Annotated in this window: 41 protein-coding genes; 13 read left to right on the forward strand and 28 right to left on the reverse strand. The window is 49.3% G+C overall.

The window, feature by feature from the left end; all coding sequences use genetic code 11:
- Positions 1-158 precede the first annotated feature (158 nt).
- Both DXN05_RS23805 and DXN05_RS23810 read right to left on the reverse strand, forming a co-directional pair.
- Positions 159-545 (reverse strand): DUF3037 domain-containing protein, encoded by a 387-nt coding sequence (locus DXN05_RS23805; protein ID WP_116849822.1) that lies wholly within the window; start codon positions 543-545, stop codon positions 159-161.
- Positions 523-1,323, reverse strand: a complete 801-nt coding sequence (locus DXN05_RS23810; protein ID WP_116849823.1) for a HipA family kinase — start codon at positions 1,321-1,323, stop codon at positions 523-525. The genes DXN05_RS23805 and DXN05_RS23810 overlap by 23 nt, the downstream gene beginning before the upstream one ends.
- Before the next feature lie 241 nt (positions 1,324-1,564).
- On the opposite strand from DXN05_RS23810, the gene DXN05_RS23815 reads away from it, so the two are divergent.
- Positions 1,565-2,443 (forward strand): NmrA family NAD(P)-binding protein, encoded by an 879-nt coding sequence (locus DXN05_RS23815; RefSeq protein ID WP_116849858.1) that lies wholly within the window; start codon positions 1,565-1,567, stop codon positions 2,441-2,443.
- On the opposite strand, the gene DXN05_RS23820 is transcribed toward DXN05_RS23815, so the two are convergent.
- Positions 2,440-3,408 carry a GlxA family transcriptional regulator gene (locus DXN05_RS23820; protein ID WP_116849824.1) on the reverse strand — a complete coding sequence of 323 codons (969 nt, stop codon included), beginning with the start codon at positions 3,406-3,408 and terminating at the stop codon, positions 2,440-2,442. The genes DXN05_RS23815 and DXN05_RS23820 overlap by 4 nt on opposite strands.
- Before the next feature lie 150 nt (positions 3,409-3,558).
- Between DXN05_RS23820 and DXN05_RS23825 the strand changes: the two genes are divergently transcribed.
- Entirely contained in the window at positions 3,559-4,041 is a 483-nt protein-coding gene (locus DXN05_RS23825; RefSeq protein WP_211330137.1) for a nuclear transport factor 2 family protein, read from the forward strand.
- 30 nt (positions 4,042-4,071) lie between these two features.
- Here the strand turns inward: DXN05_RS23825 and DXN05_RS23830 are convergent, their stop codons facing one another.
- The 8 genes from DXN05_RS23830 to DXN05_RS23865 form a co-directional block, all read right to left on the reverse strand.
- Positions 4,072-4,329, reverse strand: coding sequence for a hypothetical protein (locus tag DXN05_RS23830; protein WP_116849825.1), 258 nt, complete (start codon positions 4,327-4,329; stop codon positions 4,072-4,074).
- Positions 4,329-4,778, reverse strand: coding sequence for a hypothetical protein (locus DXN05_RS23835; RefSeq protein WP_116849826.1), 450 nt, complete (start codon positions 4,776-4,778; stop codon positions 4,329-4,331). Before DXN05_RS23835 ends, DXN05_RS23830 begins: the two co-directional genes overlap by 1 nt.
- Positions 4,779-4,806: 28 nt before the next feature.
- Entirely contained in the window at positions 4,807-5,031 is a 225-nt protein-coding gene (locus DXN05_RS23840; protein WP_116849827.1) for a hypothetical protein, read from the reverse strand.
- Positions 5,032-5,102: 71 nt separating this feature from the next.
- The gene (locus tag DXN05_RS23845; RefSeq protein ID WP_116849828.1) at positions 5,103-5,639 is read right to left on the reverse strand and encodes a hypothetical protein; all 537 of its coding nucleotides are present in this window, start codon (positions 5,637-5,639) and stop codon (positions 5,103-5,105) included.
- Between the two features lie 20 nt (positions 5,640-5,659).
- A complete protein-coding gene (locus DXN05_RS23850) occupies positions 5,660-9,889 on the reverse strand; it encodes an RHS repeat-associated core domain-containing protein (protein WP_116849829.1) in 4,230 nt (1,409 codons plus the stop codon).
- 44 nt (positions 9,890-9,933) lie between these two features.
- Positions 9,934-10,377 carry a DUF3592 domain-containing protein gene (locus DXN05_RS23855; RefSeq protein ID WP_116849830.1) on the reverse strand — a complete coding sequence of 148 codons (444 nt, stop codon included), beginning with the start codon at positions 10,375-10,377 and terminating at the stop codon, positions 9,934-9,936.
- Between the two features lie 11 nt (positions 10,378-10,388).
- On the reverse strand, positions 10,389-11,747 hold the full coding sequence (locus DXN05_RS23860) for a hypothetical protein (protein ID WP_116849831.1): 1,359 nt from the start codon (positions 11,745-11,747) through the stop codon (positions 10,389-10,391).
- Between the two features lie 24 nt (positions 11,748-11,771).
- Positions 11,772-13,586, reverse strand: a complete 1,815-nt coding sequence (locus DXN05_RS23865) for a type VI secretion system Vgr family protein (protein ID WP_116849832.1) — start codon at positions 13,584-13,586, stop codon at positions 11,772-11,774.
- 256 nt (positions 13,587-13,842) lie between these two features.
- Between DXN05_RS23865 and DXN05_RS23870 the strand changes: the two genes are divergently transcribed.
- Both DXN05_RS23870 and DXN05_RS23875 read left to right on the forward strand, forming a co-directional pair.
- Positions 13,843-15,594, forward strand: coding sequence for a glycoside hydrolase family 9 protein (locus DXN05_RS23870; RefSeq protein ID WP_116849860.1), 1,752 nt, complete (start codon positions 13,843-13,845; stop codon positions 15,592-15,594).
- 19 nt (positions 15,595-15,613) lie between these two features.
- Complete coding sequence (locus DXN05_RS23875) at positions 15,614-16,369, forward strand: ThuA domain-containing protein (RefSeq protein WP_116849833.1); 756 nt, start codon at positions 15,614-15,616, stop codon at positions 16,367-16,369.
- A 78-nt stretch (positions 16,370-16,447) separates the two neighbouring features.
- Here the strand turns inward: DXN05_RS23875 and DXN05_RS23880 are convergent, their stop codons facing one another.
- Positions 16,448-16,828, reverse strand: a complete 381-nt coding sequence (locus DXN05_RS23880) for a VOC family protein (RefSeq protein ID WP_116849834.1) — start codon at positions 16,826-16,828, stop codon at positions 16,448-16,450.
- A gap of 304 nt (positions 16,829-17,132) precedes the next feature.
- On the opposite strand from DXN05_RS23880, the gene DXN05_RS23885 reads away from it, so the two are divergent.
- Positions 17,133-18,473, forward strand: coding sequence for an ATP-binding protein (locus tag DXN05_RS23885; RefSeq protein WP_211330138.1), 1,341 nt, complete (start codon positions 17,133-17,135; stop codon positions 18,471-18,473).
- Here the strand turns inward: DXN05_RS23885 and DXN05_RS23890 are convergent.
- The gene (locus DXN05_RS23890) at positions 18,470-19,489 is read right to left on the reverse strand and encodes a LacI family DNA-binding transcriptional regulator (RefSeq protein WP_116849836.1); all 1,020 of its coding nucleotides are present in this window, start codon (positions 19,487-19,489) and stop codon (positions 18,470-18,472) included. The genes DXN05_RS23885 and DXN05_RS23890 overlap by 4 nt on opposite strands.
- 128 nt (positions 19,490-19,617) lie before the next feature.
- Between DXN05_RS23890 and DXN05_RS23895 the strand changes: the two genes are divergently transcribed.
- On the forward strand, positions 19,618-20,493 hold the full coding sequence (locus DXN05_RS23895) for an inositol oxygenase family protein (RefSeq protein WP_116849837.1): 876 nt from the start codon (positions 19,618-19,620) through the stop codon (positions 20,491-20,493).
- Between the two features lie 43 nt (positions 20,494-20,536).
- Positions 20,537-22,219 (forward strand): sodium/sugar symporter, encoded by a 1,683-nt coding sequence (locus tag DXN05_RS23900; protein ID WP_116849838.1) that lies wholly within the window; start codon positions 20,537-20,539, stop codon positions 22,217-22,219.
- A gap of 140 nt (positions 22,220-22,359) precedes the next feature.
- On the opposite strand, the gene DXN05_RS23905 is transcribed toward DXN05_RS23900, so the two are convergent.
- The 6 genes from DXN05_RS23905 to DXN05_RS23930 form a co-directional block, all read right to left on the reverse strand.
- On the reverse strand, positions 22,360-23,757 hold the full coding sequence (locus tag DXN05_RS23905; protein ID WP_116849839.1) for an MATE family efflux transporter: 1,398 nt from the start codon (positions 23,755-23,757) through the stop codon (positions 22,360-22,362).
- A 74-nt stretch (positions 23,758-23,831) separates the two neighbouring features.
- Entirely contained in the window at positions 23,832-24,347 is a 516-nt protein-coding gene (locus DXN05_RS23910) for a DinB family protein (protein ID WP_116849840.1), read from the reverse strand.
- Between the two features lie 177 nt (positions 24,348-24,524).
- Positions 24,525-25,049, reverse strand: a complete 525-nt coding sequence (locus DXN05_RS23915; protein ID WP_116849841.1) for an SRPBCC family protein — start codon at positions 25,047-25,049, stop codon at positions 24,525-24,527.
- Positions 25,050-25,085: 36 nt separating this feature from the next.
- On the reverse strand, positions 25,086-25,478 hold the full coding sequence (locus DXN05_RS23920) for a DoxX family protein (RefSeq protein WP_116849842.1): 393 nt from the start codon (positions 25,476-25,478) through the stop codon (positions 25,086-25,088).
- A gap of 314 nt (positions 25,479-25,792) precedes the next feature.
- On the reverse strand, positions 25,793-26,233 hold the full coding sequence (locus DXN05_RS23925; protein WP_116849861.1) for a rhodanese-like domain-containing protein: 441 nt from the start codon (positions 26,231-26,233) through the stop codon (positions 25,793-25,795).
- A gap of 73 nt (positions 26,234-26,306) precedes the next feature.
- The gene (locus tag DXN05_RS23930; RefSeq protein WP_116849843.1) at positions 26,307-27,266 is read right to left on the reverse strand and encodes a helix-turn-helix transcriptional regulator; all 960 of its coding nucleotides are present in this window, start codon (positions 27,264-27,266) and stop codon (positions 26,307-26,309) included.
- A 156-nt stretch (positions 27,267-27,422) separates the two neighbouring features.
- On the opposite strand from DXN05_RS23930, the gene DXN05_RS23935 reads away from it, so the two are divergent.
- From DXN05_RS23935 to DXN05_RS23950, 4 genes are all read left to right on the forward strand, one after another.
- Positions 27,423-28,118 (forward strand): HAD family hydrolase, encoded by a 696-nt coding sequence (locus DXN05_RS23935; RefSeq protein WP_116849844.1) that lies wholly within the window; start codon positions 27,423-27,425, stop codon positions 28,116-28,118.
- Between the two features lie 2 nt (positions 28,119-28,120).
- Positions 28,121-28,750, forward strand: coding sequence for a chloramphenicol acetyltransferase (locus DXN05_RS23940; protein ID WP_116849845.1), 630 nt, complete (start codon positions 28,121-28,123; stop codon positions 28,748-28,750).
- Positions 28,751-29,313: 563 nt separating this feature from the next.
- Positions 29,314-32,505, forward strand: a complete 3,192-nt coding sequence (locus DXN05_RS23945; RefSeq protein WP_116849846.1) for a SusC/RagA family TonB-linked outer membrane protein — start codon at positions 29,314-29,316, stop codon at positions 32,503-32,505.
- A gap of 20 nt (positions 32,506-32,525) precedes the next feature.
- Positions 32,526-33,965, forward strand: a complete 1,440-nt coding sequence (locus tag DXN05_RS23950) for a SusD/RagB family nutrient-binding outer membrane lipoprotein (RefSeq protein WP_116849862.1) — start codon at positions 32,526-32,528, stop codon at positions 33,963-33,965.
- A 92-nt stretch (positions 33,966-34,057) separates the two neighbouring features.
- Here DXN05_RS23950 and DXN05_RS23955 read toward each other — a convergent pair whose 3' ends face one another.
- Complete coding sequence (locus DXN05_RS23955; RefSeq protein WP_116849847.1) at positions 34,058-34,438, reverse strand: VOC family protein; 381 nt, start codon at positions 34,436-34,438, stop codon at positions 34,058-34,060.
- A gap of 351 nt (positions 34,439-34,789) precedes the next feature.
- Between DXN05_RS23955 and DXN05_RS23960 the strand changes: the two genes are divergently transcribed.
- Both DXN05_RS23960 and DXN05_RS23965 read left to right on the forward strand, forming a co-directional pair.
- A complete protein-coding gene (locus DXN05_RS23960) occupies positions 34,790-35,797 on the forward strand; it encodes a GlxA family transcriptional regulator (protein WP_245975294.1) in 1,008 nt (335 codons plus the stop codon).
- Between the two features lie 147 nt (positions 35,798-35,944).
- Positions 35,945-36,355, forward strand: coding sequence for a VOC family protein (locus tag DXN05_RS23965; RefSeq protein ID WP_116849849.1), 411 nt, complete (start codon positions 35,945-35,947; stop codon positions 36,353-36,355).
- Positions 36,356-36,693: 338 nt separating this feature from the next.
- Here the strand turns inward: DXN05_RS23965 and DXN05_RS23970 are convergent, their stop codons facing one another.
- From DXN05_RS23970 to DXN05_RS24005, 8 genes are all read right to left on the reverse strand, one after another.
- A complete protein-coding gene (locus DXN05_RS23970; RefSeq protein ID WP_116849850.1) occupies positions 36,694-37,263 on the reverse strand; it encodes a gluconate 2-dehydrogenase subunit 3 family protein in 570 nt (189 codons plus the stop codon).
- Positions 37,264-37,284: 21 nt separating this feature from the next.
- The gene (locus DXN05_RS23975; RefSeq protein ID WP_116849851.1) at positions 37,285-38,964 is read right to left on the reverse strand and encodes a GMC oxidoreductase; all 1,680 of its coding nucleotides are present in this window, start codon (positions 38,962-38,964) and stop codon (positions 37,285-37,287) included.
- Positions 38,965-39,153: 189 nt separating this feature from the next.
- Positions 39,154-40,008: a FecR family protein gene (locus tag DXN05_RS23980; protein ID WP_116849852.1), complete on the reverse strand. Its 855-nt coding sequence runs from the start codon at positions 40,006-40,008 to the stop codon at positions 39,154-39,156.
- A 52-nt stretch (positions 40,009-40,060) separates the two neighbouring features.
- Complete coding sequence (locus DXN05_RS23985) at positions 40,061-40,630, reverse strand: RNA polymerase sigma factor (RefSeq protein WP_116849853.1); 570 nt, start codon at positions 40,628-40,630, stop codon at positions 40,061-40,063.
- A 292-nt stretch (positions 40,631-40,922) separates the two neighbouring features.
- Positions 40,923-42,002, reverse strand: a complete 1,080-nt coding sequence (locus DXN05_RS23990) for an efflux RND transporter periplasmic adaptor subunit (protein WP_116849854.1) — start codon at positions 42,000-42,002, stop codon at positions 40,923-40,925.
- 11 nt (positions 42,003-42,013) lie between these two features.
- A complete protein-coding gene (locus tag DXN05_RS23995; RefSeq protein WP_116849855.1) occupies positions 42,014-45,229 on the reverse strand; it encodes an efflux RND transporter permease subunit in 3,216 nt (1,071 codons plus the stop codon).
- Between the two features lie 2 nt (positions 45,230-45,231).
- The gene (locus DXN05_RS24000) at positions 45,232-46,632 is read right to left on the reverse strand and encodes a TolC family protein (RefSeq protein ID WP_116849856.1); all 1,401 of its coding nucleotides are present in this window, start codon (positions 46,630-46,632) and stop codon (positions 45,232-45,234) included.
- Between the two features lie 46 nt (positions 46,633-46,678).
- Positions 46,679-47,050: a hypothetical protein gene (locus DXN05_RS24005; RefSeq protein ID WP_116849857.1), complete on the reverse strand. Its 372-nt coding sequence runs from the start codon at positions 47,048-47,050 to the stop codon at positions 46,679-46,681.
- Positions 47,051-47,384: the final 334 nt, after the last annotated feature.

A 47,384-nucleotide genomic window follows, 5' to 3' on the forward strand; every position in this document is an offset into this window, starting at 1 on the left:
TTTTTCCCTTCACAATAAAGGGGGCTTGCCTTTTTATACGACCACTCACACGCCTGATTTTGTTGCATTACAGCAAAAAAAAGCACTGCTTTCCGTTTTTACCGGACAACAGTGATTGACTATTCACTATTCACCCGTAGCCTCACTTCGTTTACTCACTATAACACCAACTGCTCATACAACCGCACCAGCGCAACATCCGGTTCACCACAAAAGCCGGGGTGCACTTTGGATGTTTGCAGAATGGTGCTGCGTGTGGCAGTTAACCAGCGGAAACGTTCGGCTGCAGGCAGCATACCGATAGTGCCGCCCTGTTTGCCACCCATGCAAATACGTTCAAAAGCGCAGAGATAGGCTTCCAGCCCGGCCATATCGAGCTTGCCGGGAAAGGCAGCTTCAAGCCGTGCAGCATCCAGCTTGTATAATACTTTTAAAAAACGGGGCTTTGCGCAATACAATACCACACCAATGTTCAGGAACTCCTCCCTGTCAACCCTTGGCACCACCCGTATCACGGCATATTCAAATAATTGTTTCTCTTGCATGCTGGGCTTCTTTTACAAATGTTGCGGAATGGGCTATCCTGGTGGTTAAAAACTGCGCATAGGCCTGGCGGTGTTCTTCAGCTGTTGCAAATGGCGATTCTGCTGCCAGCAGCCATTCATCGGGCACCTGGCGTACAATCTGCTGTATGCGTTCATTGCCCAGTTTCCCTTTCAGTTCCGCATCAAGTTCGGTCATGCGGGTAGCAAGCGGCAGCAGCACATGGTCTTTCGCATAGGCAAAGGAACGTGTAGCCTGTGCTTCCCAGTTTTGCCAGGAGTGGTGGAAATACAACGCAGCACCGTGGTCTATCAGCCACAGTTCCCTGTTCCATAACAGCATATTGGTATTGCGCGCTGTGCGGTCAACATTATTGAGCAGGCAATCGAGCCAGACTATTTTTGAAGCCAGTGTTTCATCAATGTGCGTTACAGTGGGGTCAAATGTAATGGAACCTGACAGGTAGTGCAGGCCAAGATTCAGTCCCACGCTTGCTTTCAGCAGATCCTGTATTTCCTCATCCGGTTCTGTGCGGCCAAATGCGCTGTCGAGTGTGGCGAATACTATCTCGGGCACTTTCAATCCCAGCGTGCGGGCAATTTCACCACCGATCAGTTCAGCAATCAATGCTTTTACCCCCTGCCCTGCCCCACGGAATTTGAGTACATAGAAAAACCCGTCGTCTGCCTCTGCCAGTGCGGGCATGGAACCGCCTTCGCGCAGCGGCGTCACATACCGTGTTACCTGCACGGTTCTGAGATCGTATAAGCTTTCATCCATAATCAGCGAAAATACTAGGAAACATTGAGAATCGTGAATCGTCAGTCGTGCGTGATCTTAGCGAGTACCAATTTCGAGAATCGAGACGTCGACACATCGAGATGATCTCAGCGAATTTAGCACTGCCACTTTCGCCGCAGGCGGCACCCTGCATACAGGCTAACAGCTAACCGCTTGCAGCTTGCAGCTATTTCTGGTACAATATTTACAACGAAACACATATTCATCAAAACCGATGCATATGCTAACCATTACAGGCGCTACGGGGCGCGTAGGCACTGCTGCAGTACAGGCACTGTTGCAGGGCCGGCAAGCCGTTACAGCCATTTGCAGAAACGAAGAAAAAGCCGCACCGTTGCGGCAGGCAGGCGCCCGCATCGCCATCGCCGATATGAAAGACACCGGTTCCCTGAAAAAAGCACTGGAAGGCACAACGGTACTGTTTATCATTACACCCGAATCAGGTAAGGAGAAAGATGTACTGGGCGAAACACACCAATTGCTCAACAGCGTACGGCAGGCAATTGTACAGGCAGGCGTGCAAAAAATCATCGGTTTATCCTCTGCCGGCGCGCAATACAGCAGCGGCACAGGCAACCTGCTGATGTCGCACATGCTGGAACATGCGTTTACCGGCATGCCCATCAGGCAAACTTTTATACGCCCTGCATACTATTTCAGCAACTGGATGATGTATTTACCGGTGATGCAAAAACACAACACCCTGCCCGGCTTTTTCCCCACCGATTTTCGCCTGCCCATGATAGCGCCCGAAGATGTAGGCGCTTTTGCAGCCACTGCCATGACTGCACCGTTAAATGAAGAACAGGTATACGAACTCGAAGGCCCACAAGCATACAGTACGGCAGATGTGGCAGCTGCATTTTCCATAGTGCTGAACAAACACATTACTGCACAGCAGGTGCCGCACGACCAATGGGAAAGCACCCTGCAGAAAACCGGCTTTACACCGGATGCCGTTCGTATGTTTACTGAGATGACCGATGCCGTGATACAGGGCAAAGCGAAACGGGAAGGCCGCAATACCGAACTGGTAAAACTGCACACCACGCTGGAACAATACATCACCCAACACCTGCACCAACCCGCAACAGCCTAAACCGCACGGCAGTATTTACGACGATAGTCCTGCGGTGTCAATCCTGTAATGCGCTTGAACACCATGCGAAAGGTTTTTACATCGTTATAACCGGCATCATAGGCAAGGGTAACGGTATCCTGCGCACTGTGTTCAAGCGCTTTTTTAGCTGCTTCAATCTTTACGCGCTGCAGGTATTCCAGTGGCGTGTTTTGGGTAGCGCTTTTAAAGCGGCGGATGAAATTGCGTTTGCTCATATTGCTTTGCCCGGCTACCTGCTCTACCGAAATCTGTTTATCATAGTTCTGTTCAATATACGTCTGCGCCTCGTGTATGGCTTCATCATGGTGCTGGTATTGCCCGCGGAATACCGCGAAATGGGCCTGCTTCACACGACTGATGTCAATGGAAAACATTTTGCTTACCCATACCCCCACATCTTTACCGCAGAACTTTTCCACGAGATACAACACGAGGTTTAAAGAAGAAAATGCACCACCGCTGGTGTACACACCTTCCTGGTCGGTCAGTACCACATCGGGCATCATTTTGATATCAGGATACCTGCGCTGCATGTCTTTTGCCGCCATCCAGTGCGAGGTGCATATTTTGCCGTTCAGAATACCGGCTTCCGCAAGAAAATAACTGCCAAAGCACAGGCTGGCCACTTCTGCCCCTGCCTGGTATTGCTGCCTGATCCACTGCACCAGGTGTGCGTTCTCCTGCAGTATTTCATCAGGTTCGCCCTGGAATGCGGGCGCCATCACCAGGTCTGCATGATCAATCTCTGCCAGCGTTCGTTGTTCTACACCCGGACCAATGAGTACAGAACCCGTCAGGTTTTTATCACCGGCCAGTACAATGCGGAAAGGCGCATCACGGTCTGTTTCAGTAAAATACTGGTTGGTGCCCGATAAAATGTCCAGCACACCAGTAATGGAAGAGGGAACAGCCCGGGAAGGCAGCAGTAAAACGATTGTTTTCATACAACAGGCATTTCTGTAAAGTTACGACACCCAGGTGGCGTAAAACACCCCGCAACCTGGCATTTCTGGACAGGGCAGCCAACAATCAAACCATCCGGCCATTTAACCATCAAACCCTCCAACAATCCATTCCTCTTCTTATATTGAGCTATGAAACAACGCTACTTCCTGCTGCTCATGGCAGCATTTTGTTTTGGCAATGCCTGCTTCGCTCAAAATACCGTTAACCCCGGCAGCAAAAAGCCGGTTTCGCAGGAATTGTTCGATACCATTGCACGGATGGACAGCATTTTCTTTACTGCCTACAATAACTGCGACCTGGTTACACAGGGCAATATTTACTCCGACAGTATAGAGTTTTACCACGACAAGGGCGGACTAAACACTTCTAAAAAGGAGATACTGGAAAGCACGCATAAAAACATCTGCGGCCAGGTTACACGCCAGCTGGTAAAGGGCAGTATGGAGGTATACCCTATCAAAGACTATGGTGCGGTTGAAATGGGTTTTCACACCTTCCATAAAATCAGCGGCCCCGAAGCAGGCGACACCTCTGCACCGGACCGGTTTATCGTAATCTGGAAAAAACAAAGCAATGGCTGGAAAATAACCAGGGTTATCAGTTTGCATTAACATCAGCTTGTGGCACATTATGGCACCTGATTATACATCCAGTTGTGCCAGGGCTTTTTGTGCACGCGCAAACTGCTGGCCGGCGGATTGCTTTAACCAGTAAATCGCTTTCTCCTGCGATAGCGCATTGCTATCAAACTGCACTACAATTTTACCAACACCTGAAGCTTCCAGCTTCTGCTCACGCAGATAGAAACTGTACATATCTCCTACCGAAGTAATATCCCTGCCAATAAGTTTCGTGTGGTCTATCGTGGTGTAACTTTCAATAGTATGTAATGGAGCCATTATGCAGAAACAAAATAGTGTTTTAATTTATCCAGCACGTAATCCAATTTCACCTCTTCTTTTTGAAGTTCAGGTATCCTGTTCATTAAACGTGGAGAAACTAAAGGCAACTTTTTCTCTTTTGCCTTTTTCAGCAAATCAGGAACCGCAGCCTCCTGATTGTTCAGATAGTAACTAATCAGGGCAAAAATAAGCGGATAGCCATAGTTAAACGAATAATCAACAATATCATCTACCAGTGCTATATCCGCATCCAAAAAACGCTGCACCACAGGCATATAAAGCTTGTTGGCACTTTCAATAACCCTGCTGCATTTTTCATCTACATTGTCTGTAGCATAAAAACTTATATGACCGTCTTTTTCCTGAAATCGTTCTTTCCGGAAATTCAATGAAGAAAACGAGAAGTACTGATAATTTACAAACTCCGCATTTTTTACAAAAGACAAGTCGAGTTTATGAAGTACAGCAATAATTTTACCACCCGACAAAAATCCTGAAATGTATAAGGCAAATAACGCCCCATGCGCTGCAAACTTTTCGGACACCAACGGAAAACCAATCTCCCCCTATTTCAACATCGGCCTGCTTCAGCAATATTCTTTCAGATTTATACTGCTTGTTTATATTATTCAATTCAAGATTTTCACTAGCAAGCTTCAGGGAAGCCTTTACGTTTTTCTTAAGCTCTGCTGCTGTCATTTTATTTTGTCAGTTATAATATAGCTGCATGTATGAAGCATTGGCTGCCCGCAATATTTATTCCGGTCGTATCACGCCAGCTCTAATTCCAAAGCGCGTGTATACTCATTCTTACCGTTTTTTACAATGATTCCGAAAGCATCAAAAGCATTGCGTTGTAAAAACGAAAGATCAACTTGCCGGCCATCTGTTAAATCGAATTGTGTCTTTCCCGGAAACTCATCTTGAAAATCAATATTGAATGCAGCCCAGGGATAAACTTCAAATACCGTTTCACCATTTTGATCGGCGTAGTTCTGTTCTTCAGTGAGCATGAATGAATGCTTGTCTTCAACCAGCAAAGCATCATAACCGTTTATCCTACCGTCAAAAAGAACTATTTTCTCTCCTGTTTCAACACTAACCGCATATACAGCGATTGGATATTCATCTGCATTAATAATTAAGCCTTCTGCATTTTCTCCACAGTAACGGATGTAAAACCGGGCACCTCCGGCCCTATCTCTCAATTGTGCTTTCCATGAAACTGATTTGAGCCAGTTATTGTAACCGAAGCCCGGAAGCGATCCGATCTCTACTGTTAAGTCCGAAAGATGGTCTGGTATCATATGTTCATTCTTTTTCTATGCTATATACCTGTAAGCCAATTATCAACTGTTGTTTTAACATTCGCAGCATTGTATGGTTTGTCTACAACCAATACAGTTCCCTGTTTATTTGGTGGCAGCTGGCTTTGCGCAACGTTATTCCTTGTGGTCAGCGCCTGGTAGTTTTGCTGATTTCTCATATCAAGATCAGAAGCTACTTCAATTGCATGAACACGACCTGCGTTGTCTATAGCGGTTACATCCGGGCTTCTTCTAGGACTGGTAGAATGCCCCGTAATTGCCTCATAGGATCTGTTCAGGTGAATCTCTTTGAATTTACCACTCATTGCAAGCTTATTCGCAAGTATTTCAGATAACAGCGCATGACCCGGCCCTGTTGTTTGCCCCTTGCCATAGATTTTTGTTCCATTAACCACCCTACAGGTGGCAAGTCCTAGTAAATCCACCGCTCCTTCTGGGTCGTCAACATAACTGTATAAGTTGGCTTCACCACTTGCCAATCTCACAGGATCCTGACTGATGTAAATTCCATCTTCTGCACTGTAGTATCTGAACCGGTTATAATACAACCCTGTTTCTACGTCTTCATACTGACCCTGGTAACGGAACGGGCAACTACCTAATTCCCCCTGCTGTATACGCATACGACCATAACCATCCATTTCACCCTTCCAAAAACGCGAACCGTCTTCCAAGTACATCTCTTTAGGTGTACCCAGGTGGTCAGCAATAATACTATATTTTTTATCTCCCTTCAACTTCGCTGCCGGAACAAGACTATCTGCTTCAAACACCCAAGTAATTAAATCATCCGGCGTGCTTTCGTGCGCATCAAACTCCTTCCATTCATGTAATGGTGTATTGCCATCCCATACCCAGCGTGTAATTGTTTGTTTGTACTTTTTCCAGACACGGCGCCCAAGGGCATCATAACCAAATTGCACCTCCTGGCCATCGGGGCGTATTACCTTTTGCAAACTGCCGTTGTCATTCCACACATATTGCCATACGCTCCCTTCGGCAGTCTCTTTGCGAATAAGATAACCTTCACTGTCATAATGATAGCTACCCCCCTTCGCTTTCTGCAATCTGCCGCCAGCACTATATTTGCGATCAGCCCGATCTCTCGTTTCGAACAAGTTTCCTACTGCATCGGGCAAGCGATATATTGTTTTGCCGTCGCCATATATCAGCTCACTCAAATTACCATAAACATCGTGCTTAAGCTGTACAGCCCCTGTCTGACTGTCATTAATGGCCAGCAACCGGTCTCCGACACCCCAGGTATAATGCCGCCTCCTGTGGGTAGTTTGGCCGTGCAACACCTGTTGTTCAACCGGGCGACCGAACCGATCATACTCCCATTGAAGGGTAATACCTCCCGTTATCCGGCGCTGCAATTCACTCCCTGCCTCATTGCGCAGGAAACTACTGTGCCATTCACCGGCATCTATCACAGCTGCCTCGCCCATGTTGTTATAAGCAATGCGTATATCGGCCCCCAACGAACTGGAAAGCCTGGTTCTGTTACCTGTTCTATCATAAGTATTTTCAAGCGATACGACGGACTGACCTTCGACTGCAAGTACTTCTGTTGTCACCCTGCCCAACAGGTCGCGCTCAAAACTGACTACGCTACTACCTTGGAACGATTTTGTCAGAAGACCGTCGTTATTGTATTCATATGCCTCAGTGGCGCCATCTGTGTACTGCACCTGTATCACACGACCGGCTGCATTGTATTCATATAAATTGATACGGTCACCCGGCCTGTGTATCTCTATCACCTGCCCTGCCGCATCGCGCACATACTGCCGTGCCACACCGTCAAAACCAGTTTCGCGTATGGTACGCCCCTCACTGTCCAACAGGTAAGTGTAGCGTTCTTCATGCTCGTTGCGCACTTCAATCAGCTGCCCTTCCTTGTCGTACACAAAACTGATGGCTGTACCACCCTGTTTGCGGCGGGTGATATCACCAAAGAAATTATAATCCAGTTCTACCTGGTACAGCTTATCTGCAGCACGCACAGCATTGTCCATGGCGTCGTACTGTATGTGGCGCACGTTGCCATCGGCTTCGCGTACTTCTGTAATGTTGTTGTTCAAGTCGTATTTGCGCAGCTGCTGGTTGCCATAAATATCTTCGAGCTGTACGCAACGGCCCAGTTCATCGTAACGGTAGTGTACACGCGCGTTATTGGGCAACACCACTTCACTTAGTTCGTAACGGCGGTTGTGCAGCAAACGGGTGGCATTGCCGGCCGGGTTTACAATACGGCTTACCAGCCCGTGCAGGTATTCGTATTGTGTAATGCCACCTTCAGCATCCCGCTGTTCCAGCATATTACCCCGCTCATCGTACGTATACTGCCACACACCACCGTTGGGACGTGTTACCTGCAATGGCTGATCATAGCCGTTATACACCACACTCACTTCACCCTGACCCGGCAAACCAATACCGGTTACATTGCCGCGCTCATCGTACTGGTAATTTTTTACACGGCCCAACTCATCCTGCACACCCAGCAGGTTGCGGTAGCTATCGTACCTGTAAACGGTTTCAGCACCCTGGCTGTTGATGATTCTTGTTACGATACCACCGCGGTGATAATAAGTGCTTTTATAACCCAGGCTGTTGGTGGCAATGGTATAGCCTTCGTGGTATTCGAAACGGTAGCTGTATAAGCCGTTGGGGCCAAGCGCTGCCGTACATTGATCTTTGCTGTTGTATTCAAAACGAAACAGCGTGCCGTCTTTAAAACGACGTGCTACCACCAACCTGTCCTGCCATTGCAGGCTGTTGTAATAACCGCGCGCATCATGAAAGGTAAGCATGCGGCCTTCCTTATCATAGGTATAACGAACGGCTTCCACATGCTCACCAGGCATATCCGGGTGCGGCATCTGCAGCGAAGTAATACGACCTGCGTCATCATTCAGCACCAGTATTTCCCGATGAGCACTGTCTGAAATTTTTACCAGCCTGCCGCGGGTATCATAATTGAAGCGGATAGCAAAACCATTCCGGTCGCTGATCATACGCAGCCTGTGGCAGCCTTCACCATCAGCAAAATGATTGAATGAATACACCAGCCCGCCTTTGTTGGCTACTGTGTAAACGCCTTCTTCATTACGGTACAGCGTATACTTATCACGCGGGTTAAAGAAACTGCTGCCCGGTTCAAGTAAGGGAAAAGGAATAGCACAGCCGTACTGATCGCGCAGCAGGATCAGCTCTTCCGCTTCCATTACCTGCAATACAATATCGTAACTGTGATAGATATTCTTCCCGAGCGGACCATCATACCCGCTGTCGCTGTAATAGTTCGCCTCCCATTTAAATGGCAGCTGACCGGGCAAATCAAAGCCCTGTAACAAACTGGCCATATGGCCGCTGCCTACATCCACCGGCTCACCAAGGTAATTACAGATATGCGGCTGCAGCGCTTCACCGTGGGCACGGTAAGCCGGGAATTTCTCCATCAGCGCCTTATTCATTTTGGTGAGCAGCTTGCCCAGCGCTTTGGATAACAGTTTACCTGCGCCTTTCATAATACCCATCATCATCAGGGCATTCAGCAGATCGGCCATGGTAAACTTGTGTTCTATAAACGGCCCACCCACTATTACCGGTTTACCAAAAGGCAGTACGGCGATAATAGCAGTTGCGTAGTTGTTGAAGAAACCTGTCGGCATGTTCAGCACAATGCGGCCAATATCAGCACAGCTGAATGCATGGCAGAACAGGGCACTCTGTTCGCAGCCGGCGGTAATCACTGTTTGGCTGCCGTGCGATATCTCCCCGTCGTGCGGGGCCAGCGGCGGCACCCAGAACAACGGTTTGGGAATAACCGCATGCAGCGGGTTAAACTTCTTGGCCAGGCCGGCCATCTGGCGCAGTTTACCAGGCAATGGCGGCGACAATGGCGGAAGCGACAAAACACCCGTGGTAGCCGCAGCACGGTAACAACCGTTTACGGTAACCGTACCGCCCATCGGTACATTTTTCTGTATTGAAAACCCATCCGCTCCAAAAGCAGGCATTGCCGGCAACGTAATATGCAGGTAATCCATAGGATCGAATACCATGGCCGCAAAGGGCGTAATGGGACAAGGTGTAATGGGCCACGGAACTTTCAGGAAATGAAAATCCAGTCCCAGCACAATATCAAAATGCTTGGATGCCAGCTGCGGTGTTACAGATGGCCTGGGCGGCGGGATGTTTGCTTTTATTCTCAGCGCCATAGTGGTATGGTTAGCGGTTAGGTAACGTTTTTCAGCAAGTGGTATCAGGCTCTTCTTTTAAACCTGATGCCGATTACAATGCCTACAATCAATAAGCCGATGATATAGGTTAGTATATTTCTTCCGTCGAATATATTGCTGTCCATCGACAAGCCGTCAGCATCGGTAGCGCCCACCCGCGGGTTGGCGGGATCGTAGTAAATATGTACCGTATCACCCACTGCGTAGGTCTTTAAACGGCCAATGGAAGCCGCAGATTCAGACACGGCTTCGCCGGTGGCAGTAGTAAATGAAATGGTGTACACGTTTGAAATAGTTCGTTTAATGCCGGGCCTTGTTTGCCGTACCGATGTTACTATTGCCGTTGCTTCGAGATAATTCTTGTGTTCGTCACGGTACTGCTTTGCCTTGTTTGCCGAATTCCATAGCAGAAAAATGATAAAACCGATGGTAACAACTACAGCAATGATGATTCCTGTCTTTTGCATGGTTAGCCTGTTTAAGCGGGTTGCGTTATTTTGAGTGTTTGAAATTGTTGTTTCAGTTCCTGCTCCCAGCGTTCACCCCACAACGCAGTAAAACGTTCCCGGTATGGCCTGGCTGAGGCCTCGCTTACAGCAGCTTCCAGCATTTCTTTTGCATAGTGCTGCACAATGCCGCTGCTCTGTAGCAATGCTTCATCGGCAGGGGTGAACAGTTGCCAGCCTTCTTCAAAATAGTGCCAGGCATCTTTTTTATGACTGCTGTGGCAAAGGGCCATGCCCAGCATCTGGTAAATGCCCAGCAATAACTGTTTGTCAATTCCCTCCCGGCTGTATTGCAGGCATACCTTGTATTCAGCCGCAGCTTCTTCAAACCGTTTGCGCATAAAGAACAGGTTGCCTTTGGCAATGCGGTAGTGGTAACGCACCTGGTCGCCGGTAACTATGTGCCGGTTTACTGCGGCATCAATTTTAGCGAGGGCTTTGTCGATGTTCTCCAGTGCTTTGGGAAAGCGCTCTGCCGTGCTGTGCCAGCCATGCACAAAAAAGTACACGAGCGCCTCGTACTGCGGCCAGTCGTGTATTTCACACAGGCGTATGGCTTGTGCCGCATAATTGTTTACCTGCTGCGCATTGTCCTGGCCAATGGCTTCGGTTAATTTCAGTATCAGCTGCTGCAGGCTCACGGCCTGCTTTTCCGTATCGGTGCCACGGGCTGCTTTCACGTCTTCCAGTACCTGGTTCATGGCGCCGAACATATCCATATCGGGCTGCAGTTTGCGCACCAGCACGGGATAACGTTTAATAAGATCCTGCAGCATGTTGTACTGGTAGCCGTCATACACCATCAGTTGTACCGTGGCGGGTATACCGGCCAGCAGCAATTGCTCCAGCCAGTCGCTCCACAGCAGGTAGTCATCCATGCTTTGCGGAAACAAGGCCACCACCAGGCGTTCTTCCCCTTCTTTCACCTGCAGCTTCGAAGCCAGCGTTTCGAGGTTGTGCACAAAATAACGCGCATCGGTACCGGCGCCGGCAATGGGCACATTCTGCGGCTCCCAGTCAATATACCCGGTTTGCGAAACCAGCTCCGGGTCTTCATTCCAGGCCTCCAGGAACTGGCCGATACCATTGACCAATTGCCTGCCATAACCGGCTGCTGTGGCTGCGGTAAACGGATGACGGAAACAGAAAAAGATATCATTGAGATCGCTTTCATCACTGATATGCCAGTGCACAAAAGCCTGTACCATGCGGTATTCAACAGAAGCGGTTCCCATCCAGCAAAAGATACGTGCATCCGGAAAGTTTCGCACGGCATCCTGCCAGTGATGGGTAAGCGCAGCAATTCTTTGTTTGATTGGGTTGTTGTTCATCTGGGCCCGGGGATTAAGCGTATACTAATTCAGATTCACTTTAGCGCCCTGTATGTTGGTATCTCCGGTTGCAGCTGCGCCCAGCGTGCCGTTTGAGGCAAGGTTCAGCTCCGAGCCTGCACTGCCTTCCAGCTTTTCTTTGGCTGCTATGCTAATGCTGGTGGGGTCTACCGTAAAGCCTGAACCACCTGCCCCTTTGGGATCGGCAGAAGAAACAGCAGACACGCTTTTGGAGCCCAGCGTACCTACATCCACGCCCTGTATCATGATATCACCGTCTTTGGTCATGGTGATAGAGCTCTTGCCCGTTGTAAATACAATTTTCTCCGCAGCCGTAATCGTGATCTCTCCCTGTTGTTCTTTAATGTCAAGGGTATTGGCAGCGCTGGTTTGAAGCTTTAAGGCATGCGTGCCATCATCAAATGTAAGCGTGCTGCCTGCACGTGAGTTCAGCGCCTTGGTATTGCTGTTGGTAAAACCGCCGCTGTTGGCTGTTTTGCCGCTGAATACACTGCCCAGCACCACCGGTCGTGCAATATTGCCTTCTTCAAAAGCAATCACTACCTGGTCGCCTTTCTCCGGTATTACAAAAAAGCCGCGGTTGCCACCGGTATCGCCATTACCTGCATTGGGACTTACCACGCGCAGCCATTCCGTTGCATCGTTGCAGCTGCACTGCCATTTGAATTTTACTTTTATCCTGCCCTGTTTCTGCGGGTCATCGTTTTCCAGCACATCTGCCAGCTGCAGGTCGGGATTGGGTTTTATATAATCATGCACGGGCAGCTTCTCCGTATCGCTCACCACTGCTTCGAAGGTATTGTAGTAATGACCGGTGCCATCCATTTCATGTGCAATGGCTGTAACCAGGAATTTGCCCAGCGATTCTGTACTGAAATCACCGATACCCGTACGCAGGCTCATGCCGATATTGGCCACACAACCCAGCTTCACCTGCGGATTATCACTGCTGGCCTGCACTTTCAGCAATTCACTGATAATGGCTTTTGATTCGTTGCTTACATGCGCATCAATCTCCGATTTGCTGCTTACCCTGATGGCGGTTGGCTGGTTGTACACCTTGCCATACACCTGGTTGGAAGCATTTACCGCATGCACCAGGTCGGGCACACCGCTGGCGCTGCTTTTGCTTTCCGACTGCAGCAGCTGATCGTCTTTCGGGCTGTAGGCAAACCGGTTATACTTCAGCGGCGCAATGCTCATTCCGTATTGCAGGCTCTGCACATCGCGACCGTACAGCAGGTCTACTTCATCCAGGTTGCCGGGTTTACCGAAATTCAGTTTAATGCCATCGTAGAAAAACCATTCATGGTATTCGGCACTCAGGCGGTTGATAAAAGCATAATCGCTTTCCCGGTATTGTATGATATAATCAACCGGTGCTGTGCGGGTGGGGTTGATCGCCATGCTCAGGTCATTCGAAGGTGCATCTTCTGTTGCCTTGCGCACAATGGCCGCCAGGTCTTTATTAAGATACGAACCCAGATCTGGTCCGCGGTCGATGAGTATGGTAGGTGAATACCCGCTGATGATGAGCAGGCCATGGTAACCATGACTTTGCGATAATTCAACCCTGGTGATTTTGCCGGTAAAGGTTTGTTCTTTTTCTCCTTCCAGCCCGAATTCAATTGTCAGGTTTTTACCCATGAAGTCTTTGGACTGCTCCAGTGATATCATACCCGGCTCGCCCATCTGGTCGTGGTTGAAACGTAACTGGAAAATATGGTGCTGGTTGAATTGCTGTTTCAGCGAAAAAGTGCTGAAATGAGGGATAGCAGTGCCCTCAATGCTGATGTTTACCTTTAACTTTTGGTTCATAAGGTTAGGTGTATAGGTTATGATGTTTTCAGCTTCTGCGAAGCAGTTGTTAAGTTAGCACTCTTTCAGCAAAACACATTCCGTTTATGAATGCAGGATGCCCGGGTGAATGAAAAAAACAATGCTTACTTTAGGAAAGCAATTGATGCTGAGCCGGTTAAACCCCACCTTAAAATTTCTTTCCCGGCGAACATTACGCCGGGCAATAACCGGGTACTGTAATAGCAGCAAACAGCACCAGCTGAACCATAACATGATGAAACGCATTACAACCATCGCATACCTGCTGTGTGCAGGCATTACTGCAAGCGCACAACCCGCCGTGCATGTGAACCAGGTAGCTTATGAAGCAAATGGCTTTAAACAGGCCGTACTTACCCTTGGCACCGCGCCCAAAAACCTGCCCTTGTTTATACTGCAGGCACAGCCCGGCGGCCAAACCGTTTACAAGGGCACGGCCACTGCAACCCGCGGCATTACCGAATGGCTGCCCGGCCAAAGTGTATACCTGGCCAATTTTACCCGCTTCACCAGGCCAGGCACTTACCGCCTGCGCATGATCAGCGCGGGAGACACCACCAGCTCCGCACCATTTACCATCGGCACGCAGGCGCTCGCCAAAACCACCTTACCTGCTATTGTACAGTATTACCGCAGGCAACGCGCCAATACACCGGAAGAATGGCAGGCCGATAGTGCCCTGCTGCTCTATGGCACCCAAACGCGCGTAAACATGCAGGGCGGCTGGTGCGATGCATCGGGTGATGTGAGCAAATACTTCTCGCATCTCGCTTATGCCAATTTTATGAGCCCGCAGCAAACACCGCTCGTTACCTGGAGCCTGGTACGCGTAGCAGAAACACTGCCGGCCCTTGCACAACAGTTGCAGCTAACCGACAGCCTTGCAGCAGAAGCCTGCTGGGGCGCAGATTATATGATGCGCGCACTGAGCGACAGCGGTTATTTCCGCATGGTGGTATTCAGCTATTTTAATAAAGACCCGCAGGCGCGCCGCGTGGCAGGACTGGAAGCCAACAGCATAACCACCAATGCCTGGCAGTGTGCTTACCGTGAAGGTGGTGGCATGGCCATTGCCGCACTTGCACGCATTGCCCGCTGGCAGCAACACGGCAGTTATACCAATGCACAATACCTTGCTGCTGCAGAACGTGCATTTGCACACCTGGAAGTAAACAATACCCGCTACGATGATGATGGCAAAGAAAACATCATTGACGATTACTGCGCATTGCTTGCAGCCACGGAATTATGGATCACCACCGGCAACAATACCTATCGCGATGCAGCACGCAAACGCGCCAACAACCTTACCGCACGCCTAACTGCCACCGGCTATTTTATTGCAGATGACGGCACACGCCCTTACTGGCATGCATCAGATGCAGGCCTGCCTGTTGTTGCGCTGGCGCGTTATGTACAGCAGGAAAAAGATACTGCATTGCGCAACAAGGCCATCGCCACTATCCGCAAGGCGATGACTTACCAGCTGCAGCTGAACAACAACACCGGCAACCCTTTTAACTATGCACGGCAAACCACCAGCTACAAAGGGCATGTACAAAACAGTTTCTTTATACCGCATGCAAATGAAACCGGCTGGTGGTGGCAGGGCGAAAATGCCCGCCTCGCTTCGCTGGCCACTGCCGCCATGGATGCATTGCCTTTTATGCCTGCCACACAATTAAACGCAACCAAAGCATTTGCTACCGCACAATTGAACTGGATACTCGGCAACAACCCTTATGATCGCTGTTTTATGTACGGCTTTGGTAAAAACAATGTGCCGTACATGCACAGCAATTACGGGCATGGCTCTGAGAAAGGAGGCATATCCAACGGCATTACCGGCAGTGCAGAAAAAGACGATGGCAGTGGTATTGACTTTAAAACAGCAGACAAAGGCAATGAATGGCGCTGGACCGAACAATGGATTCCGCATGCAGCCTGGTTTATGCAGGCCGCAGCATTAATAGCCGCACAACCATAATCTTTTTATTTTAGCTGATATGAAGCATATAACAGCATTACTCTGCCTCACCTGTTTCTTTGCATGTACCGTCACCGCGCAAAAGCCGCGATTCCGCGCGCTGGCTATTGCAGAGAATGGCGGCCACCATGTAGCATTCAGCGCAGCTGCACGGGTATGGTTAAACCAGCTTGCAAAAGACAGCAGTTTTGCCATCGACTTTATTCAGAAGCCCGACGTTATTGATTCCGCTTACCTGTCAAAGTACCAACTGTTCATCCAGCTGGATTATGCACCCTATGGCTGGCCGCCCAAAGCCATGGCAGCTTTTGAACAATACATCACACAGGGCAAAGGCGGCTGGGTAGGCTTGCACCATGCTGCCTTACTCGGCGAGTTCGACGGCTTCCCCATGTGGCAATGGTTTTCCCGTTTTATGGGCGGCATCCGGTTCACCAACTACATCGCTTCGTTTGCATCTGCACAGGTGAAAGTGGAAAACCATCAGCACCCCTGCATGCGCAACCTGCCCGATACCTTCCCCATTGAACAGGACGAATGGTATACCTGGGATAAAAGTCCGCGCCCAAATGTACAGGTACTTGCCAGCGTAAACGAAGCCTCTTACCAGCCCGCCTCCACCATTACCATGGGCGATCACCCCGTTGTATGGACCAACCCCTCCTATGCCGCACGCAACATCTATATTTTCATGGGCCACTCCCCTGCACTTTTTCAAAACAAAGCCTGGACTACCTTGTTCCGGAATGCGATCTTCTGGGCAAAGGGGAACTAATTAATTGGAAAATTTGAAGATGTGCTAATTTGAAAACCAGGAACAAATGGATTGATGGTTCTACGTTGGCTTTCCAACTCACGCCTCCCGCTGCACCACGCTGAGTATGTTGCCTGAAGGATCGGTAAACCACGCGATCACCGGGCCTTCACTGTTGCGGCAAATGCCCTTTGCATCTGTTTTGATGGGATCATCATACTGCAGCATGGTGATGCCCGCCTTGTTGAGTTCGTCTACTGTTTTGTCGATATCGCTGATGGAAAAATTCAGCACTGTATAGGTGGCAGGGGTATAATCGGGTTTGGGGTAAATCATCACATCCACACCGTTGAGTTCAAGGGACAGAACGCCCATATCATCCTCGGTTACGGCGATACCGAGTTTGTCCCCGTAAAACTGCTTGGCCTGCTGTATATCTTTTACAGCAAAGCTGCTGAAGGCTTTGGCATTTTTCAACATGGCATTGTTTTAGGCTTTGAGGGGCAAGAAGCGTACCGGAGGTTAACACCTATTTGGTTTTACAAGCCTGTTTCACCAACTAACTCGCCTTATTTACATAATCTAATTTAATGAATATCAGCAATTTATCTAAATAATTAAAAATAAGATGAAATATTTACGCTTATATTAGTATTTTTATTGGAAATTAGCATAAATAAACCTGGCTAAACTAAAACAAATATCATCCGAACTGATAATCAAGCGAATACTTGTCGAAAATCCCTGGTGGGACAACGGACAAATACCGTTTGCTTATGCACATTTGAAACGACGATTGTATTTTGACTACTTATACAAACAAGTCACTTTAACCACAGTTCGCCGCGCCACCGTATTAATGGGCCCACGAAGAGTAGGGAAAACCGTAATGCTGTACCAGGTAGTACAACAGCTTATTGCTTCCGGTGTACCCGCACGCAAAATCTGCTTCCTGTCTGTTGATGCGCCTATTTATAACAATATTGCGCTGGAAGAATTAATGCACCTGGCTAAACGTGCATTAAACGACAACACCAATGAAGATTTCTATTTCATTTTTGATGAGATTCAATACCTCAAAAACTGGGAAGAGCATCTAAAGTCCCTTGTTGATTTATATACCAACATACGTTTTGTAGTATCCGGTTCTGCTGCTGCAGCGTTAAAACTAAAAAGCAATGAATCAGGTGCAGGCAGGTTCAGTGATTTTATGTTGCCACCGCTTACTTTCCAGGAGTATTTACATTTAAAGGATCTGACTTACCTGCTTACACCACAGCAATACGAATGGGGCTCGCACACATTTACGCTCGACATTGCCAATGACTGGGACAAGCTCAACGACCACTTTTTAGCTTATATCAACTTTGGCGGCTACCCTGAAGTAATTTTTAACGATGAAATCCAGAAAGACCCTGGCAGGTTCATCAGGAGCGACATTATTGATAAAGTATTGCTACGCGATCTGCCCAGCTTATACGGCATAAGAGATGTACAGGAACTCAATTCCCTTTTTAATGTAATTGCCTACAATTCAGGGAATGAGTTTAACCTTGAAAGCCTGGCACAGGAATCAGGCGTTGACAAAGCAACCATCAGGAAATACATAGAGTATCTCGAAGCTGCGTTCCTGATAAAAATATTGTATCCCGTAGGTATAAACACCAAAAGGTTTCAGCGCGACAGCAGGTTTAAAATCTATCTTACCAACCCAAGTATGCGCTGTGCATTGTTTGCACCAATCTCATACAACGATGATCATTTTGGCCAGATGGTAGAAAACGCCATCGTTGCGCAATGGTTGCACAGGGGAAATATGCCATTACATTTTGCAGCATGGACAGGTGGCGAAGTAGATCTCGTAATGGTGAATCCCAAACAAAAACCGGCATTCATGGTAGAAGTGAAATGGAGCAACCAGTTCGTAAACAATCCAGGCAAATTAAAATCATTGCTGAAGTATTGTGCAGAAAATAAAAGCAAGATTGCGTGGATAACCAGTATCGACAAAACACACCACACTGTATTCAACGGTATTGAACTATGTTTTATTCCTGCCGCTACTTATTGTTACGCGGTAGGCAAAAACAGCTTTACCAATAAAATGATGCTATTTAACAGTTAAGCATCTCCACTACCTGTAGACGCCCTTTTCTCCAGCACAGAGGGCAATACATGCCACTCCTCTTTCAGGGAGAAATGGCTTTTCTGCAGTGCTTTAAACAACAGTATCGCTGCCTGGCGGCCCATGTCGAAGGCCGGCTGGGTGATGGTGGTGAGCGATGGCTGCAGCAATGCGGCTGCTTTGGTATTGGAAAAGCCCATCACTTTTACATCGCGCGGAATAGATAGCTGTAATGCGTTGCAGGCTTTGTATGCAAGCAGGGCAAGACTTTCTACCAAACCAATTATGCCATCTGGCCTGTCGCTGCCTTGCAGTAAGGTTACTAACTGCCCGTATGCGTTTTCTTCAGCTGCATCGCAATACAATACAGTGTGTTTACCACGAGGCGATGCACTTTCTGCAATGGCTGCTTCAAAACCCGCAATGCGGTCGCTGATGATAGACAGTTGTTTATCTGCAGCCAGTACGGCAATGCGTTTGCAGCCGGCTTCCAGCAGGTGTTGGGTGGCCATATAACCCGAAACCTGGTCATCTGTTTGCACACGTGCAGCAGCGACGGTAGTACACACGCGGTCAAAAAACACCAGCGGTACATCATTCGCACACAGTTCTTCAAAATGATCAGTGCCTGCCGCATCGCCCGAAACAGACAACAGCACTCCATCTACCCTGCCATTGTGAAAAGCCTGCAGGATAGCCTGTTCCCTTTCGCCCTGTTCATGGGTTTGATAAATCAGTACATGGTAGCCCTTCTCCCGGGCCACCGATTCAATCCCGTTAATGGATAAAGCAAAAAAGCTGTCGGCCACTTCGGGTACTACCACCGCAATGGTTTTGCTGCTGCCCTTGCGCAGGCTGCTGGCGTATGGATTGGGCACGTAGTGCAGCCTGTGGGCAAGCTCGAGCACGCGCTGTTTAGTTTCGGCACTTATTTCATAGCTGTCTTTCAGGGCCTTTGAAATAGTGGCCACTGACAGCCGCAGCTCCTGGGCAAGATCTTTAATGGTAACAGGCATGCAATTGAACGTTAACGGCACGAAAACGGTTTCGCAAATAAAAGCAACCGGTATTTACCGCAAGCCGGTAAATTCAGCCACATTAGCAGTGCCATTGCTTTACATTAAATGTACTAAAACACCGCCATATGTCCACCAGCAATCCACAGGCATTGCCACTGAACAGTCTTGATGAATGGGAAGACGACCTGCTGCGCCGTTATCCCGATCCCGAACAGATCGCTTCCGGCAAAACCACGGCCGAATACCGCAATTACGACACTCCCGAACGTGATACCGTAAAAGAGTTCTACCGTTTAAACCACCTGTACCAGACCTTCGATTTTGTACAGGCCAAACGGGCAGATTACCTGCAGTTTAACAAAAAGGAAATGCCTGTATGGGAAGCCTTTCACTTTTTGAACCAGCTGGTAGACGATTCTGACCCCGATACCGACCTGGACCAGTTTCAGCACCTGCTGCAAACATCAGAAGCCATACGCGCCGACGGGCACCCAGACTGGATGGTACTCGTAGGCCTTATGCACGATATGGGCAAGGTACTGTGCCTGTTTGGCGAACCGCAATGGGCCGTGGTAGGTGATACCTTCCCGGTGGGCTGCGCTTATTCAGACAAAATTGTGTTCCCCGAATTTTTTGCCGGTAACCCCGATTATACCAACGAACGCTTTAACACCCGGCTCGGTGTTTACCAGGAAGGATGCGGTTTGCGCAACGTAACCATGTCATGGGGGCATGACGAATATGTATACCAGATGCTGAAAGATTACCTGCCTGAAGAAGGATTGTATATGCTGCGCTACCACTCGTTCTACGCCTGGCATCGCGAAGGTGCATACGGGTACCTGCTGGATGACCATGACCGGGAAATGTTGCGCTGGGTGAAATTGTTTAATCCTTATGACTTATATTCGAAAAATCCCAACCCGCCAGACTGGCAAACACTGAAACCCTACTATGAGGCATTGGTGGCTAAATACCTGCCGGCGCACCTGAGGTTTTAAAGTATTGCTGCCTGTCGTAATATTGCAACACCAAAAACGCAGCATGAACAAACTTCAGGTAGCAGATTATATTGTTTTTTGTATTTATTTTATTGTTGTATCTGGCTACGGTTATTTTATTTACCGTCGCAAGAAATCGAAAACTACCAGCACCAAAGAATTTTTCCTCGCCGAAGGCTCGCTTACATGGTGGGCTATCGGCGCTTCCTTAATTGCTTCCAATATTTCGGCTGAGCACTTCATCGGCATGTCAGGCTCCGGTTTTGCCATTGGCCTGGCCATTTCTACCTACGAATGGATGTCTGCCGCAACGCTGATACTGGTAGCCGTATTGTTTATACCACTCTATCTCAAAAACCGCATTTACACCATGCCCCAGTTTTTGAGTACGCGGTACAACGATACCGTGAGCACCATTATGGCCGTATTCTGGCTGCTGGTATATGTGCTGGTAAACCTTACTTCTATCCTGTACCTCGGCGCGCTGGCCATACACAGCATATCCAATGTGCCCTTCGCGTGGTGCATTGTGGGGCTTAGTGTGTTCGCCATTTTTGTAACGTTAGGTGGTATGAAGGTGATCGGCTATACCGATGTAATACAGGTACTGGTGCTGATTATCGGCGGATTGGTAACCACCTATCTTGCCCTGTCGCTGCTCTCTGAAAAACTCGGTTTTGGCGGTGATGTACTCAAAGGCTTACTGGCCCTGCGCAAGGAAGCACCGGATCATTTTCACATGATTCTCCCGCGCGACAATGATCATTACAAAGAACTGCCCGGCCTCTCGGTGATCATCGGCGGTATGTGGGTGAACAACCTTGCGTACTGGGGATGCAACCAATACATCATTCAGCGTGCATTGGGTTCTGATTTAAAAACAGCCCGTGGCGGTATTATCTTCGCCGCCTTCCTGAAACTGCTGGTACCCGTGATTGTAGTGCTGCCCGGCATTGCCATGTATGTAATGCACAGCAAGGGTTTGTTTGCACAGGAAATGCTGGTAAACGGCGCGGTTAAACCCGATAACGCTTACCCAACACTGATGAACCTGCTGCCTGCAGGGTTAAAAGGCATCGCCTTTGCCGCGTTGACTGCTGCAGTAGTAGCATCACTGGCAGGCAAGGCCAACAGCATCTCCACCATTTTCTCGCTGGATATTTATGGCAAGTATTTTAACAAGAACGCATCTGAGAAAAAGCTGGTAAGTGTAGGCAGATGGGCGGTGATTATCTCCATGCTCATTGCAGCCGTTATTGCACCGGCCCTGCAATCGCTTGACCAGGCTTACCAGTTTATACAAGACTATGTGGGTTTGATTGCCCCCAGCGTACTGGCTATTTTCCTGCTGGGTTTGTTCTGGAAGAAAACCACCTCCAACGCAGCACTGTTTGCTACCATCGGCGGTTTCCTGTTATCGGTGATCTTTAAGTTCCTCCCCAATTTTGTAAACCTTAGTTTCCTGAGTGGCTCGGGCTTTTCTATTCCCGTAACACAAAAAGACGGCAGCATTCAATACGAAATGCCCTTCCTCGACCGCATGGGCATCACATTCCTTATCATCGTTATCATCATGGTTATCATGAGCCGTCTCCGCCCCAACAGCGGCAACAACGGCAAGCCCCTCGAAATGGATACCACGATGTTCCGCGTTACACCAGCCTTTGTTATCAGCTCGATTATCATACTCGGCATTTTAACGGCGCTGTATACGGTATTCTACTAGTGAGTGGTGAGTAGTCAATAGTGAGTAATCGAAACGTATTCATTTACTATTGACTATTCATCAGCACCGGTTTTTCACTCACCATTGACCACTCACTACTCACTAACGTCCGGCCGTCCCGAAGGGTACCACCAACACTTCTACACCTTCACTTCCTTCCATTTCCCTTTTTTAAAATAATACCACGCCACCAGCGCAATGAGTGATTCCGCTACAGGAATGGCGATGAAAGCGCCGGTAGATTTAAGATCAAGGCCCTTGGCCAGCAGGTAGGCAAAGGGGATCTGGAACAGCCAGAAACAAACGAAGTTGATGACCGTTGGCGTGCGGGTATCACCTGCGCCGTTGAGCGCCTGCGTCATTACCATACCGATACCGTAGAAGATATAGGCAGAGCCGATAATTTGCAGGGAGCGCGCGCCGTATTGCGCAACACCTACATCATCGGTAAAAATATGGATGATGGGTTTGGCCAGGAAGAGAAACAGTACCATCACAAGGCTCATAAAGATGGCATTGTAACGTGCAGTAAGCAACACGCTCTGTTCTGCACGCTGCGCCTGCCTGGCGCCCAGGTTTTGCCCTACCAGCGTAGCGGCTGCATTGCTGAGCCCCCAGGCAGGCAATATGAAAAACACCACATTGCGGATAGCGATCTGGTAACCTGCAGATGCAGTGGTACCACCGGTTTCAGCTACCAGCCTGGCCATCACAATCCAGCTTCCGCTGGCAATGATAAACTGCAGCGTGGCAGGCCAGGCGATCTTTACAATGGACTGTACGGTTTCTTTCGTTAACCTGAACAGGCTTGCTTTAAACTTCAGTATGCCATTGCCCCTGAACAAGTGATAACATTGATACGCAACACCCGTGCTACGACCGATGACCGTTGCAATAGCCGCACCCTTCAATCCGAAGAAATGAATAAAAATGGGGCACAGGATTATGTTGATGATACTCGCCACCCACAGGCTTTTCATGGCCATGGCTGCATCACCCGCACCGCGGAAAACACCATTGATTAAAAACAGGAAGAGTACAGCCGTACTGCCACCCAGCATAATGCGGGTAAAGATGGCGCCATCCCGTACCACAGCTGCACTGGCGCCCATGCCTGCCAGTATATGCGGCGCGAAGAAGATGCCTATTGCGCTTAGCGTTACCGCTACAATAAAGCCAATCACAATAGCCTGCGCACCTGCGCTTGCAGCTGCTTCGGGGTTCTTCTCTCCCGTTCTGCGTGCTACAATAGCCGTGGCTGCTGTACTTAAGCCGATGGCTACGGAATATACAATCGTGATCACCGATTCTGTTAAGCCTACAGTAGCAATGGCATTCTCACCGAGCTTGCCTACAAAAAACATGTCTACCACGGCAAACACACTTTCGAGGCTCAGTTCAAGTATCATCGGTATGGCCAGTAAAAATACTGCGCGCGGAATACTGCCCTGTGTATAATCCTGCTGCTCGCCGTTGAGCGATTGCCGGATGATAGACACCATATTGTTCAATGTATAAGACCTGGTTTGCGTTGACATATTGTGCAGGGAATTTACGAGGGAACAATCTATGCAAAATAAGCAAGCCGCGCAATGTCAATTATGGCAAGCCATCACTGTATTACACCAGCGGTTACTTTATGTATGTTTTCCAGCTGATGTATGTGCCTGCGTGTGTGTACATTGGCAAAATTCAGCCATTCCAGCCTGGTAAGCAGCCCCAGCCCCGGCAGCTCAAATGCAGTGCAGGTTCTGGTTAAATCCATTTCCCGCGCAGCCTGCGCCAGTCCGGCGAGTTTATCGTTCAGCTGCTGCAGCATATTGTTTTTGTCTTTCGGCTCACTGGACGGGAGAATAAAATCAGGCGATTTCATTTTGGTGTTAAAGTCCAGGAAAATGGCGCTGACAATCTCATTCTTCTCATCCGGCTGCCTGTCTGTTATCGCAGTGGCCCCGTGAATCATTTCCAGCGCGCCGCCGTCGGCTTTTAGCAGGTGTTCTGCTACCTGGCCGGGTGTCCAGCTGTTTTCAAACGGAACACGGTTAAACTGCGCAGGCGTAAATACTTCGATGGCACTGAGCAGGTGCTTGCGGGTGTTGTCGAGGGCATTGGCGATGTCGTTATTCATAACAGGGATTTTTTCGATGATTGAATCACTCAAAATTCAGCAATCTCCCCCGCAAACCAGAGTGGCAAACATGACGAAGTATGGTGGCGTTTGTGACATTTAACGTAAGTCGCCAGTCGGTGCGTACCCCTTACGATGCCTATGCCGGTGTCCTCACCGGCAGGAAGTGGTTGCAACCTACCCTTCGCTCAGCGCTTTCAGCTTCGTAAGCCCTGCATTAAAATCCCTGTCCATGTTTTTCTCGATTACCCCGAACACCTTGATAATATTCATCGGGTACGGCGTACTGCTTTTGATTTTCCAGGTGGCCCTGGTACCGCCTGTTTCAGGCGCAATCGCCACAGTTGCATCTGCCACGCCTTTAAAAGGGCGCAGGAAATCAATGCGTGTATCGAGCGCAGATTCGTTCACCACCTTAACAATCGTTTGACTGCCTGCACCTACATTCTTCTGCTGGCTGTCCCATGCAAAGCTGGCACCTGGCGTACCGTCTGTACCGGAGAACTCCTTTTTCATGGCAGGATCTTTACCGGCCCAGGGGCTCCATTCATTCAAGGCAGCGAGGGAGTTAACATGCGTCCATACCGTGCTTACGGGTGCCTGTATCACGATGGATTTTTCATAACTCCATGCAGTGCCGGTAAAGGCAGCGATAATCAATACCAGCACAATGACGGCGGCAATAATATACAGTATAATCATAACAGCAGGTTTAACGTGTATGGGTGTATAATACAGCTAGGCAGCTGCTCTTGTTTTGTGAAAGTAAACGTACGATACGATCAATATAATAAACCCCACCAGCGGCAGCAGCGCCTGGCCAATACCATCCAGTACCAGGTGACCAACAGCAGCCGAGATAAACGTAATGCCAAAGCCTACATAGGCCCATTCTTTCAGTCGTGCAGGGACGGCAGGCACAATCAGCAATATGCCGCCGATGATTTTGCCGATGCTCAGTTCTATCCTGAAATAATCAGGAAAACCCATGTGGTGTATGCCATCTATCGCCAGCTGCGAATTAAACCAGAAGGAGGGCACTGAATCGAGTAATACCAGTAATGCGGTAAATACCCAGTAAATAACATGGTCTTTTCTTGACGCGGATTGCGTAACAGTTGCGGTATACATAGCTTTTAGTTTTTGTTGTACAGGATCAAAATTATTCCTGTTTAACGGCGTTGCAGCTGTGCATACATGACAACCTTCGGGGCAATTTGAGCCAAGAAGCATCGAGAATCGAGCATCGACAGTCGAGACGATCTTAGCGGGTACTACCGGCAGCCGTCAGTGATAAACGCATCGAGAATCGACAGTCGACAGTCGAGATGATCTTAGCGAGTATTAGATACCAGGTACTCTCGCCAAAGGCGATTTACTGCAAACAAGCTGGCAGCTTGCAGCTCGCAGCTCGTAGCCTGGAGCCTAGAGCTTGCAGCTGGCTGTTAATGCACCGGGTACCCCTTATCTATCCAGTCTGTCTTGATATTATGCGATAAATTCAGCAGGTACGGATGCGCAAAATGCATATCATTCAGCAGGGTAAAAGCAGGGCGCACATTGGGACAATGTTCAAACGGACAGCAGCCGCAATACAATACAATTTCACGGTTCTTCGGTTGGGAAACGAGCAGGTTTTTAAGTTTGGTAAGATTCTCCGGCTTACCCGCAGGACCAGTCTCTACCGACCCGCTGATAACACCCGAAGGCCCTACGCAGATCACCAGCGGCTTGGTGGCAGTATTACTCTTCAGCACATCCGCCAGCGCAGCAGGCTCCATCAGCTGCTCCGGCTTCCAGGGATCAACTTTGGTTTGCTGCCTGGGCACAAATGCAGTTGCGATACATACGAGAGCTACAACGATTATAATGGGAAACCTGCGCATATACATCTTATTGGTTCAAGATAAACCGGATACCGGTGATGCAACAAATGTAAAGGTAAATAACACAGCATACCTAAGCCTTTTTCACATAACCCGGTGCATAACCATGAAACTGTTTAAAAGCCCTGCTGAATGCAGCCTCAGAAGCATAACCGGTGATTGCAGCTGTTTGTGCAATGGTTGTTCCGCCGCTGCTTAACAACAAGGCAGCATGTTGCATACGCAGGCCTTGTATAAACCCGAACACCGTAGTACCATAGAGCTGTTTAAAACCCTTTTTCAGTTTAAACTCATTCAGCAGAAATTGTTTGCTTAACAATTCCAGCGAATGCGCCTGCAGGTAATGTTGTTGCAGGTGACTGTACAATGCCTGCAAACGGTCTCTATCATGTGTGCTCACTCCATCCTGTGCCTGCGGCGCACCGGCCTCCTGCAAACAAAGCAGGGCCAGCTCTTTTACTTTGGCAGTGAGATAAGCGCCTTTCAGTGAATCGGCCACAGCAGGCTGCTGAATCTGCTGTAATACCTGTCGTTGTGCTGTGCTGATCAATGCCCTGTTTTTAAACAAGGCAAAGGGTGATTGCCGCATCATGCTGTTGTGCAAATGCGCAAAGGCATCACCGCAATCTTCCAGCAAACCGGTAAAGAAATCAGGTTGCAGTGCCACACTCACATAACCATAATGCGCCTGCTGCGGAAACCAGTACGAGCTTACGGGATCAACACAATACATGAGGTTAAACTCCCCCGCCTGCAAAGGCATTTTACCTTTAAAACCCGATATCTCTGCATCCGAAGCGCCTGCCAGCTGAAAGTGCAGGCTTACATGCGAGGTGTCGCTGAGTTTGCGCAGTGCCAGGGGCTGGTAAAAATCAGAGCTGAATTGCAGCACGTTGAACACACCCCCGCGCAGGTTCACCGAACGGCAATCAAATTTGCCCTCCAGCGCAGCAGCTGCATATGCCGCAGCCACACCCGCCGTAAACTCACGGCGTATCAGGTTCGAAAATTCAGCGCCTTCAATCTGGTACATGCTCCGTTTGGGTAATATTTTAATCCGTTTCAGCTGTCTGTTTCACAAAACATTGCTGCAACTTGCAGGATACTACAGCAGCAAAGATACGCAACTTGCCCTGCTGGTAAAGCCCGCCGATATGGGCGTACTGAATAGCTGTTAAAGCAATGGATCATGATAAAAAATAAAGATATACAGGTAATTGTTTTTGATGCAGATGACACCCTGTGGAGCAATGAGCCTTATTTCAGGGAAACAGAAGCCGCTTTCTGTCGCCTGCTGGCCCAATACCTGCCGCAGACCGATGTGGAACGCATACTGCTGCGTATCGAAATCGCCAATATCCCGCTGTACGGCTATGGCATCAAGGCGTTCATTCTCTCTATGATTGAAACCGCACTCGAAATAGCAGGCGATGCATTTAATGCAGACCTTACGCGCCAGATTCTGGCACTGGGCACACACATGCTGAACCAGCCCGTGGTACTGCTCGAAGATATTGAACACGTACTGCAGCAATTAAGGCAGCGCTACCGCCTGGTAGTGGCCACCAAGGGCGACCTGCTGGACCAGGAACGCAAGCTTAAGAAATCGGGCCTGGCGCATTATTTCCATCACATTGAGGTGATGAGCGAAAAAGATGAAGCCAGCTACCTGAAACTTGTAAAACACCTCGACGTGCCGCCGGGCAATATGCTCATGGTGGGTAATTCGCTCAAATCGGATATACTGCCGGTACTGGGCATTGGCGGTCATGCCCTGCACATTCCCTTTCACACCACCTGGATACATGAAACCGTAAGCGATGCCATTGAGCACGACAACCTGTACCGGGCCGAAACATTTACACAGCTGCTTAGCCTCGTATAATCATGAAAACATTATTACCAATTGCATCCTGGGCAAGAAAAGACCATTTCCACTTCTTCGGTGGCTTCAGTGATCCATACTTTGGCGTATGTATCCGTATCGACTGCACGCAAGCTTACCAGCGTGCAAAGGAACAGGGCTGTTCGTTTTTCCTGTACTACCTGTACCAGTCGCTCAGGGCAGCCAATACCATTGAACCCTTCCGTTACCGGATTGAAGGCAAAGAAGTATTTATACACGATGCCGTGCACGCATCCCCTACCATTAACCGGCCTGATGGCACGTTTGGTTTTGCGTATATGGATTACCATGCTGACCTATCCACTTTTCACGCCGCAGCCAAGGCAGAAATGGAGCGCGTGCAGCAATCCACCGGACTGGTTCCCTCCAAATCAGGTGACAACGTTATCCACTACTCTGCCATGCCCTGGCTCGATTTCACCAGTCTTGAGCACGCACGGCACTCGGGCTTTGCAGACAGCGTACCCAAAATATCATTCGGCAAAGTCACCGAACACCAGGGCCGCAAAAGCTTCCCGGTATCCATTCACGTGCACCATGCGTTGATGGATGGCTCGGATGTGGGGCGGTATGCGGAACTGTTCCAGGAACTGATGAATGGCAGCCACTAGCCGGTGGCAGACACCTTAAAAAAGCCATCAAAAGCTCTACAAAAGCCTTCCACCCCTCGCCCGTGGCTGTGTCCCCACAGCCACCAACCCAAACGTGCCATGCCGGTGGGGACACCGGCATGGGCATACTGGAAAGTTTCCGTCCCAGACTGTGTCCTCACAGGTATTTTTTACTTACCGGTGTTCTGTTCTTAAACCTGCTCATCAGCTCCCGTTGCCTTTCAAAAAAATTAAAAGTCTACTTTACAGATAGACTTTATATATTTGTGCCGGAAAACAACACGCAAGCATTTGCAGCACAATGACTGATGACATGAAAAGATTGAAATTGACTTTGAGCCACCACTGCATCCCCCAACTAATCCCGGCCATTACCGCGTGTACCCACATGCGTTGTAAACAATTGAACTGCCGCTGCTGTTGTTGATACCAACTACTGCCAGCCGCAACGAACTTATTGCCCGTCCCTTGACGTTAACTACCTACTGACTAACTTATAGCAACACCCGATCATTGCCGGAAATAAAAAATACCAGGTATTTCTTCATTGCTTAAAAAGATTTATGTTGACCAGACATTTACTCCTTTCAGGCCTGGCCCTGCTGTTTGCGGGCGTGATAGTACAGGCACAAACACGTATCAGCGGCATCGTATCATCCGCAGGCACCAACACACCGCTTGCAGGTGTATCTGTTCATATTAAAGGCGCCTCCAAAGGTGTGGTAACAGATGCCGGTGGTAATTTTTCCATCACCGCCAATACAGGCGATTCACTGGCATTTGAATACGTGGGTTATGCCATCAAATACGTGGCAGCCACCAATAACCTGCAGGTAGTGCTCGATGCAGAACAGGGCAACCTGAACGAAGTGGTGGTAACCGCCCTCGGTATTTCTAAACAACGCAAGGCATTGGGCTACTCGGTGCAGGAACTGAAATCAAAAGACATCGCAGAAGCCAAGGAAACCAACCTGGTAAATGCGCTGGCCGGTAAAGTAGCCGGTGTACGCATCACCAACAGCCAGGGCGGTATGGGTTCTTCCCGCATTATCATCCGCGGCGAAACTTCCATTTCCAACTATAACCAGCCATTGTTTATAGTAGACGGGCTGCCGGTAGACAACTCGCAGCTGGGTAACACCGTAGGTACAACCGTAGCTACAGGCGTTAACGCATCGAGAGACTACCCCAACACCATATCAGACATTAACTCAGACGATATTGAAAGCCTCAGCGTACTGAAAGGCCCCAACGCTGCAGCCCTGTACGGCTCACGTGCTGCACATGGCGTAGTGCTGATTAAAACAAAAACAGGCAAACCCAAAAACGGTTTGGGTGTAACACTCACCAGCAGCACCAGCTTTGAAAACCTGCTCACCCTGCCCAAATACCAGGATGTGTTTGGCCAGGGCTCAAACGGACAATTTAGCTATGTAGACGGCAAAGGCGGTGGAGTAAACGATGCGGTAGATGAAAGCTGGGGCCCTAAAATGCAGGGCCAGCTGGTGCCGCAGTTCTTCGACGGCACACCACAGCCCTTTGTACCGCACCCCGACAATGTACGCGACTATTTTAAAACAGGTGTTACCTATAACAACGGTATCGCTATTGAAGATGCCAATGATAAAATCACCTACCGCTTCTCGTACAACAACCTGAAGCAAACAGGCGTTACCCCCAACAGCGATATCAGCAAGAACTTTTTCAGGCTGAACACTTCGCTGAAACTGGCGCCCAGGCTTACCCTCAACACCAATGTAAACTACATCAGGAGTTATGCCGATAACCTGCCCGGCGCAGGCGGTATACGCGCAACCAGCACCATGCTGCAGTTCACATGGTTTGGCCGCCAGGTAGATATCAACAAACTGCGCGACAACTACAACCAAACCGGCAGCGGGTTAAACTGGAACAATGCCTACTACAGCAATCCGTTCTTTGTTGCCAACCAGAACACCGTTGGTCAGCAGCGCGACCGCATTATCGGCAACATTGGCCTGAGCTATAAAATAGCCGAGGGACTGAATGCCAACTTTAAAACAGGTAACGACTATTATACAGACCGCCGCAAACTGCGCATTGCTTACGGCACCAACGGCACACCATTCGGCAACTACGAAGAAGATGCCTTTACCGTAAATGAGAACAACACGGAGTTGAGTTTAACCTATACCAAAAAACTCAGCCACGACTTCAGCATCGATGCGCTTGCAGCAGGCAACATTCGTTACAAAACATATTCCGAGAACGACCAGATAGCGCCCAAACTCGCTGTAGCAGGCATTTACACGCTCAGCAACTCACGCGATCCCCTGGTATCATCCAGCTACTATTCCAAGCTGAAACAAAACAGTATATACGGATCGGCACAGGTAGGCTTCCGCAACTACGCATTTGTAAGTGTAACATTGCGTAACGACTGGAGCTCAACACTGCCCATCTCCAGCATGTCGTACTTCTACCCTTCTGTAAACGGATCATTTATCCTGAGCGATGCATTACACCTGCAGGGCAATGTACTCAGCTACTTAAAAGTAAGAGGCGGCTGGGCCAAAGTGGGTAATGATACAGACCCTTACCAGCTGCAGAATGTATACCCCTTTGTACTGCCTACATTCGGCGGCAACCCGCAGTTAACAGCACCGAGCAAAGCACTAAACCCCAATCTTAAATCAGAAAGCGTAAACACTACTGAAGTTGGTTTTGAAGCAGGCTTCTTTAAAAACAGGGCACACCTCGATGTAAGCTTATACCACAGCAGCAGCACCAACCAGATCCTGAACATCGATGTAAGCGGCACTACCGGCTTTACACAACAGGTGCTCAACGGCGGCAAGCTCACTAACAAAGGCATTGAAGTGCAGGCAGGTGTTACCCCGATCAAAAACAAAGATTTCCAATGGGACATTAATATCAACTTCGCTGCCAACAAAAGCAAACTGTGGTCACTCGATGATGCAGGCCGCTTAAAGAATTATGTACTGGGTACAGACAGAACTGTAAGCACCGTAGCAGCAGTAGGCCAGGCATACGGCAGCCTGCTGGGCAATGCCTATACCCGCAACAGCAGCGGACAGATTGTGGTAGATGCAAGCGGCGCACCCGTTACCAACCCCACACAGCAGATACTGGGTAAATACACACCAGACTGGATTGGCGGTATCACCAACAGCTTTAGCTACAAAAACTTTAACCTGAGTGTACTGGTTGATGCCAGCATTGGCGGCTCCCTGTACTCCAACACCAACTCAACCGGTGCCTATACGGGTGTACTGGCACTTACACTGCCAGGCAGGGATGCTGCACACGGTGGTTTAAACTACTACTACCCCGGCAACAACACTTCTGCCAAACCCGTACAGGGCAATGCAGGCCCCAATGGTGAAACCATACACGACGACGGTATGATATTCAACGGCGTTACTGCAGATGGCAAAGCCAACACCAGTATACTTTCTGCACAGCAGTACTACAAAGCAGTGCGCAACTTTGATGAAGCATGGATATACAGCGCCTCGTACGTAAAACTGCGTGAAGTGAAATTCGGCTACGCACTGCCTGCCGCGTGGATTAAGCACATCGGCTTCCAGGGCGCAACCGTTGCACTGGTTGGCCGCAACCTGTGGATCATCCATAAAAACGTACCCAACATTGACCCGGAAAATGCCTTTAACACCGGTAACGGTCAGGGCCTGGAAGACCTGAGCCTGCCTTCTACCCGCAGCTATGGCATTAATGTGAATCTTAAATTTTAAGCAGAAAAGCAATGCAGTACATGAAAAAATCATCATTCTATATCATAGTTGCAGCAGCAGTGCTTGGCGCCGCCTCCTGCAAAAAAGACCTGGCAGAGATCAACCAGAACCCCAACGGGGCTACCAATCCGCAGCCCGATTACCTGCTGACCAGTACCGAAAAGAAAATAGCAGATACCTATTGGGGTGTAGACAACAACATGAACTCGTCCCTGCTGTTTGTACAGCACTGGGCCAAAATACAGTACACCGATCCTGACCGTTATATCTTTGCCAACAACGCTTTCACACCCATGTGGAATGCACTGTACGCACAGGCCATTACCAACCTCAATAAAATCATCAGCATCTCTAAACAGCAGCAAAACCCCAACTACAATGGTGTGGCGCTGGTGCTGCGTTCCTGGTCGTTTTTATTGCTGACCGATGCGTTTGGCGATATTCCTTACAGCCAGGCCGGTAAAATTGATTCAGTACCCAACCCCGCCTACGATGCACAACGCACCGTATACCTGGGTTTGCTGAACGACCTGAAAACCGCGCAGGCATCGCTTAGCACTTCAGGTGCAGCCATTGCCGGTGATGTATTGTACAACAACCAGATAGGCCCCTGGAAGAAATTCGCCAACTCACTGCGCCTGCGTATAGCCCTGCGCATTGCAGACCGCGAGCCGCAGATTGCCGCGCAAACACTCGCCGATATTGCATCAGAAGGCAGCGGTTACATCAGCAGCAATACGGAAACCGCACAGCTGGTGTACCAGGATTCGCCTAACCAGAACCCCATCAGCAACCTGTTCGACACACGTGATGACTACCGCATCAGTCAAACAGTAACTGATAAACTGCGTGCACTGAACGATCCGCGTTTACCCATTTACGCAGCACCAACTGCTGACCCCACACCGCTTACCTATGTGGGTATACCCAACGGCTTAACACCCGGCGATGCCAGCAACCTCGGCTTTACCAAAACATCCAAACCCGGTACTTACTTCAGGGCACCGCATGCACCTGCTGTGATTATCAGTTATGCAGAAGTATTGTTTGGCCGCGCAGAAGCCGCAGCACGTGGCTTAACCGGCGAGAATGCAGCCGACCTGTACAAACAGGCCATCACCGCATCCTTCAACCAGTACGGCATACAGGATGCAACAACTATCAAGAATTATACTGACCAGCCTGCAGTAACCTTTAACGCAGGCAACTATAAACAGTCTATCGGTGACCAGAAATGGATTGCCCTGTTTGGCCAGGGACTGGAATCATATGCCGAATGGCGCCGCCTCGATTACCCGCAGCTGAAACCCGCAGTAGCAGGTGTGTTGAATGGAGCTTTGCCAGTGCGTTTCATTTACCCCGGATCTGAGCAAACCCTCAACGGCAACAGCTATACCAATGCCGTTAAAAACCAGGGAGCAGATCTGCTAACGACGAAATTGTGGTTTGATGCCAACTAAAAAAAGCCCTCCCGGCTAAACCGGGAGGGCTTTTTTAATTTGAGAATTTGAAGATTTGAAAGTGTGTAAATGACATGCAAGGACTAATTACCTCAACTGCTTTGTTTTGCACTTTGTTCTTCGTACAGGCCAAACACATTGCCATCGGGGTCGCTGAAGGTGGCGGTTATTTCAGGTGCGTGCCTGCCTATCCCCTCCGTAATTCTGCCGCCGCTGGCTTCAATGGCTTCCATGGTTTTGTGAATATCAAACACCATGATGTACACAATCATACCCGGACTGGTATTGGGTTTCCGGTCAGCCGTCCACATACCGCTTACCTGCCCCGTGGTGTCGTCAAATGAAGTAATGCCTCCATCCCGCTTACGGATACTCCACCCGAACACCGTTTCATAAAACGCCGCCGCCCGCGGCACATCCGCAGCATATATTTCGAGATAGCAAATTTTGCCATTGGCCATTTGAGGTTCCATGAGAGAACAATTTGAGAGTTTGAAGATTTGTCCGAAACACTCCTCCGGAGAAAGTATGCTAATGAGGAACAGCCGGATCAGTCAAATGGTTTGATGGTTTGATGCTAAATTGCTTTCCAGTCGGTTCAAAGTCTCGCCAGGATAGTCTCAATGTGTCGGCTCCCGATTCCCGGCATCAGGTTCGCTTCGATTGCATTTCATTCACTATTGCCTAGGATGTAGGCATTTATTTGTGTCATACGGTATTATTTTTTGATGATTGGCCAAACATGAATATAATTCTTACAACTCAATGCCACAGCGGCAGGACGCGACAAATAAAGGGTGCTTTCAGGCCAAAAATGCTTTATCTTGGTAGTCATAAACGATAATGCCGCGATGATTCACCTGGGTATTTTACTAACACAACACCACCGCCTGCTGAGTGTGGCCGCAATGCTCGACCTGTTTGAGACGGCCAACGAATTTTGTGCTGCAGAGGGCTGTGACGAACACTTTGAAATTACACTGCTGCATACAGCAAACAGCAAGCCGGTTTCCTATTCAGCACATCCCATTTACCCGCTGCAGACGGCCCCGCAGCAAGACCTGATACTGATCCCCTCCTTCGCCAGCAACAACCTGCCTGCCGGTATTGATGCCAATATAGAATGCATTCCCTGGCTGCAACAGCAATACCGCAACGGCGCAGAGATTGCCGGCTTTTGCACAGGCGTGTTCCTGCTGGCTGCCACCGGTCTGCTGGACAATAAGCCGGCCACCACACACATACAATCTGCCCCTGCCTTTGCCAGGAACTTCCCCAAAGTACAGTTGCGGAGTGCAGAGGTAACCACGTTTGACCAGGGTATTTACACCGGCGGCGGCGCCACCAACAGTTTTCACCTGATGCTGCGCATGCTGGAGAAATACTGCGGCCCCACCATCGCCGTTCGCACAGCGAAGTATTTTGCGATAGACATGAACCGCGAGCAGCAGGCATACTTCAGTACATTTCAGCCCGTACAGAACCACAAAGACGAGCTGGTAAAAACCCTGCAGCAACGCATTGAACACAACTTTGGTGAAGCAACCTCTATCGAGGAACTGCTGAGTGAAATACCTTCGAGCAGGCGTAACCTGGTGCGCCGTTTTAAAGCAGCCACAGGCGTTACGCCTATTGAATACCTGCAGAAGATAAGAATTGAAGCCGCCAAATCACTGTTGGAACAAACTGACAAAAGCGTGCTGGATGTAATGCTGCACGCAGGCTACAACGATCTCAAAACCTTCAGGCAGTTGTTCCGCAAAAACACGGGTATGACGCCTACGGCTTACCGTGACAAATTTTACCGGGCGCAGATGATTGAGCTAACCTGAGATGGTTTCATTGTTCAATGGTTTAACGTTTGAAGGTTATTGTTGGGTGAGTTGGCCTGGGTGCCCCCTTCATTTGTCATGATTGCACACCCTGGTGTTTTGCGGTGCGATGTAGTTTTGCTTATTCTAAACGATCAATGTAAACATATGGCAAACCAGATATTTGTAAACCTGGCGGTAAAGAACCTGCCGGCAAGTATGGATTATTTTAAGGGCATCGGTTTTACTTTTAACCCGAAGTTCACCAATGATAGCGGCGCTTGTATGGAGATAGGTCCTAACATTTACGCCATGCTGCTTACAGAGCCGTTTTTCAGCACTTTTACCACTAAGGGTATCTCAGACAGTTCCCAAACCACAGAAGCTATTATTGCCCTCTCTGCCGAAAACAGGCAGGAAGTAGATGAACTGGCAGACAAGGCCATCGCCGGCGGCGGCACAGCTGCCAAGCCTACTACAGACTATGGCTGGATGTACAGCCGCAACTTCTACGACATTGACGGCCACCATTGGGAAATCTTTTACATGGATGAAGCGGCTGCGCCAAAAGCAATGTGAGAATTTGAAAATTTGAAAGTGTGCAAATGAGGGAACAATGGTTTTTATTGTTTCAGGCTTAAGGTTTAACGTTTTGCCTGTGCCTGTGGCTGTGTCCCCACAGCCACCTTCGCACTAAAACCAAGCGGCTGTGAGGACACAGCCGCGGGCGAGGTAAGGGAAAAAATTCGCTCAGATAGTCCCGACTGGAAAACAGCTGCAAGCTTCAGGCTACAAGCTGCGAGCTTGTTTGTGCTAAATCGCTTCCGGCGATAAGTGTACTGGTTATTTTAATACCCGCTAAGATCACCATGGCTCACGGCTAATAAAAAAGGCACGCATACCGCGTGCCTTTTTTATTAGCTGAGCGCCCAGGCCTTGTCTCCTTTCTTGTAAGGGAAACTGCCGTCGAACTTGCCCGGGATGGGCAGGTAGCGCAGTGCTTTGGTAGCGCCTACTTCTGAAGAGAAATAGCCCCATACCGTTAACTGGCGCAGCATGCTGAAATAATGCGATGGCGCATCTTTGGCGCGTTTGGCATCATAATCCTGTGCGGCCTTGCCTTCTGCAGTTAATACCGTGGTTTTCTGTTCTGCAGTCAATTCCGCAAATTTCTTTTTATAGGCTTTGTCTGCTGCCTCGTTCAGGGTTTGCAGGCCTTTTACAAACACCTGCTGGTCTTCGGGTGAATAACAATCGGTAACGATTGTTTTCATAAAAGCGCCCACTTTGGCTGCTTTGGCGCCCGGTGAACCTGGTGTATCGGGAATGATGGTATCGGATATTTCATCCATATACGCCACATCTTCGTCTGCAAACAAACCTGTTTTGGCAGCAGGGGTTTTGCAGCCTGACAGGAAAGAGTTGGCGCCGATGATTGTACCGCCGAATATTACTGCTGCGGCAGATAATGCTTCACGTCTGTTCATGTATCAATCAGTTTAATGCGGTTAGAGATTTTGTTTTTTCAGTTCGTTCACGGCAAAGTCTGCTGCACGTGCGGTAAACGCCATGTAAGACAGTGACGGGTTTACACACGCGGCTGAAGTCATAAACGCACCGTCGGTTACAAACACGTTGGGGGCATCCCATACCTGGTTGTTTTTGTTCACCACCGATGTTTTAGGATCTGCACCCATGCGCGCAGTACCCATTTCATGAATACCACGGCCCGGTGTGCCATCACCATCCCAGCCCTGTACATTTTTAACGCCGGCTGCTTCCAGCATTTCAATGGCATCCTGCTTCATGTCTTTACGCATGGCCAGCTCATTTGATTTCAGTTCGCAGTCAATGGCCAGCACATTGAGGCCCCATTTGTCCTTGGTATTTTTATCCAGGGAAACCATGTTGCTGTGATCGGGCAGGATTTCGCCGAAGCCACCCATACCCATTGTCCAGCTGCCTGGTTCGGTAAGTGCTTCCTTGAAAGCAGCACCCAGCATCAGTTCAGGCACAGCGCGTTTCCAGCCTTCGCGTGAACCGCCGCCCTGGTAACCAAAGCCGCGCAGGTAATCCCTTTTATCACCAAACAGGTTGCGGTAGCGGGGAATATACACACCATTGGCGCGGCGGCCGTACGTGTATTTGTCTTCATAACCTTCAACATAACCAGAAGCGCCTACGCCCAGGTGGTGGTCCATCAGGTTGTGGCCCAGCTCATTGCTGCTGCTGCCCAAACCGCCCGGCCATATATCGGTGGCGCTGTTCATCAATATCCAGGTACTGTTTAAGGTAGAGGCATTGAGGAACACGATTTTTGAAGTGAACTCGTAAGTTTTGTTGGTTTCTGCATCCAGCACTTCTACGCCGGTTGCGCGTTTTTTGTCCTTATCGTACAGCACGCGGGTAACAATGCTCCAGGGGCGAACCGTGAGGTTACCGGTTTTCATGGCAGCAGGCAAGGTAGCAGACTGTGTGCTGAAATAAGCGCCGAACGGACAGCCCAGCCAGCATTTATTACGGTACTGGCAGTTGGTACGGCCTTCGTGTGGCGCAGTTAAGTTGGCGGTGCGGCCCATAATCATAGAGCGCTGGCCTTTATAATAAGCCTTCAGCCTGGCAGCCACGTCTTTTTCCACGATGGTCATTTCCATGGGTGGCAGAAACTGGCCGTCGGGCAGCTGCGGGAGACCGTCACGGTTACCGCTGATGCCTGCGAATTTCTCTACATAATCGTACCAGGGTTCAATTTCCTTGTAGCGCACGGGCCAGTCAACAGCAATACCGTCTTTGGCATTGGCTTCAAAGTCAAAATCGCTCCAGCGGTAGCTTTGTCGGCCCCACATTAACGAGCGGCCGCCCATATGGTAGCCCCTGAACCAGTCGAAACGTTTTATTTCAGTATAAGGCGATTCTTTTTCGTTTACCCAGTAATCGAGATTGGTTTCATTTAAAGGATAGTCTCTTTTCAGCACAGGATAATCCTTAATCATTTGCTGTGTGCGTTCTCCGCGGTGGGCAAATTCCCAGGGCGCCTTGTTGGCATTTACATAATCCTTAATGTGTTCAATATTGCGTCCCCTTTCCAATAAAAGTACCTTCAGGCCTTTTTCGGTCAGTTCCTTTGCAGCCCAGCCCCCGCTGATGCCGGAGCCTACCACAATCGCATCGTAATGCTGTTGCGCCATGATGTGAAATTGATTTGAGTGTATATAGAATCAGGTTGTCCATGTATATTGGCGCCTGCTATGCGGTGAGGCACCAGGCAATCGTTGTTTGTTTTACGGCATCCGCCAGGCAGCGGAAGAAGTGGTAAGTTAGGTATTTTCCCGATTCAACAACGCAATAAATACTGTATTCGGCGAAAGCCGTTCACATTAGTATAAAGCTGCATTTTTTATCCACCCTGTTTCAGCGGCTGTGGCGGTGCTGTCGCCCGCAGGCCTGCCGAGAATTTGTATGCTGAGAATATCAGCCGGCTGCGGGCCTGCAGCGGGTTGTTTAATACAGGTCATTTTTTCATTGGGCGCCAGTATAATACGCTGTCCGCTGCGGTTACCGAGCGTTACTTCCATATCACCCTGCAGCAGAATGGTTTGCACAGCAGTGTCCTGGTCATAACTGCGTATATTAAAAAAGGCGCCGGTGGTATTGTACGAGAGTTGAGCGGTATACACCTGGAAAGGTTTGTTGCGCAGGCGTACCACTTCAAAAAATGCTTCTCCTGCCACATTCACCTCGCGGGTTTGCGTGGTATTGTTTTCGGTATAACTGAGGCGGGAATTGCTGTTGAGGTACACCTGGCTCCCATCCGGCAGGCGTATTTTTTTTACCTGCCCGGCTATGGTTTCATAATGCCTGGTTTGTGTATAGGCTGCAACGGGTTGGTAACGGTAATACAGTAAGGTTGCAGCCAGTAGTATGGCAGCAATAATGGCTACATACATCAGCACTTTGGGCGGCATTACCGATTCGGGTGGCAGAGCAGGTTCAAGCGTTTTAGGATCGAACCGGCCGCTCAGCTGCATTTTTACATATTGCGCGGCATAGGCTTCATCTGCATCGTTGCGCAGGTTGCCGGCATCCTGGTGGTGAGTGAGCAAACGATCGTGCAACAGGCGCCATTCCTGGCTACAGGCAACCAGCCGGCCCAGCTGCTCAAGGTCGCCGGCACTGGCTTCGCCCGATAGTTTGCGGCGCAGCAAGGTATAAAATAACTTTTCAGGGGACATATATGCTATAATGATAACAGTAAGCAGCACACTGCTGTATTTACTGCAATAATTATTTATTCTTCAACAGGTGTTCTTTCACCAGCGTACCCATGCGTGTTAATGCCAGTTGCAGGTGTGTTTCCAGTGCATGAACAGAAACACCCAGTACCGCAGCCGCTTCTTTGCAGGTACAGGCTGTGGGCCGCACCAGTAAATAAGCCAGCTTCGATTTATACGGCAGCTCTTGCAGGGCAGCCTGCATTACACGCGTAAAAGCAGCTGTAGGATACAACGGCCCGTCACCGGCATACAACGAAGTCAACGCTACTGCTTCCGGCGCCGCCTGTGTTTTGTGATGCGCCTCCCACGCAGCACAGCCGTTCTTCACAACAATGAACAGGTATATTTTCAGCTGCTGAATTTCGCACAGCCGCTCTTCCATATCCCATACATGCAGCAATGCATTGCCCACCAGCTCTTCCGCCACATCAACATTGTTGGTAATACTATACGCGAAACGCACTAAAGCAGGATGGTAGTGAAGAAAGATTTTTTTATAGGACTGCTCATCACGGTTAAACGCAACAGCGTACTGCAGTTGTAATATTTCAGCTGGCGTAAATGGCAATCGTTTAGACAATTTGGCTAAACAAGTTTAGACAGTTCTGCTGATACTTCAAAATATTTCACCATTCCAATTTGTGCACAGCCGGTCAATGTAAACCCGCTATTCTCCTGTCGTGAATCGTCAGTCGTCAGTCGTCAGTCGTGAGTGATCTAAGAGAGTATTAATTTCGAGAATCGAGACATCGACACGTCGAGACTATCTAAGCGAGTATGTTCCCCCTTTGATGCCTGCGGCAGTTCAACTTCCAACGTTAAACTTTAAACCTCTAAACAAAACTGGTCCCGGCTGAGCCGGGACCAGTTGCTTACACTTTGATGCCTTCCTTTATTTCATCGCTGGCATTTACCATAACCTGGTCGCCCGGTTCAAAGCTGCCGAACACTTCTGTTTTTTCTGCACTGGTATTGCCGGTCGTTACATCCACTTTTACCGTAACGCCTTTGCGTACTACAACAACATACTTCCGTTCAGTAGAAGTAACCACAGCCTGTTTGGATACCACCCAGGCATCTTTGTTACCCGTTAACTGCAGCACCACATCGGCATACATGCCGGGTGTTAACATACCATCGGCATTGTACACATCCATTTCAACACGCATGGTGCGGTATTGCATGTTAATATTGCCCGACCTGCGGGTGATGGCCGCACTCATTTTTTTACCAGGGAACGCGCTTAAAAAGAAATCCATTTTTTCTTTCCCTGCAATAGCGCTGCCGGCATATTCCGGCACATCTACCTGCAAACGCAGGCGGTTGGTTTGCTTCAGCTCCAGCATGGGTTTCTGCTCTTTGGCGGTAGCACTTACCAATGCACCGGGGTGTACATTGCGTTCTGTAATTACCCCATCAAACGGCGCGCGCACTTCCAGGTAATCCTGCATGGTTTGCTGCATTTGCCAGTTGGCTTTTTCTGCATTGCGCAAAGCGCTGTCTGCTTCGGTGCGGGCTTTGGCGGTAGCCAGATCCATCGGGGCAATGGCACCCTTTGTTGCAGCAGCCTGCAACAGGCGTTTGTAGTTTTCAACACTTATGGTATAATCTGCCTGCGCGCGGCCATATTTTTCCCTGGCCTGCACACTGGCCTGTTGCAACTCAGGCGCCTGCAGTGTCATCAGCAACTGGCCTTTATGCACCTGCGACCCGATATCTACCGATACCTGCTGTACATAACCATTTACTTTGGGAAAAATGCTCACTTCCTGGTAAGCAGCCAGCTGTGCGGGCAATTGCAAGGTGCCGCTTACGCCGCCTTTTTCAAGGGGTGCCAATGTGTATTGTTGTTTGGGAGCTTTGGGCGCAGGCTTGTGTTCAGCTGAATTACCTGAGGAGCAGCCGTACACGCCCGCAAGCAACACTGTAAATAGAATAATGGTCTGTTTCATGTTCAATGATTTTATGGTTGATCGTGGTCTTCAGGCCACAACGAAACGGTTTCATAATTTTTCTTCTGCTGCACCCAGCCGTATACCAGCGGTACAATAAACAAGGCTGCAAACGTAGACGCAGCCAGTCCGCCGATCACTGCCCTGCCCAATGGTGCACTCTGGTCACCTGCTTCACCCAGGCCGCTGGCCATTGGTATCATGCCGGCGATCATGGCAAGACTGGTCATTAAAATAGGACGCAGGCGCACACCTGCACTTACAATCGCTGCTTTAAACGGATCTTTATAAGTAAGTCTTAGTGTTTCGGCATTCGTTACAATCAAAATGGCATTGGCCACCGACACACCGGTTGACATGATGATACCCATGTACGATTGCAGGTTAAGCGTAGCACCTGTGGCCAGCAGCAACAACATGGAACCCAGCAATACCGCAGGCACGGTAGCCAGTACCGTTACTGCCAGGCCAAAGCTCTGGTAGTTGGCAGCCAGCAACAACAATATTACCACGATAGCAGCCAGCAGACCGGTTTGCAGCGAACTGAGCGTTTCTGTAAGCAGTGAAGACATACCCTTTACCTCTGTAATTAAACCCACCGGCTTTTCACCCAAATCGGCAATCGCCTTCTGCACGGCACCAGTGGCAGTGCCAAGGTCTTTTTTATACACATTGGCACTTACGGTTACAAACCTGCGCGGGCCACTTCTGTCGTACTCACCCGGTGCATTGGCCACAGAAAGTGTGGCTACATCACTCAGCACCGGCCGTACCGCACCTTTTACCAGGGGTATGGCATTGAGCTGTGTTACGGAGTTCATGATATACTCCGGTATCTGCACCTGCGTTTGGTAAGTATAAGCAGAGCGTTCATCCAGCCACAGGTTCTTGTTGGTATACCGGCTGGAAGAGGTAGCATCGGTAATACTCTTCGATACCTGGTCAATCGTTAACCCCATCTGCGCCAGTTTATAGCGGTCGATGGTGATATTGATATTACGCACATGCAATGGCTGCGCTATCTGCACATCGCGCAGAAACGGCACCTGCTGCAGGCGTTTTACCAGTTGTTCTGCATAGCCGGTAATATCATCATAGTTTTTACCGCTTACTGCTACTTCAACCGGTGTAGATGCACCCTGCGCCATAATTTTCTCCGTAAGTTCAATTGGTTCAAAAGACAACTTCACGGAAGGATAAGCAACGGCCACATCATGACGGATGCGCTCTTTCAGGTCATCCATTTTTACTTTGTACGATTCATCGAGGTTTACCTGCACAATGGCCTCATGTGTGCCGCTGGTAAACACATACAGGTTGCTGGAGCCAAAACTGCTGGGCACCAGTCCCACATAAGCCGAGCTAATGGCTACATGGTTGTGCACGGCGCTATCAATAATCTGCAGGATGCCCCTGGTGGTTTGTTCCGTTATTTCCAGGCGTGTACCATCCGGCTCACGCACACGCACCTGCAGCTGGCCGCTGTTGGTTTTAGGCAGCAGGTCTTTACCGATGATCACGAAACATGCTGCCGCAGCACCAAAGGCCAGCACCAGGTATAGCATCACCAGGGCTTTCCGCTTTGGCATCCATAGCTGCAAACGGTTCATCAGCCTGTTCTTCATACGCTGAAAGAAACCGTTCTCTTCAGGATGTTGTGCATCTTCATTGGTATGCTCGTTTACTTCGCGCACCTCTTCTTCATTCAAAGCCAGTCCTGCATGTGCATGATCTGTTTCGTGGTGATAGGTGAAATGATCTGCCTTCAGCAATTTATTGGCGATAACAGGCACCAGTGTTTGCGCTGCCACAAACGATACAATCATGGCAAAGCCGATAGATAACGACAGTGGCAGGAACATGGCCTTAGGCACACCATTCATCATAAATGCCGGCGCAAACACAGCAAGTATACACAGCAGTATAAGCAACAGCGGGAAAGAGATTTCCGCACAGGCATCACGTATCGCACGCATTTTCGGTTTGCCCATTTCCAGGTGCTGGTGAATGTTTTCGATGGTTACCGTGGCCTGGTCAACCAGTACACCAATGGCCAGCGAAAGCCCGCTCAGCGTCATGATATTGATGGTTTGCCCGGCCATATGCAAAAAGAATACGGCGCTTAAGATAGATACCGGTATGGTAATAATCACCACCAGGCTGCTACGCCAGTCGCGCAAAAACAGCAGTACCATTAACCCCGTAAGAATAGCGCCCAGTATGCCTTCTGTCATCAGGCTTTTGGCGGAGTTCATTACAAACACACTCTGGTCAAACTCATAGCTGATGTTCACATCATCGGGCAGCAGGGTTTTCATCTCCCCCATCTTGCCTTTCAGCGCCTGCACTACTTCCCAGGTACTGGCATCGGCCGTTTTTACCACCGGTATGTATACGGAGCGTTTGCCATTCACCAGCGCATAATCTACCGTAACATCTGCCCCATCGCTTACATGCGCCACATCACGCACAAAAACAGCAGCCGTACCCTGCGTGGCAATGGGGATATCGCCAAAATGATTCACCTTTTCCTCGAGTGAGTTAATGGCAGTAACATACATCAGGCTGTCAACACGCAGGTTACCTGCCGGTGTAATGGTATTGTTCTTCGCAATGGCGCTCACCACTTCATCGGGTGAAAGATTGTAGCTGCGCAGCTTTTGCGGATCAACATTAATCACCACGGTACGCGCATTAGAGCCAAACGGCGGCGAGGCAGAGAGGCCGGGCACTGTGGCAAACAGCGGGCGTATGCGTGTGAGTACAAGATCGAACATCTCCTTAAGCGATTTGGTTTCACTGCTAAACACCAGCTCGCCCACCGGTAACGACGATGCATCGAAACGCACCACCTGTGGCGGCAATGCACCTGGCGGAAAGAAGGCCATGGTGCGGTTTACCTGCAAGGCCACCTGCGCCGAAGCTTCGGCCATATCGGTGTTTTCATAAAACGTAAGCTTGATCAATGACAAGCCCTGCGTGTTTTTACTTTCTATGTTTTTAATGCCGTTTACATACAGAAACTGGTCCTGCATGCGCGTGGCGAAAAAGCCTTCCATTTGTTTGGGCGACATGCCGCCGTACTGCTCAATTACATAAATGGTAGGCAGGTTGAGTTTCGGGAAAATATCGATGGGTATTTTGCGAATGGCTGCTACGGAAAACAGCAGCAGGCCAAGGAACAATACCAACACCGTAACGGGTTTCTTTAATGCTGCACGTACCATGGCTAATTTTTTAATGATTGAATAAACAAATCAAGGTTGCCGGTGGCAGCTGCCTTGTCAAGATTGGCCTGCATCCACTCATTCAGTGTTTCCACGTAATCAGTCTGCGCGCGGTACAGCAGGAAGGAGGCATTGGTTAAATCAATCACATTGATAATGCCGGCCCTGTATTGTGCCATCTTCTGCTCATACGCATCCGCTGCTGCCTGCAGCTGAACCGGTAACTGCAACAGGTTGGCTTCTGCGGTACTGATGGCTGTCTGCGACTGACGCAATGCTGTTTGCAATGCCTGCTGCTGTTGCTGCAACGCATAATCACTGGCCTGTATGCTGAACTTGTTTTCGGCCAGCCGGTCGCGGCGGTGCACGCCGTTAAACAGGTCGTACACAAAGGCAACCCCTACACCATAGTTATATCGCTGGTAACCTAATCCTGTTGCTAACGATTTATAATTGCTGGCATCATCAATACTCGAACCCCTGCCCCAGAAACTCGCGGCCAGCAATATTTTGGGGAGATAACTTTTCTTAATGAGCTGCGTGGCAGACTGCAGCAATTGTTTTTGCGCGGCATAGTAAGCGGTAAGCGGGTTGCGGGCAGTATCATTGCCGCCTGCAGCGAAAATTGTGTGGGCATCAACCGCATATACCGAGCGTGCAGTGTCAATGGCAATACTGTCTGTAATGCCTGTTAAAAAGCTGAGTTGCTGGCGCAGCTGCTGCACATCGCCCATGCGGCGGTTGCTGGTTACCTGCGCGCGCGACAGCTCGGCCAGTGCCAGCGAAGAATCCACACCTGGCTTGATACCGCTGGCAGTTACGGCCTGTATTACTTCGTATACAGCCTGGTAGCGGCTGATGTTCTGCTGATCAACCGCCTGCTGGTAAATATTGCGCAGTAAACTGAAATAGGTTTTGCTCACCTGCAGCTTAAGCAGGTAGGTTTCTTTGGCAAGATCACTTTCGCTGAGCTGTTGTTTGCTGACAGCATTGTTCACCCTTGCCTTGTTTAAACCGAAATTCTCCAGCTCATATTCGCCATACAGCATACCAATATTACCGGTAGCGGCATCACTGATATTGGCTGAGCGGATGGAGCCGGAAGTAGACACCATACCAAAGGGGAAATAAGACCCATTTACACTGTTGGCCGTAGCCAGTGAAAGCTGGTCTTCTACTTTCACGGAAGGAAGCGCCGCATGTTTGGCCTGTGTTACCACGGCGGCTGCGCTGTTTACCTGCGCCTGTTTCTGTAAAATAACGGGTAAGTGATGAACAGCAGCATCTGTCAATGCCTGCAGCTGGTAGGGCTTACCGGCGCTTTGGGCATGTACAGTATAACTCATTGCAACAAGCCATGCGCCTACTACAACAGCCACCGCTCTTTCTGTGGAAAAAGCCATGAATACTGATTTAAATGAAAAAAGGTAAAACGATCGGGTTGTGAGGTTAACCCAATGCAGGCGGCGCCCTTAGCGAAGAATGCAGTAACAGGCGGTTGAGTACTACCTGCCTGTAAGTGAAGTATTGTTTTTTAATGACCTGGTAGGTAACGTCGGGCAATTTTGCCACGCTGTTAACGGCCATCACCGGCTGGGGAGCATAACGTTTGTTGAGCCAGCCTGTTTTTTTGCTGTGTGTGGTATCCAGCTGTGTTAATGTTACCGGTTTGGTTTTACCGGCTGCAGCTGTTTCCTGGCCCTGGCTTATCCAGGCATAGGTAACATCTGTATGGGGCGTTGAAAAGCGCAGGCACAACTGCACTGCAAAAAATACAGTGTAAATGCCCAGCAGCAATAACTTAAATGCAAAACGCGCCATCCGGCGAAGCTAAGACAATAAGTGGTTCAATGGGTTAATTGTTTTATTGTTTCAGGGTTTAAAGGTTTAAGGTTTAACGTTATTTTGTGCTGCAGGCATTGTTTAGTACAGGTGGACATCGTGATTCGTGATTATCTTAGCGAGACAGGGTTGCCGGTGAGGACACCGGCAACGGCATCAGGGGGCAGCACTCACCACTCACCGATTTTGTACGAGCCTGAAATAAGTTGACCAAAAAACCAGGTCAAACATGGCAAAAACACATTTAGTAACCCGACGCGTCTTCAGTGAAGAGGTACGTCGCAGTGCCGTAAAGGCAATTGAATCAGGAAAG

Origin of the sequence: Deminuibacter soli (genome assembly GCF_003412455.1) — a bacterium.
In the GTDB taxonomy this organism is placed as follows: domain Bacteria; phylum Bacteroidota; class Bacteroidia; order Chitinophagales; family Chitinophagaceae; genus Deminuibacter; species Deminuibacter soli.

Coding starts and splice junctions, on each gene's coding strand:
- DXN05_RS23990 (WP_116849854.1), bottom strand. CDS start 42,002: ATGAAACAGACCATTATTCTATTTACAGTGTTGCTTGCGGGCGTGTAC.
- DXN05_RS23920 (WP_116849842.1), bottom strand. CDS start 25,478: ATGTATACCGCAACTGTTACGCAATCCGCGTCAAGAAAAGACCATGTT.
- DXN05_RS23910 (WP_116849840.1), bottom strand. CDS start 24,347: ATGAATAACGACATCGCCAATGCCCTCGACAACACCCGCAAGCACCTG.
- DXN05_RS23805 (WP_116849822.1), bottom strand. CDS start 545: ATGCAAGAGAAACAATTATTTGAATATGCCGTGATACGGGTGGTGCCA.
- DXN05_RS23850 (WP_116849829.1), bottom strand. CDS start 9,889: ATGGCGCTGAGAATAAAAGCAAACATCCCGCCGCCCAGGCCATCTGTA.
- DXN05_RS23975 (WP_116849851.1), bottom strand. CDS start 38,964: ATGGCGCAACAGCATTACGATGCGATTGTGGTAGGCTCCGGCATCAGC.
- DXN05_RS23865 (WP_116849832.1), bottom strand. CDS start 13,586: ATGAACCAAAAGTTAAAGGTAAACATCAGCATTGAGGGCACTGCTATC.
- DXN05_RS23955 (WP_116849847.1), bottom strand. CDS start 34,438: ATGGAACCTCAAATGGCCAATGGCAAAATTTGCTATCTCGAAATATAT.
- DXN05_RS23870 (WP_116849860.1), top strand. CDS start 13,843: ATGAAACGCATTACAACCATCGCATACCTGCTGTGTGCAGGCATTACT.
- DXN05_RS23825 (WP_211330137.1), top strand. CDS start 3,559: ATGAAACAACGCTACTTCCTGCTGCTCATGGCAGCATTTTGTTTTGGC.
- DXN05_RS23820 (WP_116849824.1), bottom strand. CDS start 3,408: ATGAAAACAATCGTTTTACTGCTGCCTTCCCGGGCTGTTCCCTCTTCC.
- DXN05_RS23940 (WP_116849845.1), top strand. CDS start 28,121: ATGAAAACATTATTACCAATTGCATCCTGGGCAAGAAAAGACCATTTC.
- DXN05_RS23935 (WP_116849844.1), top strand. CDS start 27,423: ATGATAAAAAATAAAGATATACAGGTAATTGTTTTTGATGCAGATGAC.
- DXN05_RS23890 (WP_116849836.1), bottom strand. CDS start 19,489: ATGCCTGTTACCATTAAAGATCTTGCCCAGGAGCTGCGGCTGTCAGTG.
- DXN05_RS23995 (WP_116849855.1), bottom strand. CDS start 45,229: ATGGTACGTGCAGCATTAAAGAAACCCGTTACGGTGTTGGTATTGTTC.
- DXN05_RS24000 (WP_116849856.1), bottom strand. CDS start 46,632: ATGGCTTTTTCCACAGAAAGAGCGGTGGCTGTTGTAGTAGGCGCATGG.
- DXN05_RS23980 (WP_116849852.1), bottom strand. CDS start 40,008: ATGTCCCCTGAAAAGTTATTTTATACCTTGCTGCGCCGCAAACTATCG.
- DXN05_RS23905 (WP_116849839.1), bottom strand. CDS start 23,757: ATGTCAACGCAAACCAGGTCTTATACATTGAACAATATGGTGTCTATC.
- DXN05_RS23880 (WP_116849834.1), bottom strand. CDS start 16,828: ATGTTGAAAAATGCCAAAGCCTTCAGCAGCTTTGCTGTAAAAGATATA.
- DXN05_RS23895 (WP_116849837.1), top strand. CDS start 19,618: ATGTCCACCAGCAATCCACAGGCATTGCCACTGAACAGTCTTGATGAA.
- DXN05_RS23840 (WP_116849827.1), bottom strand. CDS start 5,031: ATGACAGCAGCAGAGCTTAAGAAAAACGTAAAGGCTTCCCTGAAGCTT.
- DXN05_RS23845 (WP_116849828.1), bottom strand. CDS start 5,639: ATGATACCAGACCATCTTTCGGACTTAACAGTAGAGATCGGATCGCTT.
- DXN05_RS23950 (WP_116849862.1), top strand. CDS start 32,526: ATGAAAAAATCATCATTCTATATCATAGTTGCAGCAGCAGTGCTTGGC.
- DXN05_RS23925 (WP_116849861.1), bottom strand. CDS start 26,233: ATGCGCAGGTTTCCCATTATAATCGTTGTAGCTCTCGTATGTATCGCA.
- DXN05_RS23900 (WP_116849838.1), top strand. CDS start 20,537: ATGAACAAACTTCAGGTAGCAGATTATATTGTTTTTTGTATTTATTTT.
- DXN05_RS23970 (WP_116849850.1), bottom strand. CDS start 37,263: ATGAACAGACGTGAAGCATTATCTGCCGCAGCAGTAATATTCGGCGGT.
- DXN05_RS23875 (WP_116849833.1), top strand. CDS start 15,614: ATGAAGCATATAACAGCATTACTCTGCCTCACCTGTTTCTTTGCATGT.
- DXN05_RS23815 (WP_116849858.1), top strand. CDS start 1,565: ATGCTAACCATTACAGGCGCTACGGGGCGCGTAGGCACTGCTGCAGTA.
- DXN05_RS23855 (WP_116849830.1), bottom strand. CDS start 10,377: ATGCAAAAGACAGGAATCATCATTGCTGTAGTTGTTACCATCGGTTTT.
- DXN05_RS23915 (WP_116849841.1), bottom strand. CDS start 25,049: ATGATTATACTGTATATTATTGCCGCCGTCATTGTGCTGGTATTGATT.
- DXN05_RS23945 (WP_116849846.1), top strand. CDS start 29,314: ATGTTGACCAGACATTTACTCCTTTCAGGCCTGGCCCTGCTGTTTGCG.
- DXN05_RS23810 (WP_116849823.1), bottom strand. CDS start 1,323: ATGGATGAAAGCTTATACGATCTCAGAACCGTGCAGGTAACACGGTAT.
- DXN05_RS23860 (WP_116849831.1), bottom strand. CDS start 11,747: ATGAACAACAACCCAATCAAACAAAGAATTGCTGCGCTTACCCATCAC.
- DXN05_RS23830 (WP_116849825.1), bottom strand. CDS start 4,329: ATGGCTCCATTACATACTATTGAAAGTTACACCACGATAGACCACACG.
- DXN05_RS23965 (WP_116849849.1), top strand. CDS start 35,945: ATGGCAAACCAGATATTTGTAAACCTGGCGGTAAAGAACCTGCCGGCA.
- DXN05_RS23930 (WP_116849843.1), bottom strand. CDS start 27,266: ATGTACCAGATTGAAGGCGCTGAATTTTCGAACCTGATACGCCGTGAG.
- DXN05_RS24005 (WP_116849857.1), bottom strand. CDS start 47,050: ATGGCGCGTTTTGCATTTAAGTTATTGCTGCTGGGCATTTACACTGTA.